General features: G+C 59.9%; 34 protein-coding genes, 1 tRNA gene and 3 pseudogenes. 19 read left to right on the top strand and 19 right to left on the bottom strand.

The features are described from left to right. Nucleotides 1–93: 93 nt before the first annotated feature. The 5 genes from GHO41_RS14330 to uvrB form a co-directional block, all read right to left on the bottom strand. Entirely contained in the window at nt 94–1242 is a 1149-nt protein-coding gene (locus tag GHO41_RS14330) for an MFS transporter (RefSeq protein WP_153433915.1), read from the bottom strand. A 179-nt stretch (nt 1243–1421) separates the two neighbouring features. Beyond that, complete coding sequence (locus tag GHO41_RS14325) at nt 1422–2765, bottom strand: cytochrome c (RefSeq protein WP_153433914.1); 1344 nt, start codon at nt 2763–2765, stop codon at nt 1422–1424. Nucleotide 2766: 1 nt separating this feature from the next. Further along, nucleotides 2767–4359, bottom strand: a complete 1593-nt coding sequence (locus GHO41_RS14320; RefSeq protein ID WP_153433913.1) for a GMC family oxidoreductase — start codon at nt 4357–4359, stop codon at nt 2767–2769. After that, nucleotides 4356–5000, bottom strand: coding sequence for a sugar dehydrogenase complex small subunit (locus tag GHO41_RS14315; RefSeq protein ID WP_153433912.1), 645 nt, complete (start codon nt 4998–5000; stop codon nt 4356–4358). The genes GHO41_RS14320 and GHO41_RS14315 overlap by 4 nt, the downstream gene beginning before the upstream one ends. A gap of 282 nt (nt 5001–5282) precedes the next feature. After that, nucleotides 5283–7298: an excinuclease ABC subunit UvrB gene (gene uvrB, locus GHO41_RS14310; RefSeq protein WP_153433911.1), complete on the bottom strand. Its 2016-nt coding sequence runs from the start codon at nt 7296–7298 to the stop codon at nt 5283–5285. 335 nt (nt 7299–7633) lie between these two features. Between uvrB and GHO41_RS14305 the strand changes: the two genes are divergently transcribed. Both GHO41_RS14305 and GHO41_RS14300 read left to right on the top strand, forming a co-directional pair. After that, the gene (locus GHO41_RS14305; protein ID WP_153433910.1) at nt 7634–8830 is read left to right on the top strand and encodes an amino acid aminotransferase; all 1197 of its coding nucleotides are present in this window, start codon (nt 7634–7636) and stop codon (nt 8828–8830) included. Between the two features lie 66 nt (nt 8831–8896). Next, nucleotides 8897–8972 (top strand) — tRNA-Asn (locus tag GHO41_RS14300). A 121-nt stretch (nt 8973–9093) separates the two neighbouring features. Here GHO41_RS14300 and GHO41_RS14295 read toward each other — a convergent pair. From GHO41_RS14295 to GHO41_RS14275, 6 genes and pseudogenes are all read right to left on the bottom strand, one after another. Next, a pseudogene (locus GHO41_RS14295) lies at nt 9094–10290 on the bottom strand (OprD family porin). Nucleotides 10291–10439: 149 nt separating this feature from the next. Further along, nucleotides 10440–10727, bottom strand: coding sequence for a YciI family protein (locus GHO41_RS14290; RefSeq protein ID WP_153326439.1), 288 nt, complete (start codon nt 10725–10727; stop codon nt 10440–10442). A 90-nt stretch (nt 10728–10817) separates the two neighbouring features. Further along, entirely contained in the window at nt 10818–12125 is a 1308-nt protein-coding gene (locus GHO41_RS14285) for an MFS transporter (protein WP_256678767.1), read from the bottom strand. Between the two features lie 42 nt (nt 12126–12167). After that, nucleotides 12168–12767, bottom strand: a complete 600-nt coding sequence (locus GHO41_RS14280) for an SDR family NAD(P)-dependent oxidoreductase (protein ID WP_371928925.1) — start codon at nt 12765–12767, stop codon at nt 12168–12170. Continuing rightward, a complete protein-coding gene (locus GHO41_RS30375) occupies nt 12767–12964 on the bottom strand; it encodes an SDR family NAD(P)-dependent oxidoreductase (protein WP_256678765.1) in 198 nt (65 codons plus the stop codon). Before GHO41_RS30375 ends, GHO41_RS14280 begins: the two co-directional genes overlap by 1 nt. A gap of 3 nt (nt 12965–12967) precedes the next feature. Next, on the bottom strand, nt 12968–13852 hold the full coding sequence (locus GHO41_RS14275) for a sugar phosphate isomerase/epimerase (protein WP_153326435.1): 885 nt from the start codon (nt 13850–13852) through the stop codon (nt 12968–12970). Between the two features lie 129 nt (nt 13853–13981). Between GHO41_RS14275 and GHO41_RS14270 the strand changes: the two genes are divergently transcribed. From GHO41_RS14270 to GHO41_RS14255, 4 genes are all read left to right on the top strand, one after another. Then, a complete protein-coding gene (locus GHO41_RS14270; RefSeq protein ID WP_178110083.1) occupies nt 13982–14899 on the top strand; it encodes a LysR substrate-binding domain-containing protein in 918 nt (305 codons plus the stop codon). A 647-nt stretch (nt 14900–15546) separates the two neighbouring features. Then, nucleotides 15547–17913: a type VI secretion system Vgr family protein gene (locus GHO41_RS14265; protein ID WP_153433909.1), complete on the top strand. Its 2367-nt coding sequence runs from the start codon at nt 15547–15549 to the stop codon at nt 17911–17913. Then, the gene (locus GHO41_RS14260; RefSeq protein ID WP_153390964.1) at nt 17913–18791 is read left to right on the top strand and encodes a VRR-NUC domain-containing protein; all 879 of its coding nucleotides are present in this window, start codon (nt 17913–17915) and stop codon (nt 18789–18791) included. Before GHO41_RS14265 ends, GHO41_RS14260 begins: the two co-directional genes overlap by 1 nt. Nucleotides 18792–18793: 2 nt before the next feature. Next, nucleotides 18794–20371 (top strand): type VI immunity family protein, encoded by a 1578-nt coding sequence (locus GHO41_RS14255; protein WP_178110082.1) that lies wholly within the window; start codon nt 18794–18796, stop codon nt 20369–20371. On the opposite strand, the gene GHO41_RS14250 is transcribed toward GHO41_RS14255, so the two are convergent. Further along, complete coding sequence (locus GHO41_RS14250; protein WP_048369178.1) at nt 20368–20628, bottom strand: hypothetical protein; 261 nt, start codon at nt 20626–20628, stop codon at nt 20368–20370. The two genes, GHO41_RS14255 and GHO41_RS14250, sit on opposite strands and share 4 nt — an antisense overlap. A 145-nt stretch (nt 20629–20773) precedes the next feature. Here GHO41_RS14250 and GHO41_RS14245 point away from each other — a divergent pair, with 145 nt between their 5' ends. Both GHO41_RS14245 and GHO41_RS14240 read left to right on the top strand, forming a co-directional pair. Next, entirely contained in the window at nt 20774–21484 is a 711-nt protein-coding gene (locus GHO41_RS14245) for a response regulator (protein WP_048369177.1), read from the top strand. Between the two features lie 77 nt (nt 21485–21561). Continuing rightward, complete coding sequence (locus GHO41_RS14240) at nt 21562–22833, top strand: cell wall metabolism sensor histidine kinase WalK (RefSeq protein ID WP_153433917.1); 1272 nt, start codon at nt 21562–21564, stop codon at nt 22831–22833. Here the strand turns inward: GHO41_RS14240 and GHO41_RS14235 are convergent. Continuing rightward, the gene (locus GHO41_RS14235) at nt 22810–24003 is read right to left on the bottom strand and encodes an MFS transporter (protein ID WP_153433908.1); all 1194 of its coding nucleotides are present in this window, start codon (nt 24001–24003) and stop codon (nt 22810–22812) included. The two genes, GHO41_RS14240 and GHO41_RS14235, sit on opposite strands and share 24 nt — an antisense overlap. A gap of 103 nt (nt 24004–24106) precedes the next feature. Here GHO41_RS14235 and GHO41_RS14230 point away from each other — a divergent pair, with 103 nt between their 5' ends. Next, nucleotides 24107–24982, top strand: a complete 876-nt coding sequence (locus GHO41_RS14230) for a LysR substrate-binding domain-containing protein (protein WP_153390962.1) — start codon at nt 24107–24109, stop codon at nt 24980–24982. Nucleotides 24983–24987: 5 nt separating this feature from the next. On the opposite strand, the gene GHO41_RS14225 is transcribed toward GHO41_RS14230, so the two are convergent. Then, a complete protein-coding gene (locus GHO41_RS14225) occupies nt 24988–26409 on the bottom strand; it encodes an MFS transporter (RefSeq protein WP_153433907.1) in 1422 nt (473 codons plus the stop codon). A 119-nt stretch (nt 26410–26528) separates the two neighbouring features. Between GHO41_RS14225 and GHO41_RS14220 the strand changes: the two genes are divergently transcribed. The 10 genes and pseudogenes from GHO41_RS14220 (at nt 26529) to GHO41_RS14175 (ending at nt 38935) form a co-directional block, all read left to right on the top strand. Continuing rightward, entirely contained in the window at nt 26529–27443 is a 915-nt protein-coding gene (locus GHO41_RS14220; protein WP_153433906.1) for a LysR family transcriptional regulator, read from the top strand. A gap of 540 nt (nt 27444–27983) precedes the next feature. Continuing rightward, a complete protein-coding gene (locus GHO41_RS14215; RefSeq protein WP_153390959.1) occupies nt 27984–28901 on the top strand; it encodes an ABC transporter substrate-binding protein in 918 nt (305 codons plus the stop codon). Then, complete coding sequence (locus GHO41_RS14210; protein WP_153390958.1) at nt 28901–30067, top strand: phosphotransferase enzyme family protein; 1167 nt, start codon at nt 28901–28903, stop codon at nt 30065–30067. The genes GHO41_RS14215 and GHO41_RS14210 overlap by 1 nt, the downstream gene beginning before the upstream one ends. Continuing rightward, complete coding sequence (locus GHO41_RS14205) at nt 30064–30942, top strand: sulfurtransferase (protein ID WP_153390957.1); 879 nt, start codon at nt 30064–30066, stop codon at nt 30940–30942. The genes GHO41_RS14210 and GHO41_RS14205 overlap by 4 nt, the downstream gene beginning before the upstream one ends. A 127-nt stretch (nt 30943–31069) precedes the next feature. Next, entirely contained in the window at nt 31070–33292 is a 2223-nt protein-coding gene (locus GHO41_RS14200; protein ID WP_153433905.1) for a TonB-dependent siderophore receptor, read from the top strand. 48 nt (nt 33293–33340) lie between these two features. Further along, nucleotides 33341–33941 (top strand): annotated as a pseudogene (pnuC, locus tag GHO41_RS14195) (nicotinamide riboside transporter PnuC). Next, nucleotides 33931–34659 (top strand): UTRA domain-containing protein, encoded by a 729-nt coding sequence (locus GHO41_RS14190; protein ID WP_153433904.1) that lies wholly within the window; start codon nt 33931–33933, stop codon nt 34657–34659. Before pnuC ends, GHO41_RS14190 begins: the two are co-directional and overlap by 11 nt. 422 nt (nt 34660–35081) lie before the next feature. After that, nucleotides 35082–36515, top strand: a complete 1434-nt coding sequence (locus tag GHO41_RS14185) for an aldehyde dehydrogenase family protein (protein ID WP_371928924.1) — start codon at nt 35082–35084, stop codon at nt 36513–36515. A 4-nt stretch (nt 36516–36519) separates the two neighbouring features. Then, the gene (locus tag GHO41_RS14180; RefSeq protein WP_153433903.1) at nt 36520–37350 is read left to right on the top strand and encodes a shikimate dehydrogenase; all 831 of its coding nucleotides are present in this window, start codon (nt 36520–36522) and stop codon (nt 37348–37350) included. Continuing rightward, nucleotides 37337–38935 carry a GMC family oxidoreductase gene (locus GHO41_RS14175; protein ID WP_153433902.1) on the top strand — a complete coding sequence of 533 codons (1599 nt, stop codon included), beginning with the start codon at nt 37337–37339 and terminating at the stop codon, nt 38933–38935. Before GHO41_RS14180 ends, GHO41_RS14175 begins: the two co-directional genes overlap by 14 nt. Before the next feature lie 187 nt (nt 38936–39122). Here the strand turns inward: GHO41_RS14175 and GHO41_RS14170 are convergent, their stop codons facing one another. The 5 genes and pseudogenes from GHO41_RS14170 to GHO41_RS14150 form a co-directional block, all read right to left on the bottom strand. After that, nucleotides 39123–39674 (bottom strand): sarcosine oxidase subunit gamma, encoded by a 552-nt coding sequence (locus GHO41_RS14170; RefSeq protein WP_153433901.1) that lies wholly within the window; start codon nt 39672–39674, stop codon nt 39123–39125. Between the two features lie 3 nt (nt 39675–39677). Next, complete coding sequence (locus GHO41_RS14165; RefSeq protein WP_153433900.1) at nt 39678–42575, bottom strand: 2Fe-2S iron-sulfur cluster-binding protein; 2898 nt, start codon at nt 42573–42575, stop codon at nt 39678–39680. Further along, entirely contained in the window at nt 42572–42874 is a 303-nt protein-coding gene (locus GHO41_RS14160) for a sarcosine oxidase subunit delta (RefSeq protein WP_153433899.1), read from the bottom strand. The genes GHO41_RS14165 and GHO41_RS14160 overlap by 4 nt, the downstream gene beginning before the upstream one ends. A 13-nt stretch (nt 42875–42887) precedes the next feature. Beyond that, complete coding sequence (locus GHO41_RS14155) at nt 42888–44129, bottom strand: FAD-dependent oxidoreductase (RefSeq protein WP_153433898.1); 1242 nt, start codon at nt 44127–44129, stop codon at nt 42888–42890. Next, a pseudogene (locus tag GHO41_RS14150) lies at nt 44111–44439 on the bottom strand (bifunctional methylenetetrahydrofolate dehydrogenase/methenyltetrahydrofolate cyclohydrolase); the annotation flags it as partial. The pseudogene GHO41_RS14150 and the gene GHO41_RS14155, both read right to left, overlap by 19 nt.

Here is a 44439-nt window from a genome sequence, read left to right as displayed (position 1 = left end):
GAACCGATTGGGGGATGCTGAAGATACTCGCTGTCCTGTTTGCTGCGCGACAGCGCGGCGTCGAAGACGGGGCGGCCAATCCTACAGAGTGAATCAGACTTTCAAGATGCGCCCGCTGATGGCCACGCCTACCAGCATCACGGCGATCAGGCCGAAGGCGATGTTCAAACTGCTGGCTTGGGCGATAAAGCCAATGGCCGCAGGCCCAACCAAAATCCCCGCATAACCCAGCGTAGTAATGGCCGGCACGGCGATGCTCTCAGGCATCACGGTCTGCTTGCCCACCGCGGTGTACAGCACCGGCACGATATTCGAGCAGCCGGCACCCACCAGCGCGTAGCCCAACAGCGACACTTCCCAGTCCGGCGCCACTGTCGCCAACGCCAGCCCGGCGGCGGCAAATAGACCGCCCAGAACGATGACCCGACGTGCGCCCAGGCGGCTGACGATGGTATCGCCAAGCAAGCGGCCTGCCGTCATGGTCAGGGCAAACGCGGCATAACCGAGCCCGGCATACACTTCGTTGATGTGTTTTTCAGAGGTCAGGAATACCGCGCTCCAGTCGAGCATCGCGCCTTCAGCCAAAAACACGGTAAAGCACAGCAACCCGATAAACAGCACCACGCCATGGGGGATGGCAAACGCCGGGCCGCTGCTCTCGCTGCCATAGGGCAACAGGTGTGGAGCGGCCTTGAACAGCGCCGCGAGGATCAGCACGATGACCACGGCCATGGCCCACAAAGGCGTCAGACCGACGGCCAGCAGGCCGCTGACCCCGGCAGCGCCGACGATCCCGCCGACACTGAACAAACCATGAAAGCCGGACATCATGTTGCGCCCGCTGGCGCGTTCAACAATCACCGCCTGCAAGTTGACGGTGGAGTCGACGGTGCCCAGCCCGGCGCCAAAGACAAACAGCGTGGCGATCAGCAACGGGATGGAACTGACCGTCGCCAGCAGCGGCAGACTCAGGCAGATCAGCAGGGTCCCGGCGGTCAGCACCCGGCGGCAACCAAAGCGGGTGGCCAGCACTCCGGCAATCGGCATTGCCAGAATCGAACCGACGCCCAGCGACAGCAGCAACAGCCCCAACGTCGCGTCATCCAGCCCGGCCCGCGCCTTGGCGTAAGGCACCAGTGGTGCCCAGGCAGCGATGCCGAAGCCGGCAATAAAAAAGGCAATTCGCGTCGAAAGTTGTTCGAGACGCCCCGGAACCGGAGGCGCTTTAGGCATGGAGGTCATGGTCTTCCTTGAAGGACAAGCGGCAAAAACAAAGCAACATCCTTACACAGTTGCGGCCAACCTCGCGACCCGCGAACGCCATCACGCTGTGGGAGCGGGCTTGCTCGCGATTGGATCGACGAGGTGTAACAGACAGACCCAGTCGTTTGCATCGCGAGCAAGCCCGCTCCCACGGGGGCCTAGACTTTACGCCGCGCGAACACCCAACCCACCAGCAGCACCAGCACGACAATCGCGCCCCAGGCCAGCGCCGGGGCGTAGTTGATCAGCCAGCTCACCGGTGTTTTATCCGACAGAATGCTGGCCACCTCTTGTTCATCCGGCCCGGAGCCAGGCACTTGCCCAAATGTCGAACGTACGTAGCGGGCCAGTGCGGCGATTTGCTCGTTGTTCATTTGGTCACGGAAACCGGGCATGAGGATGTGCCTGCCATCCATTTCGAGGTTGATGCCCCCGGCGATGACGTGCACCAGGTTATTGGGATGGGCCGAGCGCAAGTCGCGTAACCGGCCTAAATCCGGCCCTGCGGTGCCAGTGCCGTCGACCCCGTGACAACTGGCACACGCCGATTGATACAACACGGCACCATCGGTAGTGGCGTTGTTGGCCAGGTTACGCCAGCCGATAATCGGCCCCTCGACCGTGTCAGGGTCGACGCGTGCCGGACGTGAGGGCGCAGCAGGCAAGCTTTGAGTCATAACCGGTGGCACCTGGCGCAAATAGGCAATGATGTCGGCAATGTCGCTGTCGCCCAGATGGCTCAGGCTACGACTCACAGCCAGGCCCATATCACCCCCTGCGACCGCCCCCGAGTTATGGCCTTTTTGCAGAAACTGTTTGAGTTCCTCATCGCTCCAGCTACCCAGCCCGGACGGGTCGTTAGTGAGGTTGGGGGCTTGCCAGCCGCCGACAAACGCGCCGCCCAGGTGCTGTTCCGGCAACTCCGCCATGAGAACCCCGCGTGGTGTGTGACACGCACTGCAATGCCCGAGGGCCTCGACCAGATAGCGACCGCGTTCTGCCGACTCACCTTGCGCAGGTTTCTCGCCTGCCGCGTGCCCTTCCTTCAGGTACAGCGCGTTCCAGGCAATCATGGCCGGCCGTATGAACGGGAAGCCCAACTCGGTTGCGCGCACTTCATGGTTGACCGCAGGCACGCTCTGCAAATAGGCGTAGAGCGCCGACACATCGGCATCGCTGATGCCGGTGTAGGACGTGTACGGCATTGCCGGATACAGCCAGCCTTTGCCGGGGGCGCGGCCTTTGCGCAGGGCGTCGCGCAACTGTTCTTCGCTCCAGCCGCCGATGCCGGTGCGTGTGTCCGGGGTGATGTTGGAGGCATAAATAGGCCCCAGAGGGCTGGCAATTGCAGCACCGCCCGCCAGATTTTCACCATGGCAGCCCGCGCAATCGGCTGCCGTGGCGATGTATTTACCGCGCTCAACCGTGCTGGCATCGCTTGACTGAGCACTGGCCCACTGTGTGCCGAGGGCGAGGGTGACGGCTATCAAGGCTTTACGCATGTCACACCTCCTTGGCGATATGTTTGCCAGCGCGGATGGCCAGCGCCATCCCGGTCAGGGTGGGGTTCACACCGCCCGCCGTGGGCATGACTCCGGTGGTCACCAGAAACAGGTTCTGGTGATCAAAACAGCGCAGATCCCGGTCCACCACAGCATCCTCGGCCTGGGTGCCCATGCGTACCGTGCCCATGATGTGCTGCTGGCAAATCCATTGTGTGGGTGCACTGATCCGCGTACCGTTGGTGGCTTGCAGGAAGTTGGCAAAGTCGTCCATCAGCCGGGGCAGGTTGGCGTTGGTGTAGTCCGAGATCCGGTAGTCCAGGCGCAATCCCGGTAAGCCGAGCGAATCCTTGAAGCCGGGGTTCAGGGATATCCCGTTGGCCTTGTCGGGCAAATCTTCGGTCAGGGCTTCAAAGGTGAAAATACGGGCTGAACGATCGTGGATTTCGTCATCCAGCGCGGCGCCGATCTTGCGCTCCGACAGGGCGGTTTCGGCAATGCCGACAGTGGGCGGGTTGTTCAGCAAGTCATAGCGCGTCGAAGGAATACGCGTGCGGTCTGGCTGATTGCGCCGCTGCATGATCGCGCCGTGAATGTTCTGCCCGCGTCCGGCCCACAACGGCTCCGACGAAAGCAGGGTCATGTCGATGGTGGGGTGAACCATCAGGTTGCGCCCGACCATGCCCGAACGCGCACCGAGGTTGTTCATCAGCATCAGCTTGGGGGTTTCAAAGCCATGGCCGGCCAGCACATAAACTTTGGCCGTGAGCCGGGTGGCGTCACGCTTTGGCGACAGGTAGTGGAGGGCGGTCACCTTACCGTCCGCGCCAGTTTCGATCTTGTGCACGATGGCGTTGCTGCGCAGGTCGACGCCCAACTTGCGGATCTTTTCAACGACGTGATACCCCGAGTGCTTGGCGCCGATCGGGCAGTTCCAGTTGCACATGTTGTTGCCAATACACGCGGGGCGGCCGTCATAGGGTTTGCTGATGCGTGACGAAGGGGCGACGTCGATGCGATAACCCTTGGTTGCAATTTGTTGCTGCAAGCGCTGAATGGCGTAGGGCTTGGCTTCGGGCGGCAGTGGAAAAGGCCGGGAGCGGGGCGGGTAGGTGTACCCCAAGCCTTGGCCGGATTCGTCGTAATCGGCGATGCCGTTGACCCCGATTTCGTATTCGGCGTCGCAATAGAACGGCTCAAGCTCGGCATAGGTGATGGGCCAGTCCACGGCGAGGCCGAAGCTGGACTTCAAGGTCATGTCTTCGGGGAGCAGGCGCCATGTGGCCGCCGTCCAGTGCCGTGAGGTGCCGCCCACTGAACGCAGGGTGCCGGGGAACACCTCGATCCCTTCAAGGTGCGGGCTGATATAGCCGGGGCTGAAGCTGTTGGGGGCGTAGGGCACATCCGGGAACAGCGCGTTGAAATTGTTCTGCCGCGCCGAGTTACGAAAGTTGTCGGTGACTTTCCAGTCCGTGGTTTCAGGTCCGGCTTCCAGCACGATGACTTTTTTCCCGGCACGGGCCAGCTCCAGCGCCACCATGGAGCCCAGTGAACCTGAGCCCACGACAATCACGTCAGCATCGTAATCGCTCATTTCCTTGCCTCCTGGCCCAGTGCCGCGCGGGCAGCTTCGATTGAATCGAACCGGCCTTCTGCATAGGCGTGCCAGGCCGGATCAGGGGCGGCGATGATGTAATGCTTCAATGGCTGATAAGCCCAGGTGGTGGCGCCTTCCGGCAGATCAGAAGCATCGACCCCGCGTGGCGTGTCTCGCCACCAGCCTGCCGGGCCGGGTGGGTAGCTCTGCGCAGGGATAATGCCGCCGGTCTTGGCATACGCCTGCATTTCAAGAAACGTGGCGAAGGCGGCGTCATCTTCAAGAATTCGCCCTGACGGCGTACCGACATAGCCCAAATACCAGGGTTTGGCGATGATCAGTGCCGTGTCCAGATCCGTACCGCTGAGGGCCGACAGACCCGCTTCGCGGCTGGTGCTTGCCGCCAGGGTTTTGTGCAATGCTGCGAGGTGTGCGGCAAAGCCTGCATGACGCTCAGTCAGCAAGGCCTCGATCCGTGCGGCAGCACCGGGGGTCAGGTTATCGGCGCCGGTAATGATCCGGCTCACCTCGCGAAACGCATCTGAAGCAGACCCAGCGGCCCACAGTGCACTCGACCAATACAAGGCAGGCGGTATCAAGGCCAGCGATACAAGAAAGGAGCGACGATCCATAGACATAGTGCCCACCCTGGCAAACTGATTAACATCCGGTGTTAATACTTTGAAAGTTGTTTATAGCCAAAATACAACTAACAGCAAGTTTTGGTTGTTAGTCAGGGAGGGGGCTTTCAGATTAATAAAACGGGTGTTGAATCTTTGGAGTGCGACTATTTATATATGTGTTTTTGGAAATGCAAATCATTATTGATCTGTAGGAGCGAGTTTGCGTCGCGATCTTTTAAATAATCAAAAGATCGCGAGACAAGCTCGCTCCTACAATTATGTGTGTGGTTTTGAGATTTAAACCTGCAACAAACGCTCCCGGAGTTTGCCGATTTCGTCGCGCATTTGTGCGGCGGCTTCGAATTCCAGGTCGCGGGCCAGGGCGTACATTTTTTCTTCCAGTTGGCGAATGCGTTTGCTGATCTCGCTCGGCGAGCGCAATTCGTTTTCGTACTTGGCGTTTTCTTCGGCGGCCTTGGCCATGCCTTTGCGCTTCTTGCTGCGCGAACCCGGTACCACCGCGCCTTCCATGATGTCGGCTACGTCTTTGAACACGCCTTTAGGGATGATGCCGTTGGCTTCGTTGAAGGCGATCTGTTTTTCGCGACGGCGTTCGGTTTCACCAATGGCCCGTTCCATCGACCCGGTGATGCGGTCGGCGTACAGAATCGCCTGGCCATTGAGGTTACGAGCGGCGCGGCCAATGGTCTGGATCAAGGAGCGTTCTGAGCGCAGGAAGCCTTCCTTGTCGGCGTCGAGAATCGCCACCAGCGACACTTCGGGCATGTCCAGGCCTTCACGCAGCAAGTTGATGCCCACCAGCACATCAAACACGCCCAGGCGCAAATCGCGAATGATCTCGACCCGCTCCACGGTATCGATGTCCGAGTGCAGGTAACGCACGCGTACGCCGTGATCGGCCAGGTAGTCGGTCAAGTCTTCTGACATGCGCTTGGTTAGCGTAGTCACCAGCACGCGTTCTTCAATCGCTACGCGTTTGTTGATTTCGGAGAGCAGATCGTCGACCTGGGTCAGCGCCGGGCGAATCTCGATTTGCGGGTCAACCAGACCGGTTGGCCGTACTACCTGCTCAATTACCTGGCCCGCGTGCTCGGCTTCGTAGTTGCCCGGGGTCGCCGAGACAAAGATCGTTTGCGGGCTGATGCGCTCCCACTCGTCAAAGCGCATCGGCCGGTTGTCCAGCGCCGAAGGCAGACGGAAACCGTACTCCACCAGGGTTTCTTTACGCGAGCGGTCGCCTTTATACATGGCCCCGACTTGCGGCACGCTGACGTGGGATTCGTCGATTACCAGCAGCGCGTCAGCAGGCAGGTAATCAAACAGCGTTGGCGGCGGGGCACCCGACTCACGGCCCGAGAGGTAGCGCGAGTAGTTTTCGATGCCGTTGCAATAACCCAGCTCCATGATCATTTCCAGATCGAAGCGGGTGCGCTGTTCCAGACGCTGCGCCTCAACCAGTTTGTCGTGGGTGCGCAGGTAGTCGAGGCGTTCCTTGAGTTCTTCCTTGATCCCTTCGACGGCCTCGAGCAAGGTTTCGCGCGGGGTCACATAGTGGCTCTTCGGATAGAAGGTGAAGCGCGGCATTTTGCGGATCACTTCGCCGGTCAGCGGGTCAAAGGCGCTGATGCTTTCGACTTCGTCATCGAACAGTTCGATGCGGATCGCTTCAAGGTCCGATTCGGCCGGGTAGATATCAATCACATCGCCGCGCACGCGGAAGGTGGCGCGGGCAAAATCCATGTCATTGCGGGTGTATTGCAGGTCGGCCAGACGGCGCAACAGCTCGCGCTGGTCGAGTTTGTCGCCACGGTCGATGTGCAGCACCATCTTCAGATAGGTTTCCGGACTGCCCAAACCATAAATGCACGACACCGTTGTCACGATGATCGCGTCCTTGCGCTCCAGCAACGCTTTGGTCGCCGACAGTCGCATCTGTTCGATGTGGTCGTTGATCGACGCGTCTTTCTCGATAAAGGTATCGGAGGAGGGGACGTACGCTTCCGGCTGGTAGTAGTCGTAGTACGAGACGAAGTATTCCACCGCATTGTTCGGGAAGAACGACTTGAACTCGCCGTACAACTGCGCGGCCAGAGTTTTGTTCGGCGCCAGCACCAGCGTCGGTCGATTGACATGGGCGATCACGTTGGCAATGCTGAACGTCTTGCCCGAACCGGTTACCCCGAGCAGGGTCTGGTGCGACAGACCGGCCTCAATGCCTTCGATCATCTGGCGGATGGCCACGGGCTGGTCGCCGGCGGGCTGAAAGCGGGTAACGAGCTGAAAATCGGACATAAAGGACCTCTGATTTCGCTTCCTTGAGTCGGGATAATCCCGGCCAAAGCGAGAAAGACTGCACACGACGCATGCCGCAGCGCAAACAGGATACGTGTAAATATGGAGATCGTGACTGACTGTTTCAAGGCGTGAGGCTGGCACGCCGGTTTGGGCAAATATTGCAATTAGACCAGTGGGCCAAAAATAAACTCAAATACTTGGCCAAAACCGGGTTTCGCCTGTTGCCCCAATCCTGATCAGCTTTATACTTGCTCCCCGTTTGTGCACCGCTCTAGTGCAATCGGCTGGAGCGTTGTCACCCCCTCCATCATCCATTCAGAGCCGCCGTAATAATGAGCCTGTTCTCCGCTGTCGAAATGGCACCACGCGATCCTATCCTGGGCCTCAACGAAGCATTCAATGCCGATACTCGTACCGACAAAGTGAATTTGGGAGTTGGTGTTTACTGCAACGAAGAGGGACGAATTCCACTCTTGCGTGCCGTTATCGAAGCCGAAACGATCCGGGCAGCAGAGCACGCTTCGCGCGGCTACTTGCCGATCGATGGCATTCAAGCCTACGACCAGGCAGTGCAGAAGCTGCTGTTCGGTGCTGACTCGGCACTGTTGGCGGCTGGCCGTGTGATTACCACGCAATCGGTTGGTGGTACGGGCGCACTGAAAATCGGTGCTGACTTCCTCAAGCAACTGCAGCCAGACGCTGTGGTCGCCATCAGTGATCCAAGCTGGGAAAACCACCGCGCACTGTTCGAAGCCGCGGGTTTCCCGGTACAGAACTACCGTTACTACGACGCCGCCAGCCATGACGTGAACCGCGCTGGTATGCTCGAAGACCTTAACGCCCTGCCTGCCGGCTCGATCGTTGTGCTGCACGCCTGCTGCCACAACCCGACCGGCGTTGACCTGACCCCGGCTGACTGGCAGAACGTACTGGAAGTTGTTAAAGCCAAGGGCCTGATCCCGTTCCTGGACATGGCTTACCAGGGCTTTGGCGATGGCATCGCCGAAGACGCCGCTGCCGTGCGCCTGTTTGCTGACTCGGGCCTGAGCTTCTTCGTGTCCAGCTCATTCTCCAAATCGTTCTCGATCTACGGCGAGCGTGTAGGTGCACTGTCGATCGTCACCCAAACCAAAGACGAGAGCGCTCGCGTTCTGTCCCAGGTCAAGCGTGTGATCCGCACCAACTACTCCAACCCGCCGACTCACGGTGCAAGCATTGTCGCGGCCGTTCTCAACAGCCCGGACCTGCGTGCCAAATGGGAAGCCGAGCTGGCTGAAATGCGCGAGCGCATCAGCGGCATGCGCCGTCAGATGGTTGAACTGCTCGCGAAAAAAGCACCAGGCCACGACTTCAGCTTTGTTGCGCGTCAGCGCGGCATGTTCTCGTACTCCGGCCTGACCGCTGAACAAGTAGGGCGCCTGCGCACCGAGTTCGGTATCTACGCGCTCGACACTGGCCGGATCTGCGTTGCAACCCTGAACCAGCGCAACATCGAAGGCGTAACCGACGCCATTGTGAAGGTCATCTAAAAATTTTTGGAGAGAAGTCAGCCAAAGCGTTGACTTCTTTTTAGATATCAGTAAGATAGCCCTCATTCCGCGATAGCTCAGTTGGTAGAGCAAATGACTGTTAATCATTGGGTCCCTGGTTCGAGTCCAGGTCGTGGAGCCAGATAAAGATTCAGAGCCGCTTTCAGCGGTTCTGAATCGTCCGAAAAACCCGCCGAAAGGCGGGTTTTTTCGTTTATGGCTTTCTTGAGTCGCGACCATCGTCCTGGCTATTACGTTTCACGTCACAGTAACGACAACGGGTAAGAAATAATCAGCCGGTTTTCGTTGAAGCTGGTGTTGGTGCCCCAATTGCGCCGTTGGGTAGAGTTGCGCTACCGCACGCTCAGTGCTTTAAAGCTGCCGGACTGCACCACGTACGCCAATTCGCTTTCCCGCCCCCATTCCTTGCCGTCGCTGACTGTTCCCACATGGGCATTTTCGCCGCTGATGTAGCGGTTCATTAACGTCAGGCCTGGCACGCCCACCCCTGCAAAGTTGAAGTCATGACGCACTTGCCAGGATTTTTCCCGGGCATTGTCGTAACTGGAGTTATAGCTGTCGTTGGCCAATGTGCCGCCACTGGTGCCGTTGACCCGCATCCAGGCGTCGTCACCGCTGACTCGTTGCAAGCCCACGTAGAAACTGTGACTGGCGTATTTCGCGGACAGAAGGGCGGACCAGGTCCGGTTGTCGAGATCTCCGGCCAGGGCGCTGCCGTCCTGTTTGCCGGTGAAGTAGCCAAGGTTGGCGCCCAAGGTCCAGTTACCCATGGGCTGACTGTGCAGAACCTGCAGATATTGCTGTTGGTATATGTCTTTGAGCTGGGCATGCCACACGCCGACAAGGGTGCGCTTGTCATTAAAGGTGTATTCGCCCCCGGCAAAATTGAAGCGGTCGCTGGTGTAGGCGGCGCGTCCGGTCATGAACATGTCTTGCATGCTCGAATCGTTGCGCGGGCTGTTGCTGCGCATTTGCCCGCCATAGAGGGTCAGGCCGTTGATCTCTTTTGAGGTGATCTGAGCGCCTTGAAAGGTTTGGGGCAGGGAGCGGCCATCATCGGAGCGCAGAATCGGCAGTACCGGCATCCACTCGCCGACCTTCAAGTCGGTTTGCGAGATACGCATCTTGCCGGCAACAGCGAGTCGGCCAAAGTTATCGGCAGGGCGGCCATCGCTGTCTATCGGCAAAAGCTGGGTGCCTTTGGTCCCTTTGCCGCCATCGAGTTTGACCGAGAACAGGCCGAGCACATCGGCGCCGAAACCCACTGTGCCTTGGGTGAAGCCGGACTTGGCGTCGAGGATGAAGCTTTGGGTCCATTCCTTGGCTTTGTTCTGGTTGGTCGAGTCGCCAACAAAGTTGCGGTCGATATAGAAGTTGCGCAGCGTCAGGCCAATTTTGGCCTCGTCTTGAGTTTCGGCATGCAGAGTCTGTGTACCCATGAACAGGCTGGAAGCGGTGATGCACAAGCTGAGACGAGAGAGTGTGTTCATTATTATTTTTCTTTTGGCGTAAGCAGGCCACGCAGCCGCTGAAGGCTGCTTGACCCGGTTGTTAAGGTAAGTGGAGAGACCGCTTTGCGTCTGATGAGTCAGGTGGGCAGTGTCAACGGCTTGATTTCCAGGATCTCGATTCGCTCCCATACCCGGCCGACGATGTACGGTTCGTCTTCAAGCCAGTTCTGCAAGTCTGAACGCTGGTCGAAACCCAGATGAACATTGGAGCCAATCATCTTGCCTTGCTCGTTCAGCAAGACCCCGCCGCCGAGGAACTTTCCTTCTTTGGCGAGTGCTTGCAGACGTTGCAGATGCTGCTCACGGCAGGCCATCCTCCGTTCCAGGGCGTCATCGTGATCAAAAGCAATAAGTGCAAATGGCATGGCTACTCCTAAATAAGGCGCGAGTTTTCCCGTTGCTGTGCGAGAAACCAGCGCCTTGTGATGTGCGAAGTGGGTGACGCTCAGGGGAGATCAGTGCGCGACGGGGTTCGCGCTGGCCTGACGGCTATTGATAACCTCTGCCGCAGGGCGGGATGTCATGGCGGCAATGGCTGCGATAAGTGCCAGGCCGCCGACGAAGTACGCCACCGGTAACCAGTTGCCATCGTGGCCAAGCAGTGCATAGCAGAGGCTGGGCGAGAATCCGGCGACGATGAAGCTCAATTGAGTGGCAAGACCGACGCCGGTGTAGCGTACCCGCATGCTGAACATCTCGGCATAGAAGGATGGCCACAAGGCGTTGGGTGCGCTGTAGCACACCGCTTTGAGCAGCACGGTAGTGAAAACGATCAACCAGATCTGGCCGGTGGTAATCGACCACAGAAACACAAACACTCCGGCGCAACTGGCCAGCGAACCGATGGCAAAGATGCGCTTCCTGTCCCATTGGTCGCCCAGCCAGCCGAAAAATGGCTGGCAGATCAGAGCACCGACCTGACTTGCCGCAATTGCCATGAGCATGGACGCACGATCAACGTGTTGATTGTTAGTGGCCCAGGACAGCCCGAAGATCATCACCAGCGACGACACTGAAACGATCAGGGCGCAGCAGAACACCGTGATGAATGCCCGCGATTCCTTACCAAACAGTTCGGCGATGGGCAGATGCCGGTCTTTGGGCTTGTTTGTCTTGAATTCCGGGCTTTCATCAACGCCGCGACGGATCAGCCAGGTAATCACCACCATCACCGCGCTGAGCAGGAACGGAATACGCCAGCCCCAGGCAAGCAGTTGTTCTTCGGACAGCATCGATAACGGGATGAAGACTGAGGTGGCGAGAATGGAGCCCATGGAGGCACCGTTGATCAGCCAACTGGTATAGAAGGATTTCTTCTTGCCTGGGGCATGCTCCATGGTCAGCAGGCTTGCACCGACCTGTTCGCCTCCTGCAGACAACCCTTGCAACAACCGGCAAAGAACCAGCAAGGCCGGGGCCCAGGCGCCAATGCTGGCGTGGGTGGGCAGCAGGCCGATGGTGAAGGTGGCCAGGCCCATCAACAGCAGCGTCAACATCAAGACCTGTTTGCGGCCGAGACGATCGCCCATGTGCCCGAATAGCATTGCGCCAATTGGCCGGGCGATATAACCGACACCGAACGTGGCCAGGGCCGCGAGGGTCCCCGCCATCGGATCATCGGAAGGGAAAAACAGTTTGTTGAATACCAGAGCCGCTGCCGAGCCGTAGATAAAGAAATCGTAGTATTCGACCACGCTGCCGAGAAAACTGCCGAAGGCGGCTTTCCTGGCCATGCGCGGGTCATTGGGCGGATTAACGTTCATACGCAACCTTTCTTGTCTTTATGGTGGTTGGACGACAGGCGTTTAACGCGTGCCGAAGGGGGCCAGTTGGCTGCCGCCACACACATGAATCACTTCAGCCGTGATGAAGGCAGAGTCGGTGGAGGCCAGAAAGGACGTGGTGTTAGCAACGTCTTCTGGCCGGGTCAGGCGCTTGAGCGGTGTGACATTGATGGCACCTTCGGCCATATGGTCGAAGTCTTGCGGATTGCGTCCCTCCAGGGTGAAGGCAGAAGGCAGCAGACCGGGGGCAATGGCATTGACGGTCACGTTATGGGGTGCAAGTTCGCGGGCCATGGAGCGCGTCAGGCCCACAAGCCCTGCCTTGCAAGCCACGTAGGCGGGCGGACCACCGGCAACCCAGCAGCGTGAGACGATGTTGATCACTCGGCCGCTTTGCTGCTTGATCCAGTGCGGCGCGACCTTTTGGCAAAGCAGTGCAGGGCCACGCAAATTCACGGCCATCATCTTGTCCCAGTGTTCAGGATTGAAGTCGTAGATTGAACCCCGAAGGTTGATGGCCGCATTGTTCACCACCACATCGATGCGCCCGAAAATGTCGGCTACTTGATCGACCATGGCTGTAATCGAGCGCTCATCGCCCATGTCGGCCTTGATCGCCACTACGCGTTGATCGCCACTACGCGTTGATCGCTGGACAGACTCAAGGACTGTGCCAAGGCTTCGATGGCGCTGAAGTTGATATCCACTGCGACGATATGCAGGCCGTCCTTGTAAAGGCGTTGGCAAATGGCCCGCCCGAGTTCACCCGCAGCGCCGGTCACCACGGCTACGGATCTGTTGGAGGGTAGAGCAGTCATGGTTCAGGCCTCTTGAGGGTGAGAAAAGATGGGTTTATCGCTGAGCTGCAAGTACTGCAGCATCAGCGTCCGGTTGCGTGCCAATTTGTGTCGATCGGTGTGCGAGTCAGAAAAGTCCTCGACGGACACCCAGTCGTTGAAACCGTTGTCGCGCAGCGTCTGGAGCATGGTCTGCAACGGCAACACGCCTGCATCCGGCGGGCACCACTCCCACGACCAGCCTTGACCGGGAGCTTGCGGTTTGTAGGCAACGTTTTTGACCTGTACGTGCGTCAGGTGAGCGCCCATCAAGTCCAGCGACATTTGCACGTCTTCGCGGCCTTCGATGGCCAGATTGCCCATGTCATAGATGATCCCCAGGTGTTGCGCCGGGTAGTGCTCCGCTACGCGCATCGCCAGTGACGGGCTGGAGCAGATGGTGCGCTGATGAACCTCCAGCGCCAGTTGCACGCCCTGGGCTTCGGCGCGCGGAAGCAATTGATCAAGAAACCGGCGCATCCGTCCATAAGCCTCTGGGTATCGCTCGTGGGTGTAGCCTGGAGCCCATATTCTGAGACGCGCCTGGCTGGCGATTGCGGCCAGGTCGATCAGCCGCAGACCTTGTTCCAGATCACCTATTTTCAGGTAGGGACTGAGCCCGAAGATGTTCAGCCCCAGAGCCTGGCAGTGGTCCTGGATGCGTTGCACTGCTGCCGAGGTGGGCGCAATTGTGCAGCGATTGTTGGTGCTGGCATGCCAAGGTTGAGCCGGATTCAATCGACTGGTATCGGCGATCCGCCATTCCACTCCCTGATACCCCAGACGAACCATTTCATCGGCCAGTTCTTCGGGGCTCAGAGTGGGCAACGACGCGCTCGATACGCCTAGTCGCGGTTCCCGAATGTTCATTGAATGTGTCCTCGCATTGCCGCGTATGGATGTGGTTTAACGCATCCTAGATGAAACTTTTTGTTGATTAAATTGATATAAATTGCGTATTAAATTAACCCTTGGGTTAACTATCAGAGGTTAATGTCGGTGAGCCAGTCCGCTATCAATCTGCGTCATTTGCGCGCTTTTACGACTGTGGTCAGTTGCGGGAGTCTGGTCAGCGCTTCGAGGCTGATGCATATCACGCTGCCAGCAGTTTCCAAGAGCCTCAAGGAGCTGGAACAGGAACTGGGCGTGCAGTTGTTGGTACGTACGCGCAAGGGTGTGCACCTGACCCAGGCTGGTGAGGCGTTTCATAAACATGCGGTGCAAGTACTGAGCAGTTTCAATCAGGCGATGGACCAGGCGCAGTCCACCCCGGACGCCCCGCAAGTCCTGCGAGTAGGGGCACTGCCAACGGCGGCTGGCTATATTCTGGCGCCCGTGGTTGAACAAATGCGCCAACGCTACCCGGGTATAAAAGTGCAGGTGTTGTCGGGGGTTTATGAGTATCTGGTGGGAAAATTGCGGACCGGGGAGATCGACCTGATTGTCGGCCGTTTAATCGGACGAGACATGCTCGGGGTTACCTTCGAAGCGCTCTATGAGGAAGACCTTGTACTGGTGGTGCGCAAGGACCACCCCCTCGCGCAGCGCGAACGGGTGGTGCTGGACGATCTGCGCCCATACGTCTTGCTGGCCTCTCCTCAAGGCACTCTGGTGCGCATTAGCGTCGACAATTTTTTGCTCTCCAACAGCTCACTGGAAGGGTTGCAGATTCTGGAGACGTTGAGCGAAACCTTCTCACGGGTCTATGTGCATGATTACGACGGTGTGTGGTTTGTTCAGCGCGGGCTCGTTGATCTGGATTTGCGTTTGGGCATTGTGCGTGCGCTACCCTTTGCCAGTCCGTTGCTCAGAGCGCCTATTGGCCTGACCACCCCAACGGACCGTCCTCTGTCAGACGCCGCTCAGCAATTTCTGGAACTGCTTCGCACATGGCACAAAAACCAGCCTGAACAGTAGGTGCGCGGTGTCAAATGAGCAACTTGAGGTCTTACAAGTTCCTCTCGATGGCGCTAATAAGTAATTGATTCTAAAGGCTCTGTAGGAGCGAGCTTGCCTCGCGATCTGTTGATCTTGATGTGGCTTTTGATCTTGATCCAAGAGGCCCCGTTAAGCCACGCTGGCCGATCGCGGCGGGCCCATGGCGTAAGGCCGGAATCCTAAGTGGCCGTTGCCGCAGCAATGGATATGCACCCAAGAATACCGAGGTGGATGGTTTTACGGCTGCACGCAGCCGATCGCAGCCTTCGTACCTCGTCAGCGACTACGGTGGCCTGTGTGCTGCGCGATAGCGCGACGTCGTAGACGGGGCGGCTTTTCCTAGGACTATTCCCACGCCATAAAGCTATCTGGCCTACAGTACAGTTTGGGTCTTTACAGGGTTAAATGTTCCCTATTCTGAATAGGAAAAAGGACATCCCTAATGTCGAAACAATGCCCCGGCACCACTCCAAACTTACGTCCTGTTCACTTGCCTGTGCTTGGCAGGCAAGAGCAGGGCTAGCGCCCGTCAAAATCCTCCCCCCCCTTGGTCTAGATCCACGCCGTGCCAGTTGCCTTCTACCGGTGAAAACCGGGGCAGGGTGCTTGCCGCCTCAGGAGCGCCCATGCCCCGTCAAAGCGATCTGCGTTTTACCTTCGAGCCCCTGCAAGGCGATGCCTTTGAGGTGGTCGAGTTCAAGCTCGAAGAAGGCTTGTCGCAACCCTTCAAATTAACCCTGGACCTTGTCAGCCACGATCCGGCGGTGGACTTTAATCGTGTCCTCGATTTGGGCGCGCTATTCACGGTGTGGCGCGGCGAAACGCCGGTGCGCTATGTCCATGGTCTGGTCAGTCTGTTCCGTCAGGGCGACACCGGTTTTCGCCGTACCCGCTACCACGCGGTGATCGAGCCGACCTTGGCCCGCGCGGGCCTGCGCTCCAACTGGCGGATGTTTCAGTACAAAACCGTGCCCGAGATCATCACTCTGGTGCTCAAGGGCCAACGCATCACCGACCTCGAAAAACAGATCTGTTTCGATCACCAGACCCGCGAATACTGCGTGCAGGCGGGTGAAACCGATCTCGACTTTATTGCCCGTCTCGCCGCTGAAGAAGGCCTGCTCTATACCTTCGAACACCGCACTGACGGCCACACCTTGATCCTCACCGATCGCGTCGGCGGCCTTGGCACCATCGGTACCCACAAACACTGCCCGGTGCTTTACCAGCCCATGGGCGGCGGCGATTCGGCAGAGCCTGCCCTGCATCGCTTTAGTTACACCGAGCAGGTGCGCACTTCTCGTCAGGTGCAGCGCGATTACACCTTCACCCATCCGCGCTACAACCAGCAACACACCGCCGATGGCGGCCTGGCCCTGAAAAACCAGCACAAGGATTACGAGCGCTACGACTACCCCGGCCGCTACAAACGCGATGCGGCGGGTAAACCTTTTACCAAGACCCGCCTCCACGCCTTGCGCAGCGACGCGCGCATGGCCGAACTCGAAGGCGACGACGCCCGCCTGCAACCCGGTCTGGCCTTCGACCTGAGCGAACACCCGCGCCCCGATTTCAACGACCGCTGGCGCAGCATCGCCCTTGAGCACACCGGCAAACAACACAGCAGCCTGCAAGAAGAAGCTGGCGGTAGCGACTACAGCACCACCTACCATTTAAAGGCCAGCGCCATCCGCTGGGACGCCGAGTGGAAAGCCCCGTTGCAGCCCAAACCCTGCATCGACGGCCCGCACACCGCCACCGTGGTCGGCCCGCCGGGCGAAGAGATCTACTGCGACGAATGGGGCCGGGTCAAAGTCAGCTTCCCGTGGGACCGCGACAGCCAGGAAAACGACCACAGCTCCTGCTGGATTCGCGTCACCCAAGGCTGGGCGGGCACCTTATGGGGCGCCATGGCCGTGCCGCGCATCGGCCAGGAACTGATCATCAGCTACCTCGACGGCGACCCCGACCAACCCATCGCCACCGGCAGAGCCTACCGCCAGGCCAACCTACCGCCCTACGAACTGCCCAAACACAAAACCCGCATGACCATCAAAAGCCGCACCCACAAAGGCACGGGGTTTAACGAACTGCGCTTTGAGGATGAGGTGGGCCAGCAAGAGGTTTACATCCATGCCGAGCGGGACAAGAACGTTCACATCAAGCATGACAACACGACGTTTGTGGGCAATGACCGTAAGGAGCAGGTGGCGCGGGATGAAACCCTTGAGATTGGTCGTGACCGGACCGAACGGGTAGGGCATGACGAGCGGGTCGCGGTTGGTCAGGACCAAAGGCTGAAAATAGGCCGTGATCGCATTCAAACCTTGGGGCGTCATTACCGAAGCAGCATTGGCGGGGATCATACCGAGGAGATTGCCAATAACCGCAGCGTCAAGGTGGCTGCAAACTGTGATAGCCAAATCGGTGGCTCGTCGAGCCACGCCGTTCGCCATCGGTACAGTCTGTCGGCAGGGCAATTGATTGAGCAGAACACCACGGTGTTCGATGTTGCAGCAGGTCAGCGCATTGTCCTGAGGGCGCCCGGCGGCAGCATTACCCTCGACAGTAATGGCATTACCCTTGATGGCCTTGCCATCCACATTAAAGGGCCGGTGGCCTCAACACCCCTCGGCACGGGTAATCCACTGGACAGCACTCCAGTGCTTCCCGCACCGCCGGGCGCCTACCTGGGGCGCTATACGTTACTGAAGAACGATCAACGTGCTTTTGCAGGGTATCGGTACCGCATCACTAAGGGCGCGGTACTGTTGACCGAGGGCCTGACGTGCCCGGCGGGCGGAACGGACTGGACGGTGACCGATGCCAGCACATCTGTCCAGGCGCACAAAGCTGTCATGCGTGAAGACCAGAGAATTACTGAGACTTGGCAGCCGTATCTGAAAGGCATTGATGAACCGGCCGAGAGCATTGATCCGAAGGACATTTTTGCGGATGAGTTTGTGGATCTGCACGGTGGGGACCTCGACTGATGCCAGCGCCTCTTATTCATCTTATTGGTCGCATTGTCGACGGGGCTTATCGTGCCTACCGGGCAAACCAAACCATTGAAAATGGCAAATCTGCTGTTGAGCTGGTTCAGCTCGTGCGCGAAATCGAGCAGCGCAGGGAGCACATTAAGCAGACCCTGAGAGCAACCATCGAGGCCATGACCCAGGAGATTGACACCAAAAGTTCGACGTTTGCGGTGGTCGACCGTGGCGGCAATAGCACGGTCTCGCGCAGGGGGCAGGAGAACATAGAGTTCAAGGAATACATTGAACGCAAGGTGCCTTTTCGACCCGCTATCAGCCAGGTTTGCACCGTGGCCCTGCAGATGCCGATCAAGGTGCCCCGGCGCATTCGCAAGAAAATCGCCGGTGACACAGTGGAAACGACGATTGAGATAGCACTCAAGCAGTTCACCGCCTCGCTGTTTTTTGAGGCTGTCGACGAAGCCCTGGAGTGGCGCAGCCCGCTCAAGTCCGAACCCAACTACAACGGCACCAGCAAGAAGGCCTTGCTCGGCGAGCCCGCCACACGGCCTAAACGCTTTGGCAGCGACATACAGCCCTTTTGGCCGAGACCTAAAGGTTTATTGGCGCCTGATCTGGTGATTGTTGAATACCGCCATGAACCTTTTGAAACCGAAAACGTGTTCGCAGCGGTAGAGATCAAGTTTCCGGGGGATTGGGCCAAGAAAAATCAACTGGAAACCTATGTCGAACTGATGACGCCAACTGTGGGCATCAACCCGATAAAAACGGGCAGGGAGAAAGTGGCCTTGCTGCGGGTGCCGGAAGATTGCACAGGGTTTGAAACCACGGGGAAGCAGACACCAGTAGCCAAAGGCAACAAAAACAGGAGGTAAGCGTGAGTACTACTCATGGATTGTTTGATGAAGAAGAGCGCCAAGAGTTTATTGCAGAGCTCAAGGAGTGGCCCAATACGGACTGGGGAACGGACTATGCACGACACAGCGTCAGCCCATTCATCAGCTTCTACTTCCCACCCAAGCCCGGAAATCACGTTGAGGCCACACTGCTGATGCTGGACGTCCATGAGGCTTTTGAACAAATGCTTGGCAAGCCATACACCATTGCGACTCACCCGGTTTCAGAGCGGCCATACCCTTATGGCTCTTCACGGATACCGGATTTGCGTAAGGCGGCCATGGAGGCGTACGAGGCCGAGGCCTTTCTGTTCTGTTTTACCGATGAGCAAAACCACCGCTCATCTCCCACCACAGCGGGATATTTCTGGCGCCACTGGTTTAATCCCTACAAGGGCAAAATGCAGGCGTACTCTTCAATCACGTTCTATTACCGCTGGCAGTGGTGGCTGGATAACCGCGATGCCTGGCGCTGCTTTGTGCTCAAGACTATCGACCTGCTGAAGGCTGATCAGGTCTACAGCGGTTTCGCCATGGCCAACCCGCTTCAGTTCGGAACGCGCTCGGCCATCGAAACCTGGGAGCGATCATTGACTCCTGCTTTCTATGGGCTGGATATCGACTACGACTTTGTCATGCACAGCGATCTGGAAAACGGCATTCGTCCACCCACCTGGGGCTTCCTGTTGTCTGACCCCTGGCGTGAAAAACTTGATCTGACCCGCAAACAGGTACAAGAAAACCTGACTCATCCGCGCATCAGCATCACCGAATTGCATAGCGGTCTGTGGATTGAACTGGGTGAGCAGCCTGAGCTGTATCCGGTCGAGCTGGGCGTGCCGGAACTGCCCATGCTTTTGAACAAACTCCTCAAACCAATCCGTAATGACGAAATGGGTTTGTTGGGGCTTGGCCAATGGGAAGGCGACCCTAACGAGCGTTTCACTGACCCTGACAGCCGTCGCTGGTTGGCCCGTTTTGATGCAGACAGTGACTGGCCATCAACGCAAAAGCGCTTTAACGCACCACCGGCCAAAGCGGCAGGGCAGGGGCTTATGCCACAGCTCAAGCGGATCATTGCCGGCATGGCCTGTACTCAGGCCGGTTGGTGGTTGGCGGTGGGTCAGACCAATACGCGTCGCGCGTTCAAGGCCGGCGAGACCATGCCGAGCGTTGATTCAGCATCCGCGGGGCAACTGACCCTATGGCAGCTTGATGCGGATCAAACCGCCCCCGAACCCGCCCGCCATGCTCACAGTCAGGAACCGGCGCCTCGTGAAGGTCGCTGGGAGCTGGAAACCGATTCGTGCATCTCGTGCATTCGCCTCCTGAACGAAAAACTGCCCACCCATCAAGGTCGCACGGTTCTGTGGCGCTGGACGGTCACCAGGATGCGCGCCTGCAGCGGAGAACCTTGCCCTTATCCGGGTGCGTATATCTTTGAACGCAAAGAGGGCATCCGGGTGCACATGAACTATGGGGTGGTGATGCCGACCCTTGAGGGTGAACGTGTCTCTTGGTTGTGGGACGGAATGGAGCCGCCGCCAGACGAGGGCTAGCCCCCGTCCTGACCCTGCCTTACGGTCAGTGCTTCACCCTGCGACATCATCCATTTGAGCAGCGCGCTTACCGGCACCCGATGAGTGCGCTCAACCCAGTGCACGTCATCGAGGCTGTAATGCTCAATGTAGCGAGTGAGCACGATTTCATCCCGATCATCCGACAGGCACAGGCTGGTTTCACTGCATTGCAGGCTGGCGGTGTCACTTTTTACCAGGCGTTGCTCCAGCAGCATGGGTGAATTATCAGCAGACATGGCACACCTTCTCGATCGCGGGAGGCTGATGCTCGCACCCGCGTTTTGCGCGTGTATGTCTGCTTTGTTGCCAAGTTGAAATATATGACGGGGCGCGCTGAATAGTTTTAGATATGAATTCTTACAGAACTTAAGTGATGCGCCGGTGAGCAGTCTGTTGATCGTAGACGATGACCTTGAGGTCCTTGCGCTACTGAAAAAATTCTTTGAGCAGCACGGCTATTCGGTGCAGGTCGCTATCGATGGCGCGGCGCTGTGGGCGGCCGTGGCGATCCAGTCACCCGACTTGATCATTCTTGACTTGATGCTGCCCGGAGAAAACGGTCTGGCCCTGTGCCAACGCCTGCGCCAGCAGTATTCCACGCCCGTTATCATGCTGACCGCCATGGGCGAGTTGAGTGACCGGGTGGTTGGCCTGGAAATGGGGGCCGACGATTACCTGAGCAAACCTTTTGACGCCCGTGAGCTTCTGGCCCGGGTGCGTGCGGTGCTGCGCCGGGCGGCCGACAGCCAGCCGGTGACCGGCGAAGTGCCGCGGCCAATCCTTGTGTTTGCCAATTGGCAACTGGACCTCACACGCCGCGAGTTACGCTCTCCGCAGCAGGTAATGATCCCGCTGTCGGCCGGCGAGTTTGATTTGCTGCTGGTTTTTCTGGAGCACCCGCAGCGCATTCTGACCCGTGAAGTGTTGCTGGACCTGGCCCGTGGCCCTGCCCATGAAGCGTTTGATCGCAGCATCGACGTTCAGGTCAGCCGCCTGCGGCGCAAGCTGGAGTTCGACAGCAACGGGGTAGAGATGATTCGTACGGTACGCAACGTCGGTTACCTGTTCACGCTCGGCGTGGTTCGCAAGTGAAGCGCTGGTTTTCAGGCTGGAGCCTGCGCTCGCACGACACCCTCACACGCTGGATCGCCCTGACCACGCTTGCCGCCATGCTCACTGCGCTGGCTTTCAATGCCCTGTTTACCCAACTGGCCGGTGTTTGGGCTTACCCGCCCTTGAGCGAAATAGGCTTGCTCGAACGTACCGCGTTAACCACCCATATGATCGAAGCCGCACCCCCTGAGTTGCGTGCGCATCTGGCAGCCACGGCGAGTAACACCAAGTCCACCGTCAGTTGGCACGCAACGCATCAAGAAATGAACTTGCCGGCGGTCCATGATGATTTGCGTCGAACCGTCACCCCCGAGGGCAGGCAACTGTTGGACAAACCTGACCAGCAACTGGAGGTTTATCACCCTGACGATTGGCCGCAGGGACACGGCTATTACGCCTTGGTCGTGCAGTTGTCAGATGGCTCCTGGTTGATGTTCAGCGCTGCTGCGCGCAGTTGGGGGTTGGGGGAGTGGCAGCGCAACTTGATCCTGATCGTCCTGGTGCTGATCTCTACCGTGCTGGTCGCGCTGATTGCGACGCGTCATCTGGCCAAACCGTTGCGCCATTTTGCCGAAGGGGCCCGGCGTTTCGGCGCAGACTTCGCTGCTCCGCCGATTGAGCCGGTCGGGCCCATAGAAATCCGCCAGGTAATCGTTGCGTTCAATGCCATGCAGGGGCAATTGCAGCATTTCATCAACGACCGCACGCAAATGCTGGCGGCTATTTCCCATGACTTGCGCACGCCGCTGACGCGCATGCGTCTGCGCGGCGAGTTCATTGAAGACCCCGAGCAACAGCAGCGGCTGTTTCGCGACGTCGACGAGATGCAGGCCATGATCAATGCCAGCCTGGAGTTCTTCCGCGACGACGCCCGCCTTGAGCAGGCGACTTCATTTGATCTGGCAGAACTGCTGCGGACCCTGACGGACGACTACCGCGATCAGTCCATCGACATCGCAATCAGCAGCCCGCAGCATCTGGTCTTTTTTGGTCGGCCCATGGGCATCAAGCGGGTGGTGGGCAACCTGCTGGACAACGCCGTCAAATACGCTCAAGAGCCGACGATTGAGCTGAGCGCAGATGACCAGCAGGTGACCTTGCTGGTACTTGACCGAGGCCCGGGGATTGCACCGGAGAGCCAGGAACAGGTGTTCGCACCGTTCTTTCGCCTTGAAGGGTCGCGCAATAAAAACACCGGCGGCGTGGGCTTGGGCTTGTCAGCCGCCAGAGCGATTGTGCTGGGGCAGGGCGGCACGCTAACCCTCTGCAATCGCCCTGACGGCGGGCTCGAAGTGAAGGTGGTGCTACCGGTTTTGCACGGTAAATAACAAGGCCGCCACCAGCGCGCACACTGCGCAGAGTGCCCAGAGCGCTCCCCATCCCCACTGGCTCACGGCGGTAGACGCAACGAGGGGCGCGAGGAACAAACCGAGGAAGGCGCCGCTGTTGCCCATGGCGATGGCCGTGCCTGAGCGTTGGGCCCCGGCAAGGGTGGCCAGTTCGGCGTAGGCCACACCGTGCCAGATCGACACCAGCGTACCGGCAACGATCAGCACGAATGGCAGCACAACGCTGGCCAATGCGGAAGGCATTGGCAGTACGCCGCTGGCGATGCTCAGCCCCAGGAACGCTGCTGCGCTGAACAAGGCGCAGGCTTTTAGAAAGGTCGGGCGGTTATTGCGTTGATCGGTCCAGTGGCCGCTCCACAAACGGCCGACAATGGCCCCCGCCTGGATCACCGCCAGCGCCAACGAAGCCGTCGCCACGCTCAGGCCGACGCCATCGTGGAAGAACACCACGGCATAGGTCACCAGGGTGAATTGCGGTGCGCAGAGCAGGCTGATGGCGAGCACGGCGCGCCATACGTTCAGATCACGCAGCGGGCTGACACGCTTGAGTGCAGGCTTGGCCTGGGCGATTTCTGGTTCATGAATCCAGCGCCAGACCAGGCCACTGCACAGCAGGCACAACGCCGCGGCAGCAGCAAACACCGCGCTGAACCTATAGGTGTGGGCGAGCGAGGGCAAAACGATTGCGCCCAATGCATAGCCAGTGGGTACGGCGGTTTGCCGAATGCTCATGGCCAGCCCGCGTTCGCGCTCCTGAAACCACAGCATGATCGCCCGGCCACTGGCGCCGTTGACGCTGCTGCCCAGCACGCCGGTAGCGAACAGCCCAAGACACAATCCCAGCGCGGTGGGGGCATGCCCGGCAAAAGCCGCGAGCAAGAGTAAAGACAGTGCAGCGCTCAACAAGCCTGTCAGCAGCACAGGCCGGTCGCCCCAACGATCGGTCAGCAAACCCCAGGGGATTTCACTCACGGCAATGCCGAGCCCGAGAATACCCAGTGCTAGCCCCAATTCACTGTTCGACAACTGATAGCTGCTGCGCAGATACACCGCCGTGGCCGGTACACCGCCGACCACGCAGGAAAAACTGACGTTCGCGCCAACTCCCGCAGCCAGTACTTTCCAGCGATGTTGTTGATTGAGTGGCATTGACGCTCTCCCGTTGGGTGACTTGTGAGCGGCCAGCGTCCCATGCCATGATCGTGCGCAAAATCAATTAATTTTTAAAATGATCCCGAAAAACAGGATGATTATGCGACCAGTAAGTTTCGACCTTGATGTGTTGCGCAGCTTCGTCTGCGGGGTTGAGTCCGGCAGCTTTGCGGCAGCGGCGGACAAGCTGGCGCGCTCGACATCGGCCATCAGCGCTCAGATGAAAAAGCTCGAGGCCCAAGTGGGTGCGCCGTTGCTGCGCAAGGCGGGCAGGGGGCTTGAGTTGACTCAGGCGGGCGAGCAATTGCTGGACTATGCGCGGCGCTTGCTGAGCCTGAATGACGAAGCGCTGTTTGCGGTTTCAGAGGCGTCCTTGCAAGGTTGGGTGCGGTTCGGCCTGCAAGAAGATTTGAGCGGTTTTCTGCCCTCGGTGTTGGGGCAATTTACCCGTGCCCATCCGCAGGTCCGGGTCGAGGCGCAAATTGCCCGCAATGCCGATTTGCTCAACCGCCTGGAGTCCGGTGCGCTGGACATGGCAGTGGTGTGGGGCGAGGGCGCCCGGCGCAGTGAAACCATCGCCCGTTTGCCCATGCGCTGGATCGGCTCCGAACAGCAGTCACTCGCCTGGAAAGCCAATGCAGCGGAGCCCCTGCCGCTGATCATGTTTGACACCCCTTGCCCGTTTCACACGGCGGGCACCGAGGCATTGAGCCGTCAAGGCATCGACTGGCGCGTGGCGTTCACCAGCTCCAGCTTGCCCGGCCTGGCAGCCGCCACCCAGGCAGGTCTGGGCTACACCATCAGAACCCGCCTGGGCATGCAGGCCGGCACCTGCGTGCTCGATGAGCAGCACCTCGGACTGCCAGAACTGCCGAGCATCGCCTTGACCTTGCGCTATCAGCAGGCGGAAAGATCCGTGGCTGTCGAGCGCTTGTCACGCATCGTTTTGCAGGCGATCAAGCAGCAGCTGGAGTGAGTGTTCTACTTACCAGACCACGTCTGCGCTGGCGCAGTCATGCCCGATCGACGGCTCAAGGCCAGTACTGCCAGCCCTCCTGCTAGTGAAACACCGACCAGCAAGCCCATCGCGGCCTGAAAGCCCGATAAAAAAACCACCTGTGTCCACACGCCCGCGGACGATGTCACCGAGGTATACAGCGCCGTAGCAATCGTCACGCCGAGCGCGCCGCCCAGGTTATGCAAGGTCCATGACGTACCCATCGCGACTGCGCCCAGTTGTTCTGGCACCGAAGACAAGGCCGCCATGGTCGAAGGGCCGAGCATGCATCCCCAACCGATGCCCATACAGGCAAATGCCAGCAACACCGTGGACAGGTCACTGTTCAGGGTAAAACGCGACTGAATCAGTGCCGACAGCGCCAGAAACAGCAGCCCCGCAATCAACACTGGCGTGGTGGTGTAGCGATCAACCAGTCGTCCGGCGAGCGGGGATACTGCAGCCATCACCAAGGTAGTCGGCAGGAGCATCCAGCCAATGCCCGCGCTGTCCTGCCCGCGGATTAAACCCAGATACAACGGCATGAGAAAAAACGCCGCGCAGTAAAAAAACGCCAGGCAAAACGTCGCAATACTGGCCGCTATAAAGCGCCGGTTAGTAAAAATCCCGAGGTTTACCAACGGTTGTTCAGCCCTTAGCTCGATGCGAATAAACAGGCCCAGCAGCACCGCCGTTCCCCCCGCCAGCAGCAGCGTCTGAACAGACCCCCAACCCCATTCACCGGCATGGCTGATCAACAGCAGCAGGCCGGGGATGCCCAGCATGAGCAGGAGCAAGCCGGGGATGTCGAGCTTTTGCGTCGTTGCAGGTGGGCGTGAGGCTTGCAACTGCCCCAGACACAGCGCAAAGGCGAGCACGATCAAGGGCACATTGAGTAAAAACACCGAGCGCCAGCCCCATGCCGCCACCAGTAACCCGCCGGCAACCGGGCCCGCTGCCAGCCCCAGGCCATTGGCGGCAAACAGAAGCCCCAAGGCCATGCCGCGCTGCCGGGGCGCGAACGCATCGGCCACCAGGTTGGCCGAGGTGGTGTAGAGCACGGCGCAGGCCAGCCCTTGCACAAAGCGCCAGGCAATCAGCATGCCGATTGAAGTCGACAAGCCAGCACCCAATGACGCCAGGGCATATACCAGCATGCCGGTATACAGCGCGCCACGGCGGCCATACACGTCCGCCAGCCGTCCGGCTGCGACCATGAATGAACAGAGCGCCATGACAAACATCGTCACCACCCATTGGCTTTGATCGATGCTCGCATTCAACTCGGTTTGAATCGCCGGTATCGCGGTGTTGACGATGGTGAAGTCGATACATCCCAGAAAGCTGGCAATGGAAATGCCCCCCAACGCTAGCCAGCGGCTGTGGGTTTTGATAGCAGAAGACATGGCAGACAAGACTCGTGCAAAAGAAGTTTGCGTATTTTATCTGTGAGGTTTAATCCGCAGTTCAGCTATAAATACCAAGCTCTCAGGACTAGAAGTCTCAAATAGAAAAGGCCTCAGCCATGGTTTCAGTAGAAGGATTGACCGGTATTCAAGCGTTCGTCGCGGCTGTGCAAACCGGCAGTTTCAGTGGCGCTGCCCGCCAATTGGGGCAGACACCTTCGGGTATTGGCAAAGCGGTCTCGCGGCTTGAACAACGGCTGGACGCGCGATTGCTGCACCGCACCACCCGCAGCCTGTCGCTGACGGATGAAGGGCTGGCGTTCTATGACAGCTGCGTGCTGGCGCTGGAGGAATTACAGCGCGCGCAGTCCTCTTTAAGTGAGCGTCGTCGCGTGCCTTCCGGGCGATTGCGCGTGGCTGTTCCGGTCTTGCTGGGGCGCTACTGGATTGCGCCGTTGCTCTTGAAATTGGCAGCGCAGTACCCGGCACTTGAACTTGAAATGGTCTTCTCCAGCCGCGCGGTGGACTTTGCCGAAGAGGGTTACGACCTGGCGGTTCGCATTGGCACGCTGGAAGACAGCACCACCTTGGCGGCCAGACATATAGGCAGCCAAAGCCTGGTGGTATGTGCGTCACCGGCCTATTTGCAGGCGCATGGTCAGCCGCATTCTCCCGCAGACCTGGCCAGCCATGCCTGCATTGGAACGCTGCGCAACGGGCGTGTCGAGGGCTGGCATTTTAGCGGCTTGCAGGGCCGCACGAGCCTGTTGCAACTACCTGCGCGATTGCGTCTGGGGGACATGGAAGCCGTTGCAGCTGCGGCTCTCGACGGCCACGGAGTGGCACAGTTGCCCGGTTGGTTGGTCGATGCACAGATCAAGACGGGCGCCTTGGTGGCGTTGTTGCAAGCGTATCAGGCACCGGGTTTGCCGATTCATGCGGTATGGCCAGCGTCCCCGGCGATGACCGCCCGGGTGCGCATCGTTATAGACCTGCTGCGCGAGTCACCGCTGCCGGGTCGAGCATCTTTATAAACTAACCCCCGTAGGAGCGAGCTTGCCTCGCGATCTTTTGATCTTGATCTAAGAGGCCCCGTTAAACCACGCTAGCCGCGACACGGCCAGGGATGGCCGATCGCGGCGGGCCCACGGAGCAAGGCCTGTGGTGAGGGCATGCCGAGCCTCAGCGAGGCACCGAGGGGTTGGGGCAAAAAGCGTTTGGTTACTTTGCGCTTTCAAAGTGACGCGCCGTAAGGGCGGAACCCTAAGTAGCCGTTGCCGCAGCAATGGATATGTACCCAAGAATCCGGAGGTGGATGGTTTTACGGCTGCACGCAGCCGATCGCAGCCTTCGTACCTCGTCAGCGACTACAGTGTCCTGTTTGCTGCGCGACAGCACGGCGTCGTAGACGGGGCGGCCCCTACTACGCACCGGGGTACATGGCACCAGCAAAACCAAAACAGCTATATCCATAGCAAAAAACGATATTGGTATAGACCAGATTTCACCTTTATAAATCGCCTACTCAAAAAACAGCGCCCTTCACCGTTGAGTGGCAGGGCAGGAGCGCGGTAATGATTGGCGTACGCGTAATGCTCGAATATTTCCACCCCTGGCCGAACTCGGCAGGGCTTTATCTGGCCCGTGAAAAGGGCTGGTACAGCGACGCCGGTCTGGACGTCGAACTGGTGGTGCATGACCCATGGCGTGGTGACACGCTGGATCACTTGCTCGGCAAAGTTGTGCACTTCGGTTTGTTCCCCAGCAACCGCTTATTGGTGCGTCGCGCCTTGGGCCAGCCACTGCGCGGCATTGCGGCGATCAACCATCGCGGCCTGGAGTCGATTCAAACCCTCACCGACTCGGGCATTACGCGGCCCCGTGATCTGGCCGGGCGCCGCCTTGCGTTGAACCCGACCCCACGCGGTCTGGCCATGGTGCGTCACCTGGTGGCAGCCGATGGCGGCGATCCGGATGCGGTCATCATCGTCGACAGCGGCGTGCGCGAACTGCGCCCCGAAGAGTTGGCCGCCGGTGCCGCTGATGCCAGTTTTGGCGGTTACTGGGCCTGGGAAGCGTTGATGGCCAGCCCGGTTGCCGAAGAGCGTCGCGTGGTGTGGCCGGTGGATGACATCGGTGCCCCGGCGTATCACAGCTATTTGCTCGGCGCCCACGAAGACACCCTGGCCGCTGACCCTGAATTGACCCGCGCCTTCCTCGCCGTCACCGCTCGCGGTTATCTGGCCGCCGCGCAAGACCCCCTGAGCGCCTTACAAGCTTATGAACTCGCCACGCCGTATTTCCCCCGTGAACTGCTCGCGCAGTCTTTGCAGCACATCGCCCCGACCTGGCTGCACCAGGGCCGTTGGGGTGAGCAGCGTGAAAGCCTGCTGCAACCTTATGCCCAGTGGCTGCATGAGCATCAGGTGCTGAACGACGCACACGCCTGGCGTGGTGCAACCACCAATGCCTATCTGCCGGAGACGCTCTGATGGCAGACGCGCGCAGCAGTGCTCATGGTGTGGGACGGGAGCCGGTACAAGCCGACTGGCCAGCGATTGACGATGCGGCGATTGAGCAACTGCTCAGTCACTACCCGGCGGTCGGCAGCCTGCGTGAAGTCAGCTGGCACAGCCCGCGTCCTTTCTCGGCCGCCTGCCTGATCACCACCAGTGAGCAGCCGCTGTTTGTCAAACGTCATCATCGCTCGGTGCGTGAGCCGGAGTGGTTGCGCGAAGAGCATCGCTTTATGGCCCATCTGCGTGGCAACGGCGCGCCGGTGGCCCAGGTGCTGAGCAGTGCTGAGGGCGACACGGCCATTGCCCTTGGCGAGTGGACGTATGAAGTGCACCAGATCGCCGTCGGGCATGACCTCTACCGTGAGGCGCTGTCGTGGACGCCGTTTCAGGCGTATCAACATGCCTGGGCAGCCGGGCAGAGCCTGGCCCGTTTGCATGACGCTGCCAGCGGGTTTACTGCGCCGCCGCGTCAGGCGCCGGTGCTGTTGGCCAACTTCCGTCTGTTCAGCCAGCCCGATCCGATTGCCGCCATTGAAGCGGCCTGCGTGAATGATCCGGCACTGGCGGCGTACTTGAGCCAGCGCGATTGGCGTGCTGACCTGCAAAGCCTGCATCTGCCTTTTCATCAGCAGTTGTATCCGTTGCTCGCCACGCAACAGCCCTTGTGGACCCACAACGACTGGCATGCCTCCAATTTGCTCTGGGACACCACGCAGCCAGACAGCCAGGTCAGCAGCGTGCTGGATTTTGGTTTGGCCGATCAGACCTTTGCCTTGTTCGATCTGGCCACGGCTGTGGAGCGCAACAGCATTCCCTGGCTGGACCTGGACATCGGCGGCAGCGCTGCCGCCTCGCTGGAGTCGGTCGACGCGATTTTGCAGGGCTACCACAGCGTGCGGCCTTTGTCGGCCCAGGACTTGCTGACCCTGGCGGCCTTGCTGCCGTTGGTGCACACCGATTTTGCGTTGTCAGAAGTCGCCTATTACCAGGGCATCGTCGGTTCCGAGGCCAATGCCACGGTGGCCTACGAGGCCTACTTGATCGGCCATACGCGCTGGTTTAACGGCGCAGAAGGTCAACGCCTGCTGGCTCATCTGCACGATTTGGCCGCCCGCGCCAAAGAGGGTGAGCAACCATGAGCGACGTCGCGAACAGCCCGTTGATCAGCCCGCAGGCCCTGCACGCGGCGTTGAACGACCCGGATCTGTTGATCATCGATGCCACGGTTGAACTGCCTGCACCGCGTTTTGATGGCGACTATCAAGTGCGCAGCGGTCGCGATGGCTGGCTGCAAGCGCACATTCCGGGAGCGTTGCATGCCGACCTGTACGGCGCTCTGGCAGATCAGCAAGCGTCCTTCAGTTTTGCTTTGCCGGGCATTGCGCAGTTGGCGGACGGTTTGACGCAACTGGGCATCAGCCCGCAACGACGGGTGGTGATCTACGACCGCAATGACGGATTTTGGGCGGCGCGGCTGTGGTGGATGCTGCGCAGTGTCGGCCTGTACAGCCAAGTGCTGGACGGCGGTTTCAGGGCCTGGCAGCGCGCTGGTTTGCCCGAGCAGAGCGGGGCGCAGGCGTCGCAGCCAAGCCAGTGGCTGCCAGCCTTTGTCGAAGGTTTTTGGATCGACCGTGCAGGCGTTGAGGCCGTACTCGCCGGGGAGCGCTCCGCGACCCTGGTCTGTGCCTTGTCTGCCGGTTTGTTCGAGGGCAGCGCCGTGACCCGTTATGCACGTCGCGGGCATATTCCGGGCAGCCTCAATGTGCCAGCCCGCAGTGTGTTCGATGACCACGGTCGCTACCTCGAACCCCATGCTTTGCGTGAGGTGCTGGCGCCGCTGTTGCAGGCCGCGGCACCCGTGGTGGTGTACTGCGGGGGCGGTATTTCTGCTGCCGCGCAGGCGCTGGCCCTTACATTAGTCGGTCGCTGTGACGTCTATATCTACGACGGTTCCCTCCAGGAATGGGCCGCCGACCCGCGCTTGCCAATGACCACCGGAGCAGCTCCGGCCTGACGTCCACGGGCCTTCGGGCACTGGCCAATCAATCCAAGTAGTACCGGGGCTTTGCAGTTCTGGCGCGTTTGCGGCACCGTGCCTGGCAAATAGCGCCGGTGACGGCGGTGCCCGTTAAGGAGCTTTCATGGTCATGTTGTATCGAACTGCCGAGTTATCCCTCCCTCGGTTTTCGCCAAATCTGTTACGCGCCGGCATATTGATGGCCTGTGGTGTGGGCACAACCTTGCTGCCGGCAGGGGCATGGGCCGACAGCCCGGCGGCTTCATCCAATAGCGTTCAACTGGACGCCGTAACCGTAGTCGGCGAGCACGACAGCGGTTATCAGGCCACCTCGGCCTCGGTCGGCGGCTTTGACTCGGCGCCTCTGCTCGACACGCCCGCGGCAATCAGCGTGATCACCGATCAGCAGATCAAGGATCAGCAAGCGCGCCTGCTCAGCGAAGTGCTGCGCAATGATGCCTCCGTGGGCGAAAGCTATGCGCCGATTGGTTATTACGAAAACTTTGAGGTGCGCGGCTTCTCCCTGAATTCGGCCAGCAGCTACAAGATTAATGGGCGCACCATCACCGGCGAGCAAAACGTCGGCCTGGAAAACAAGCAGCAGGTCGAAGTGCTCAAAGGCCTGGCGGGCCTGCAAAGTGGCGTGTCCGAGCCTGGCGGCCTGGTCAACTACGTGACCAAACGCCCGGAAAATGTGCGCTCGGTGACGGTATCGACCACCGATCAGGGCGGTAGCTATTTGGCAACTGATTTGGGTGGCTGGTTCGGCAGCGAGCAGCAGGTGGGTATCCGCACCAACTTGGCCCATGAAGACATCCATTCCTATGTCGACCATGCCGACGGCAAGCGCGATTTTGCCTCGCTGGCGCTGGACTGGAACATCGACCCCAACAGCACGTTGCAACTGAATGCCGAGTACCAGCGCCGTCAACAGCGTTCGGTGCCGGGCTATCAGTTGCTGGGCGGCACTGAGCTGCCCCATCACGTCAACCCACACGATCTGCTGGCTTATCAAAGCTGGTCGAAACCGGTGACCATCAACTCGTTGAACATGGACGGTTTGTACGAGTACCGCTTCAACGAGAACTGGAAAGCCAGCTTCAGCGCCTCGCGCAGCCGGGTGGTGATTGATGACTACAGCACCTTCGCCTGGGGCTGCTACGGCTCGGCCAGTTGCGCCGACGCCGCCGTGCCGAACACTTTCAGCCCTGAAGGCAACTACGACATTTATGACTACCGCAACCCCGATGACACGCGGCGCAATGATGAGGCGCAACTGGCACTCAGCGGCCAGTTCGACACCGGTTCGCTCAAGCACGAACTGACGGTGGGCAGCAGCGCATTTCGCCGGGTGCTCGACAGCCGCCCTGAGTTCAACCAGATGATCGGTTCCGGCACGATTGGCTCCACCCCTGAACCGCTGGAGCCGTATGACGGCACCCCGGGCCACACTTACCGCCATCTCGACAGCCGCCAATACGGCGTGTTCGTGACCGACCGCATCAGTTTCAACGAGCAGTGGCAAACCGTGCTCGGCGGGCGGCAGATTCGCCTCGACGAAAAAGCCTATGACAGCGACGGGTCGACCAATCGACATACCCAACGCTCGGAGTTTTTGCCGCAAGCGGCTTTGATCTACAAGCCATGGCTGGATACCTCGGTGTACCTCAGCTACAGCAAGGGTTTGTCACTGGGCGGCCAGGCGGCCTGGTTCAGCACCAATGCCAGTGAAATCCTCGCGCCCACCACCTCGCGCCAAATCGAGCTAGGGGTCAAGCACGACTGGCAAAACCTGAGCCTGACTGCCGCGCTGTTCCAGATCAGCCAGGACTACCAGTACAACAAGTCTAACGGCGACGGCACCTTCACCTTCGTGCAGCAGGGCAAGCAGAAAAACACCGGGATCGAGTTATCGGCCAATGGCTACGTGAGCACTAACCTGCAAATCGCCGCCAGTGTTGCCGCCATCCGCGCCCGGGTCAGCGACAGCGGCACCGACGCCTATGATGGGCATCAAGCCATCAATGTCCCGAACCTGCGCGCCAGCCTGCACGCTGACTACAGCATCCCGGGGATGCCGGGGTTGGCCTTGCTGGGCGGCGGGCAATACAGTGCCAGCAAATATGCCAATCAGCAGGGCAGCGTCAAAGCCGCCGGTTACACCGTGTTCGATGTCGGCAGCCGCTACAGCACCCGTATCGAAGGTTACGACACAGTGTTTCGCCTGACCGTCGACAACCTGTTCGACAAACGCTACTGGCGTGACGTGGGGGCCTACATGGGCGACGACTACGTATTCCAGGGTGCGCCGCGAACCGCGCGATTGTCCGCCACGGTGAACTTCTGATTCGGGCAGCACCCCTGCGTGCTGCACCACTTTATTGAGGGCGCAAGAATGTCAAATCTGGAAATCGTCGCCGTGCTGATCAATGTCCTCGGAGTCTGGCTGACCACCCAGCGCATCCGCTGGTGCTGGCCGGTCAGTGTCGTGGCCGTGTTGTTGTATGCGTGGAATTTTTTTCGACGCCAAGCTGTATTCCGACACCTTGCTGCAAATCATCTTTGCCTTTCTGCAAGGTTACGGCTGGTGGCGCTGGAGCCAGGGCGGGCTGGATCACGGCAAAGTGCACGTGGCGCGACTGCCGTTACGCGATGCCGTACTGGGCGCGATTGCCGGTGTTATCGGCACTGTGCTGCTGGGCGGCCTGATGTCCAGTTTTACCGATGCCGCTGTGCCTTGGCTGGACGCTTGCTTGACGGCGTTCAGTTTGGTCGCCAGCGTCTGGGCAGCGCGTAAATACGTGGCCAGCTGGGCGTTATGGATAGCCCTGGACGTTGTCTACGTGGGCATGTACTTGAGCAAAGACCTGCAACTGACGGCAGGCCTTTACGCCGGGTTTGTGCTGCTGGCGTTCTATGGCTACCGTAGCTGGAAGCGTGACCTGCTGAGTCAGGAAGCGCAGACCCAAGCCCGTGGATGTGCCAATGCCATTTGATCCCGTGTCCCCTCATTACTTGCGTATTCGTGACGAAATTGCCGCTGACGTCGCCAGCGGGACGCCTCGCGCCGACCACAAATTTCCGTCCGAACGTGAGATGGCCGAGCGTTTTGGCTGTACCCGCGTGACATTGCGCCAAGCGTTGCAGCAACTCGAAGCCGAAGGGGTGGTATACCGGGAAAACCGCCGGGGCTGGTTCGTCAGCCCCCAACGTATTCGCTACGACCCGACGCGCATCACCGGCTTTATGGACTACGTTGCCGCCCAAGGACGTACGCCATTAACCGAATGCCTGCACGCCGAACTGCGCCCGGCGGGCAGTTGGCTGGCACGGCGGATGGGCTTGGCATCGGCTGACGAACCGATGTTTTATTTGCAACGGCGGCGCTGGGTGGATCGGCGCCCGGTACTCCTGGAATTCAACGCACTGGTCGCCAGTTGGTGCCCGGGGTTGCTTGAGGCTGACCTCAACACCTCTCTGACCACGGTGCTGCGAGAGCGTTTTGGCCGTATCCAGTCGCGCTGCGAACTGGCCATGCACACCGGCACCGTAGACGAGCATCAGGCCGAACTGCTGCAACTTAGTGTCGGTTCCAGCAGCTTGTACCTCGAACGTCTGAACTTTGGTGAAGCCGGCCAGCCGGTTGAGTTTGACCAGGAGTTTTGGCGCCCGGACGCCTTGTCCGTGGTCATGGAAACCCGCTATCCGGGTTAACCGTAAACAGGCTTCTGTAGGAGCGAGCTTGCCTCGCGATCTTTTGATCTTGATCTAAGAGCCCCCTCACCCTAGCCCTCTCCCGAAGGAGAGGGAACCGATTGGGGGATGCTGAAGATATTCGGTGGCCTGTTTATTGCGCGACAGCGCGGCGTCGAAGACGATGGCAGCAAACCAATAGCCCTGTGCCGTCCTGGCACAGCGGGTATGAACCCCCGTCATAGCCAATTCATAGACGCTGTCCGGGCTTCAGCGTATGTTTTTGCCATCACCTTCTTAATAGCGATTGACTGCATTTTCCAGGGTATTTCGCCCCCTAAAAGCTGGCGCCCTGCGTCATGGTCAAGGCGTTCGGCTGCCTTCAGGGCAGCACACCCATAGTGAACCTGGAACGTGTTTATTCCCTCGCTGGAGCACTACGCGTGAATAAAAACTATATAGGCGGAGAGTGGGTTACCGGCGTTGATGTGAACGTAAACATCAATCCGTCAGACACCAACGATGTAATCGGCGAGTATGCGCGGGCTGATGCCACGCAGGCGCAAGCGGCGGTTGAAGCGGCGTTTGATGCGCAGGCCGCATGGGCAAAATTTACCGCAGAACAACGCAGTGACGCGCTGGACCGTATCGGCAGCGAGGTCCTCGCGCGTCGTGAAGAACTCGGGCGCTTGCTCGCCCGTGAAGAGGGCAAAACCCTCGCCGAAGGCGTCGGGGAAGTGGTGCGGGCCGGGCGCGTGTTCAAGTTTTTCGCCGGTGAAGCCTTGCGAATGTCAGGTGAGCGTTTGCCTTCCATTCGCCCTGGCGTCGAAGTGGATGTACGCCGCGAGCCTGAAGGGGTGATCGGGATCATTACGCCGTGGAACTTCCCGATCGCGATCCCGGCCTGGAAGATCGCCCCCGCGCTGGCGTTCGGCAACACCGTGGTCTTCAAACCCGCAGATCTGGTGCCGGGCAGTGCCTGGGCACTGGCCGAAATCATTGTGCGGGCCGGGGCGCTACCGGCCGGGGTGTTTAACCTGGTCATGGGGCCGGGTTCAAAAGTGGGTGACGTTTTTGCCAATTCGCGCAAAGTGCGCGGCGTCACCTTTACCGGCTCAACCTTCACCGGCCGCCAGGTGGGCCTGGCCTGCATGGAAAGGGGCGCCAAGGTGCAACTGGAAATGGGCGGTAAAAACCCGCTGGTGATTCTGGATGACGCCGATTTGCAGCAAGCCGTAGAAGTCGCGGTGTCCGGTTCGTATTTCTCGACCGGCCAGCGCTGTACCGCTTCCAGCCGCTTGATCGTACAAGACGGCATCCACGACCGCTTTGTCGAGGCCGTAAAGCAACGGCTCGCCGGGCTGCGGGTCGACCATGCACTGGCCGACGGCTGTGACATGGGCCCGGTAGTGTCCCAGGCGCAACTCAAGCAGGACTGCGAGTACATCGACATTGCGCGCCGCGAGGGCGGCAATCTGGTCTTTGGCGGCGAACGGCTGGAACGCGCAACCCCGGGTTTTTACTTGTCCCCGGCGCTGATTACCGAGACCACCAACGACATGCGCATCAACCGTGAAGAGGTCTTTGGCCCAGTGGCCAGCGTGATCCGGGTCAAGGATTACGAGCAGGCCGTTGCGTTGGCCAATGACACCGATTTCGGCTTGTCCTCGGGAATCTGCACCACCTCGCTGAAATACGCCGCTGACTTCAAGCAACGTTCCGGCGCGGGCATGGTGATGGTCAATGTGGCCACTGCAGGTGTCGACTATCACGCCCCGTTTGGCGGCCGAAAGGCCTCCAGTTACGGCACACGAGAGCAGGGCAGCTATGCCCGTGAATTTTATACAGGCGTAAAAACCGCCTACACCCTGGCCTGAAGCAATGACTGACATCACTCAAATCAGCGGCACGACACGGGTCTTCGCCATCCTTGCCGACCCGATCCACCACGTACAGACCCCGCAAGCCATGAACCGGCTGTTTTCCTCGATGGGGCTGGACCAGGTGCTGGTGCCGTTTCATGTATCACCGTCCGACCTTGAGCGGGTGGTTAACGGCTTGCGCGGTATCAAGAGCCTTGACGGTTTTATCGTCACGGTGCCGCACAAAACCGCCATTGTTGATCTGTGCGACAGCGTTTCCGAGGCCGCGCGCCTGGTGGGTGCGGTGAACGTCGTGACCCGTTCCTGCGACGGCAAATTGCACGGTGAAATCCTTGATGGCGAAGGCTTCGTCAGCGGCTTGCGGCAGGCGGGTATCGAACTTGAAGGCCGCGCGGTGTACCTGGCGGGCGCAGGCGGGGCGGCCAATGCCATCGCTTTTGCCCTGGCTGCCTCCGGGATTGGCTGGCTGACCATCGCCAACCGCAGTCGCGAGAAAGCCACGTCGCTGGTTGACCGCCTCGCCAAGGCGTTTCCTGATCTGCAAGTCACGGTCGGAACCTCCGACCCTTCAGGCTACGACCTGGTGGTCAACGGTACGTCATTGGGGCTTAAGGAGGGCGACCCGCTGCCGTGTGACGTCACGCTGCTCACAGCCGATCAAGTGGTTGCCGAGATCATCATGAAACCAGTCATCACTCCATTATTGGCGGCGGCGCAAAAAGTTGGCTGCCGGATCCATGAAGGGCTGCCTATGCTGCTCTGCCAGATTGAGTTGATGGCAGCAGCGATGTCGTCGAGCAAGAAAGAGTCCTGTCATGAGTGCGTTTGATTACATCATCGTCGGCGGCGGCACCGCAGGCTGCATTCTCGCCAACCGTTTGACTGCCTCCGGCAAGTACCGTGTCCTGGTGTTGGAAGCCGGTGGTGAACCCAAGGGTTTCTGGATTCCGATTCCGGCAGGCTTCAGCAAACTGCTGGTCGACAAACGCTATAACTGGCGTTTCAAGACCCAGGCCGAAGAGAACACCCAGGGCCGCGAAATTGCCGTGCCACGCGGCAAAGGCCTGGGTGGCTCGACCTTGATCAACGGGATGATCTACGTGCGCGGTCAGCCGGGTGATTACGACGCCTGGGAGGCCGCTGGCGCCAAGGGCTGGAACTTCACCACCCTAAAGCCGTACTTCAAGAAGATCGAAAACTACCCGCTGGGCGATCATCGCCGTGGTCATGACGGCCCTATGCACCTCAGTCAGGTGTCCGAGCGCTATCCCATTGCCGACGCGTTCATGCTCGCGGCCAAGCAAGACAATCAGCCGTTCAACAGCGACTACAACAATGAACAGCAGACCGGTTTCGGCTACTACCAGGTGGTTCAGCACCAAGGGCGGCGCTGGAGCGTGGTTGACGGTTACCTGAATCCGGCCCGGCGCAGGCCCAACCTGACCATTGAAACCCATGCCCATGTGTTGCGCTTGGAGCTCAAGGGCAATCGCTGCACGGGCATCACTTACCGCCAGAATGGCCGGGAAATCACCGTCAACGCACTGCAAGACGTGATCCTCTGTGCCGGGGCGATCCAGTCGCCTCAGATCCTTGAGTTGTCCGGGATCGGTCGCCCGGATGTCCTCGAAAAAGTCGGCATCGCAGTCAAACACCGGTTGGACGGGGTCGGTGAAAACTACATCGACCACTTTGCCACCCGCCTGAACTGGAAGCTCAAAAACGCGATCACCCTCAACCAAATGGCCCGTGGTTGGCGCTTGGGCATGGCGGTGTTCGAGTATTTTACTCAGCGCACCGGGATTCTGACCCTGGGTACCGGGCTGGTGCACGGGTTTGTCAAAAGCCAGGCGCAGATGCCAACCCCGGACGTGCAGTACTTTGTGGTGCACGCCAGCTACGCCAACGCGGCCGAGCGGATTCTCGACAAGCACCCTGGCATGACCATCGGGGTTAGCCAGTTGCGGCCAAAGTCTAAGGGCAGCATCCATATCCAGTCAGCTGACGCGCAGGTCATGCCGGCCATTCGGCCGAACTTCTTAAGCGTCGAAGAAGACCGCCAGAGCCTGATCGAAGGCATGAAAATCGCCCGGCGGATCATGCAGCGGCCTGCCATGCAAGCCTTTGTCGAGCTGGAAACCGGCCCGGGCATTGACGTGCAGACCGATGAGCAATGGCTTGAGTTTGCCCAACGTAACGGCCAGACCATCTATCACCCCATCGCCACCTGCCGCATGGGCGAAGATGCCGATGCTGTGGTCGACTCGTCCCTGCGGGTACGGGGCATGACGGGGTTGCGTGTGGTCGACGCCTCGGTGATTCCGTCAATGGTCTCCGGCAACATCCAGGGCGCGGTCATGGCCGTGGCAGAGCGCGGCGCGGACCTGATTCTGGAAGCGGCTTCGCTGCATTGATAAGCGTCACCCACCTGTTGGAGCGAGCTTGTCTCGCGATCTGTTGATCTTGATCTAAGAGCCCCCTCTCCCTAGCCCTCTCCCGAAGGAGAGGGAACCGATTGGGGGATGCTGAAGATACTCGGTGGCCTGTTTGATGCGCGTCAGCGCTGCGTAGAAGACGGGACGGTAGCCTCTACAGGCCTTTTTACCCCCCAATAAACTCCTGCATCGTATCCACCAGCGCTTCGTGGAAATAGGCTTTCGAGGGACGGTCAAACAAAATGTGCAAAGCCGGCTGCTGCGCACTGCCCGAGTTGATGACGATGACGTTGATACGCGCCGCCGAGGTTTGCGCCACGGCGCCAAACCCGAAAGCTTCGGCACTCAGGTCGACGCCGCAGAGCTTGGCCATGATCGCGCTCAGGTGCTCGCCACTGAGCTGGAAACAGCCGTGGCTGTCCTGGCGCGGCAGCAGGTAGTTGGCTTGATGGTCCATCTCCCAGCGTGCTTCTTCGTCGGCAATGCGTTCGTCTTGCAGGTGGCTGGCGATCAGCAGGTATTCAGTCTGTGAAAGCCGTACCACCAGGCTGCCGTCAGGTTGGGTGATGGCGCGGTTGGGGGCGGTCGGCAGTTCGAAGCCGCGGCCGCGCAGGTAGTCGGCGCTGTCAGCCCCGCGAAAGCCGACCCGGGGCAGGTCGGTCAAGTCGCTCAGGGCACAGCCAATCAAGGGCACTTGCTGTTGTCTCAGGCTGGTCATGGGTCAAAGCTCCTGGCGCTGGTTTTCAGGGTCAAAGAAGGGCAGGGCGACAACCTCGGCCTGAACGGTCATACCCCCTTCAACACGGATCGGGATGCGTTGTCCCGGCGTGCTCTGGTTGATGCCCGCGTAGGCCAGGCCAATGATCTTGCCCAGGCTGGCGGAGTATTCACAGGAGGTGACGCTGCCGCTGATGTCCGGGCCGTTAAGCACCAAATGCCCTTCAAGCGGTTGCGCGCTGTCTTTGGGCAAGCTGAAGCCCACCAGTTTGCGCTTGAGCGGTTGGGCCTCGAGGATGTCCACCGAGCGCCGCCCGACGAAGAAGGGTTTGTTGCGACTCACCGCCCAGCCCATGTCGATTTCTGCCGGGTGGGTCATGCCGTCGGTGTCCTGGCTGATGATTACGTGGCCTTTCTCAAGGCGCAGCAAGCGCTGGGTTTCAACGCCAAACGGTCGAATATCAAATGCTTTGCCGGCGCTGATCAGGGCATCCCAGAGCGCCAGCCCGTGACGGGCCGGAACGTGGATCTCATACCCCAGCTCGCCGACAAAACCGACCCGCAGCAAGCGCGCTGCAATCCCGGCTACCGTGCCTTGGCGCACGCCCAGATACGGGAAGGCACTGGCACTTAAATCGAGGTCAGAACAGAGCAGTTCGAGGACTTTGCGTGAGTCCGGCCCGGCCACGTTGACCGCGCAAATGGCGGCGGTCACGTTGTTGATGTCGACGTCCAGACGCCATTGCGCGTTCCACTTCAGCATCTGCTGGTAAATGCGGTCTACGCCGCTGGTGGTGGCGGTGACGTAAAAGTGTTGCTCGGCAAAGCGTGCGCACACGCCATCATCAATCACCACCCCGTGCTCGTTGGTCATCAGCGCATAGCGCGAGCGGCCCACGGGCTGCTTGATGAAGGCAAAGGTGTACAGGCGGTTCAACAGCTCCGCCGCATCCGGGCCGCGCACATCGAGGCCGCCCAGGGTCGACACGTCAATAATGCCGACCTTGTTGCGCACGTGCAGGGCTTCGGCCTGCATGCAGGCTTCGCGGTCTTTGGCCGCGCCGTAGTAGGCCGGGCGTTGCCAGATACCGGCCGGCATCATTTTCGCGCCTGCCTGCACATGGCGGATGTGCATGGGTGTTTGGCGATACGGGTCAAACGCGCGACCGGCCACATGGGCGAGTTTTTCTGCCACAAACGGCGGCCGCGCGGTGGTGACCCCGGTTTCACTGATGTTGCGTTGTGTCGCCCACGCCACCAGGCGTGCGGTGGGCAGTGCCGAGTGGCGGCCTTGGGACGGGCCCATGCCCACGGTGGAGTAGCGTTTGACCAGTTGCACGTCGCGATAGCCGATGCGCGTGGCGTTGACGATGTCGGCCACTTGCAGGTCTTCGTCAAAGTCGACGAAGTCTTTGCCCTTGGGGTGCGGGAAAATCGGCCAGCTGAAGTTGACTGCCGTTTCTGCCCGCCACCGTTCAGGGGCTGCATCTGCGCTCAGGCCGAGTGCCCGTGCCGCAGCAGCACCGGCACGGGCGCCGTCGGTGAGTACGTTGTCGAGTAAGTGGCGGCCATTGACGGACCCGGCAACCTGCAAGTTTTGCGGCAGCCCGCTGAGGGTGAACTCGGCGCGCTGGTCGTCATAGGCCAGTTTGCCGCCCGCCTGGCACAGCAGTTGATAGACCGGCATATAGCCTGCCGACATGCACAACAGATCGCAGTCCAGACGTTTGCCGCTGTCGGCCACGCGGCCCTGGGCGAGGATGGTGCGCACCTCGACCCCGGTCACGTGGCGCATGCCTTTTTCGTGCAGGGCTTCGTACACGGTGCTGTTGTTCAGGCACGGGATTTTGCGTTGCAGCAAGGCTTCACGCAGCGCCTGATTGCCCGGCGCGGCCCGCAGGTCGATCAGCGATGCAACCTCCACGCCTTGCTCATGCAAATCCAGCGCGGCCAGATACCCGTCGTCATTGCCGGTCAGTACCACGGCACGTTGGCCGGGCTTGACCGCATAGAGTTTCATCAGGCGTTGGGCGGCACTGCTCAGCATCACCCCCGGCAGGTCGTTGTTGCGAAAGATCACCGGCTGATCGAACGACCCGCTGCACACCAGGCATTGGCTGGCCCGCACCTTGTACAGGCGTTTGCCCTGAATCACCGGCAGGTAGTTGTCGGTGAACCAGGCGTTACAGGTCGCCTCGGTGAGCACTTTAATATTGGCGTGCTGCACCACTTGCGCCAGCAGCGAATGGCGCACAGCGTTGGCCTGAATGCCTTCAATGTCGAAGCGGGCATAGGTCAGTGAGCCACCGAGCACCGCTTGCTGCTCGATCAGCAGCACCTTGGCCCCGGCATTGGCGGCCGTCAACGCGGCTTGCAAACCGGCAGGCCCGGCGCCGATCACCGCCAGATCCGTGAATAAATACGCCTTGTCGTAGTACTCGGGAGTGAAGTTCAGATCGAGCACACCCAGCCCGGCTTTTTTGCGAATCATCGGCTCCCAGAGCTTCCACATGCCCTTGGGCTTGTAGAACGAGCGGTAGTAGAACCCCACCGGCATGAATTTGGAAAACTTGCCCAGCCAGGCGTCGCGGTCTTGGTCCAGGCTGCCGTTGACGTTTTGCGCGCTGACCTGCAAACCGGACGTCAGCGGGCAGGCGTCGGCCAGCACGTTGGGTTCTTTGGGCAGTTGCACCAGGCTGTTGGCGTCTTGCCCGGCCATGGTCAACGGGCCACGGGGGCGATGGTATTTGAACGAACGGGACAGCAGAAACCGGCCGTTGGCCAGCAGCGCACTGGCAACGCTGTCACCTTGCAGGCCTGGGTAGCGCTCACCATCGAAGGTGAAGTCCAGCGGCTGATGACGGTCGATCAGCAGGCCCATCGGGGCGGGGAGGCGGTTCATCCTGCAATCTCCTTGGCGGCGGTGCTGAACTCGACACGGCGGGTAAACAGCTCTTTGGGGTCGAAGGTGCGCAGTACTTCATCGCTAACGGTGTGGCGCTCGGCGATAAACCAGTAGCTGGACGGCGTGTGCATCCACCATTCGCGCACCACCCCGGCGAGGTTTTCGCTGTTGAACACGTAATCGGCCCATACGCCATCGCTGCAGGTGGTCGGGTCTGGCATGACCTTGAACTCGCCGCCGTAGGTGAACTCACTGATATTGCGCGGCCCGTTGAGCGGGCACATCATGATTTTCATTGCGTGCTCCGGGTCAGTGGCTGGCCGCCGTGGCGCCCATTTCGTTGACTTGCTGGAAGGTTGAAAAACGTTCGAGGGCGAACGGTTTGATCAGTTCGGGCACCTTGCCGCCGCTGGCAACCAGCTCGGCCATGGTCTTGCCGCAGATGGGCGTGGCCTTGAAGCCCCACGTGCCCCAACCGGCGTCGAGGTAGTAATTTTTTACCGGCGACAAGCCCATGATCGGGCTGTAGTCGGGGGTCATGTCGGTGCTCCCGGCCCACTGGCGCATCAGTTTGGCGTTGGCCAAAAAAGGGAACATCTCGATGGCGTGGGCCAGCAGGCTTTCTTTCAAGTCCAGGGTCGAGCGGGTGTTGTACAGCGGGTAGGGGTCGGAGCCGCCGCCGAACACCACTTCGCCACGGCTGGTTTGCTGTACGTAACAGTGCAGTGCCGACGAACTCACCAGCGGGTCGAGAAACGGCTTGAAAGGTTGCGTGACCATGGCTTGCAACGGGAAGGTCTGAATCGGCGAGCGGATCCCGGCTTTGGCCATCAGCAGCGAGCTGTGCCCGGCAATGGCCTGCACGGCGCAACCGCAGCGGATCGTCCCGCGATTGGTTTTGACGGCAGTGATCGCGCCGTTCTCGATCACCAGGTCCTGAACCTCGGTCAGTTGATGAATCTCCACCCCGTGCTTGGCCGCCTGCTTGGCATAACCCCAGGCCACGGCATCGTGGCGGGCGGTGGCGCCGTCGATGTGCCATAGCCCGGCGAGCACCGGCAGGTGGCCGGGGTCAAGGTTTAGGGTGGGTACCAGTTCGCGGATCTGCTGGCGGTCAATCATCTCGCTGCGTCCGCCAAAGTGCTTGTTGACCTCGGCCCGCTGGCGGAACGAACGCACGGTGGCATCGGTGTGGGCCAGCGTCAGCTGGCCGCGCTCCGAATACATGATGTTGAAATCGAATTCGTTGGACAGCGACTGGAACATCCGCACTGACTCGGCGTAAAACTTCACGCCTTCGCTGGTCAGGTAGTTGGAGCGAATGACCGCCGTGTTGCGCGCGGTATTGCCGCCCCCCAGATAGGCCTTTTCGAGTACCGCGATATTGCTGATGCCGTGGTATTTGGACAGGTAATAAGCGGTGGCCAGGCCATGCCCGCCCGCGCCGATGATGACCACGTCATAGCTAGGTTTGAGCGCCTTGGGCGGCGGTAAGTCGACCTCTACCGGGTACTCCGAACTCAGCCCGTATTTCAAGAGATTGAAGGGCATACGGCCTCCGACAGGCTGCGTTGCGCCTGAGATTGGTTAAGGGCGGCGGTCACGGTGTTTTTCATCAGAAAAGCGATAGTCATCGGGCCGACACCGCCGGGCACCGGGGTGATGGCCGCGACGCGGGTCAGTGCGCTGTCAAAATCCACATCACCGACCAGGCGGCTGCGACCGTTGTCATCGATGCGGTTGATGCCGACATCAATCACCACGGCGCCGGGCTTGAGCCAATCGGCGTCGATCAGGCGCGGGCGGCCCACGGCGGCGATCACAATGTCGGCCTGGCGGCACAGCGCTTGCGGGTCCTGGC

The sequence above is a fragment of the Pseudomonas sp. FSL R10-0399 genome (assembly GCF_009600165.1).
GTDB lineage: Bacteria > Pseudomonadota > Gammaproteobacteria > Pseudomonadales > Pseudomonadaceae > Aquipseudomonas > Aquipseudomonas helleri.
Note: the sequence above shows the minus strand (reverse complement) of the source record. Positions and strands in the feature narration are given on the sequence as shown.

Bases quoted from the DNA above. Each gene is read 5' to 3' on its own strand.
- GHO41_RS14190 (WP_153433904.1), top strand. From the start codon at position 33,931: ATGCCATTTGATCCCGTGTCCCCTCATTACTTGCGTATTCGTGACGAA.
- GHO41_RS14290 (WP_153326439.1), bottom strand. From the start codon at position 10,727: ATGCCATTTGCACTTATTGCTTTTGATCACGATGACGCCCTGGAACGG.
- GHO41_RS14320 (WP_153433913.1), bottom strand. From the start codon at position 4,359: ATGAGCGATTACGATGCTGACGTGATTGTCGTGGGCTCAGGTTCACTG.
- GHO41_RS14265 (WP_153433909.1), top strand. From the start codon at position 15,547: ATGCCCCGTCAAAGCGATCTGCGTTTTACCTTCGAGCCCCTGCAAGGC.
- GHO41_RS14330 (WP_153433915.1), bottom strand. From the start codon at position 1,242: ATGACCTCCATGCCTAAAGCGCCTCCGGTTCCGGGGCGTCTCGAACAA.
- GHO41_RS14325 (WP_153433914.1), bottom strand. From the start codon at position 2,765: ATGCGTAAAGCCTTGATAGCCGTCACCCTCGCCCTCGGCACACAGTGG.
- GHO41_RS14205 (WP_153390957.1), top strand. From the start codon at position 30,064: ATGAGCGACGTCGCGAACAGCCCGTTGATCAGCCCGCAGGCCCTGCAC.
- uvrB (WP_153433911.1), bottom strand. From the start codon at position 7,298: ATGTCCGATTTTCAGCTCGTTACCCGCTTTCAGCCCGCCGGCGACCAG.
- GHO41_RS14160 (WP_153433899.1), bottom strand. From the start codon at position 42,874: ATGAAAATCATGATGTGCCCGCTCAACGGGCCGCGCAATATCAGTGAG.
- GHO41_RS14215 (WP_153390959.1), top strand. From the start codon at position 27,984: ATGATTGGCGTACGCGTAATGCTCGAATATTTCCACCCCTGGCCGAAC.
- GHO41_RS14230 (WP_153390962.1), top strand. From the start codon at position 24,107: ATGCGACCAGTAAGTTTCGACCTTGATGTGTTGCGCAGCTTCGTCTGC.
- GHO41_RS14285 (WP_256678767.1), bottom strand. From the start codon at position 12,125: ATGAACGTTAATCCGCCCAATGACCCGCGCATGGCCAGGAAAGCCGCC.
- GHO41_RS14180 (WP_153433903.1), top strand. From the start codon at position 36,520: ATGACTGACATCACTCAAATCAGCGGCACGACACGGGTCTTCGCCATC.
- GHO41_RS14200 (WP_153433905.1), top strand. From the start codon at position 31,070: ATGGTCATGTTGTATCGAACTGCCGAGTTATCCCTCCCTCGGTTTTCG.
- GHO41_RS14260 (WP_153390964.1), top strand. From the start codon at position 17,913: ATGCCAGCGCCTCTTATTCATCTTATTGGTCGCATTGTCGACGGGGCT.
- GHO41_RS14250 (WP_048369178.1), bottom strand. From the start codon at position 20,628: ATGTCTGCTGATAATTCACCCATGCTGCTGGAGCAACGCCTGGTAAAA.
- GHO41_RS14240 (WP_153433917.1), top strand. From the start codon at position 21,562: ATGCTCACTGCGCTGGCTTTCAATGCCCTGTTTACCCAACTGGCCGGT.
- GHO41_RS14170 (WP_153433901.1), bottom strand. From the start codon at position 39,674: ATGACCAGCCTGAGACAACAGCAAGTGCCCTTGATTGGCTGTGCCCTG.
- GHO41_RS14275 (WP_153326435.1), bottom strand. From the start codon at position 13,852: ATGAACATTCGGGAACCGCGACTAGGCGTATCGAGCGCGTCGTTGCCC.
- GHO41_RS14165 (WP_153433900.1), bottom strand. From the start codon at position 42,575: ATGAACCGCCTCCCCGCCCCGATGGGCCTGCTGATCGACCGTCATCAG.
- GHO41_RS30375 (WP_256678765.1), bottom strand. From the start codon at position 12,964: ATGACTGCTCTACCCTCCAACAGATCCGTAGCCGTGGTGACCGGCGCT.
- GHO41_RS14220 (WP_153433906.1), top strand. From the start codon at position 26,529: ATGGTTTCAGTAGAAGGATTGACCGGTATTCAAGCGTTCGTCGCGGCT.
- GHO41_RS14210 (WP_153390958.1), top strand. From the start codon at position 28,901: ATGGCAGACGCGCGCAGCAGTGCTCATGGTGTGGGACGGGAGCCGGTA.
- GHO41_RS14315 (WP_153433912.1), bottom strand. From the start codon at position 5,000: ATGTCTATGGATCGTCGCTCCTTTCTTGTATCGCTGGCCTTGATACCG.
- GHO41_RS14175 (WP_153433902.1), top strand. From the start codon at position 37,337: ATGAGTGCGTTTGATTACATCATCGTCGGCGGCGGCACCGCAGGCTGC.
- GHO41_RS14305 (WP_153433910.1), top strand. From the start codon at position 7,634: ATGAGCCTGTTCTCCGCTGTCGAAATGGCACCACGCGATCCTATCCTG.
- GHO41_RS14225 (WP_153433907.1), bottom strand. From the start codon at position 26,409: ATGTCTTCTGCTATCAAAACCCACAGCCGCTGGCTAGCGTTGGGGGGC.
- GHO41_RS14155 (WP_153433898.1), bottom strand. From the start codon at position 44,129: ATGCCCTTCAATCTCTTGAAATACGGGCTGAGTTCGGAGTACCCGGTA.
- GHO41_RS14235 (WP_153433908.1), bottom strand. From the start codon at position 24,003: ATGCCACTCAATCAACAACATCGCTGGAAAGTACTGGCTGCGGGAGTT.